At 61.8% G+C, this 52,393-nt stretch carries 59 protein-coding genes (1 of these 59 cut by a window edge); 40 read left to right on the top strand and 19 right to left on the bottom strand.

What is annotated here, in order from left to right; all coding sequences use genetic code 11:
• The 9 genes from BCUN_RS11900 to BCUN_RS07075 all read left to right on the top strand — a co-directional run.
• Positions 1-405 (top strand): zinc ribbon domain-containing protein (locus BCUN_RS11900; RefSeq protein ID WP_162178418.1); only part of this gene is annotated, 405 nt, incomplete at its 5' end.
• Between the two features lie 91 nt (positions 406-496).
• Positions 497-646: a hypothetical protein gene (locus BCUN_RS12335; protein ID WP_156100139.1), complete on the top strand. Its 150-nt coding sequence runs from the start codon at positions 497-499 to the stop codon at positions 644-646.
• 77 nt (positions 647-723) lie between these two features.
• Positions 724-1,110 (top strand): hypothetical protein, encoded by a 387-nt coding sequence (locus BCUN_RS07105; protein ID WP_033515553.1) that lies wholly within the window; start codon positions 724-726, stop codon positions 1,108-1,110.
• A gap of 11 nt (positions 1,111-1,121) precedes the next feature.
• Positions 1,122-1,595 carry a phage holin gene (locus BCUN_RS11475; RefSeq protein WP_051920899.1) on the top strand — a complete coding sequence of 158 codons (474 nt, stop codon included), beginning with the start codon at positions 1,122-1,124 and terminating at the stop codon, positions 1,593-1,595.
• Positions 1,596-1,601: 6 nt separating this feature from the next.
• The gene (locus BCUN_RS11470; protein WP_160257625.1) at positions 1,602-2,369 is read left to right on the top strand and encodes a peptidoglycan recognition protein family protein; all 768 of its coding nucleotides are present in this window, start codon (positions 1,602-1,604) and stop codon (positions 2,367-2,369) included.
• A 581-nt stretch (positions 2,370-2,950) separates the two neighbouring features.
• A complete protein-coding gene (locus BCUN_RS07090; RefSeq protein ID WP_033515555.1) occupies positions 2,951-3,568 on the top strand; it encodes an N-6 DNA methylase in 618 nt (205 codons plus the stop codon).
• Entirely contained in the window at positions 3,543-4,649 is a 1,107-nt protein-coding gene (locus BCUN_RS12655; protein ID WP_202961088.1) for a restriction endonuclease subunit S, read from the top strand. Before BCUN_RS07090 ends, BCUN_RS12655 begins: the two co-directional genes overlap by 26 nt.
• Positions 4,650-4,718: 69 nt before the next feature.
• Positions 4,719-8,021, top strand: coding sequence for a type IV secretory system conjugative DNA transfer family protein (locus tag BCUN_RS07080; RefSeq protein ID WP_152598055.1), 3,303 nt, complete (start codon positions 4,719-4,721; stop codon positions 8,019-8,021).
• 246 nt (positions 8,022-8,267) lie between these two features.
• The gene (locus BCUN_RS07075) at positions 8,268-9,242 is read left to right on the top strand and encodes a hypothetical protein (protein ID WP_033515559.1); all 975 of its coding nucleotides are present in this window, start codon (positions 8,268-8,270) and stop codon (positions 9,240-9,242) included.
• Positions 9,243-9,248: 6 nt separating this feature from the next.
• On the opposite strand, the gene BCUN_RS11465 is transcribed toward BCUN_RS07075, so the two are convergent.
• Complete coding sequence (locus tag BCUN_RS11465) at positions 9,249-10,538, bottom strand: glucosaminidase domain-containing protein (RefSeq protein WP_052122919.1); 1,290 nt, start codon at positions 10,536-10,538, stop codon at positions 9,249-9,251.
• Positions 10,539-10,642: 104 nt separating this feature from the next.
• On the opposite strand from BCUN_RS11465, the gene BCUN_RS07065 reads away from it, so the two are divergent.
• Together BCUN_RS07065 and BCUN_RS07060 are read left to right on the top strand one after the other, a co-directional pair.
• The gene (locus tag BCUN_RS07065; RefSeq protein WP_152598057.1) at positions 10,643-11,314 is read left to right on the top strand and encodes a hypothetical protein; all 672 of its coding nucleotides are present in this window, start codon (positions 10,643-10,645) and stop codon (positions 11,312-11,314) included.
• 47 nt (positions 11,315-11,361) lie between these two features.
• Positions 11,362-12,474: a hypothetical protein gene (locus BCUN_RS07060; protein ID WP_033515563.1), complete on the top strand. Its 1,113-nt coding sequence runs from the start codon at positions 11,362-11,364 to the stop codon at positions 12,472-12,474.
• Positions 12,475-12,490: 16 nt separating this feature from the next.
• On the opposite strand, the gene BCUN_RS07055 is transcribed toward BCUN_RS07060, so the two are convergent.
• The 3 genes from BCUN_RS07055 to BCUN_RS07045 are packed head-to-tail and all read right to left on the bottom strand — an operon-like array spanning position 12,491 to position 16,026.
• Positions 12,491-13,330: a hypothetical protein gene (locus BCUN_RS07055; protein ID WP_051920895.1), complete on the bottom strand. Its 840-nt coding sequence runs from the start codon at positions 13,328-13,330 to the stop codon at positions 12,491-12,493.
• Positions 13,327-15,258, bottom strand: coding sequence for a hypothetical protein (locus BCUN_RS07050; RefSeq protein ID WP_033515565.1), 1,932 nt, complete (start codon positions 15,256-15,258; stop codon positions 13,327-13,329). Before BCUN_RS07050 ends, BCUN_RS07055 begins: the two co-directional genes overlap by 4 nt.
• A 39-nt stretch (positions 15,259-15,297) precedes the next feature.
• Positions 15,298-16,026 (bottom strand): hypothetical protein, encoded by a 729-nt coding sequence (locus tag BCUN_RS07045; RefSeq protein ID WP_152598058.1) that lies wholly within the window; start codon positions 16,024-16,026, stop codon positions 15,298-15,300.
• A 567-nt stretch (positions 16,027-16,593) separates the two neighbouring features.
• Between BCUN_RS07045 and BCUN_RS07040 the strand changes: the two genes are divergently transcribed.
• The 16 genes from BCUN_RS07040 (at position 16,594) to BCUN_RS12325 (ending at position 24,099) form a co-directional block, all read left to right on the top strand.
• Positions 16,594-16,917: a hypothetical protein gene (locus tag BCUN_RS07040; protein WP_152598059.1), complete on the top strand. Its 324-nt coding sequence runs from the start codon at positions 16,594-16,596 to the stop codon at positions 16,915-16,917.
• Between the two features lie 137 nt (positions 16,918-17,054).
• Entirely contained in the window at positions 17,055-17,333 is a 279-nt protein-coding gene (locus tag BCUN_RS07035) for a WhiB family transcriptional regulator (RefSeq protein WP_152598060.1), read from the top strand.
• Positions 17,326-17,916 (top strand): 5' nucleotidase, NT5C type, encoded by a 591-nt coding sequence (locus BCUN_RS07030; RefSeq protein WP_033515571.1) that lies wholly within the window; start codon positions 17,326-17,328, stop codon positions 17,914-17,916. Before BCUN_RS07035 ends, BCUN_RS07030 begins: the two co-directional genes overlap by 8 nt.
• On the top strand, positions 17,913-18,176 hold the full coding sequence (locus tag BCUN_RS07025) for a hypothetical protein (protein ID WP_033515573.1): 264 nt from the start codon (positions 17,913-17,915) through the stop codon (positions 18,174-18,176). The genes BCUN_RS07030 and BCUN_RS07025 overlap by 4 nt, the downstream gene beginning before the upstream one ends.
• Complete coding sequence (locus BCUN_RS07020; RefSeq protein WP_033515575.1) at positions 18,173-18,391, top strand: hypothetical protein; 219 nt, start codon at positions 18,173-18,175, stop codon at positions 18,389-18,391. Before BCUN_RS07025 ends, BCUN_RS07020 begins: the two co-directional genes overlap by 4 nt.
• 34 nt (positions 18,392-18,425) lie before the next feature.
• Positions 18,426-18,575 carry a hypothetical protein gene (locus BCUN_RS12330; RefSeq protein WP_153802323.1) on the top strand — a complete coding sequence of 50 codons (150 nt, stop codon included), beginning with the start codon at positions 18,426-18,428 and terminating at the stop codon, positions 18,573-18,575.
• A complete protein-coding gene (locus tag BCUN_RS07015) occupies positions 18,572-19,009 on the top strand; it encodes a hypothetical protein (protein WP_033515577.1) in 438 nt (145 codons plus the stop codon). Before BCUN_RS12330 ends, BCUN_RS07015 begins: the two co-directional genes overlap by 4 nt.
• Before the next feature lie 364 nt (positions 19,010-19,373).
• On the top strand, positions 19,374-19,772 hold the full coding sequence (locus tag BCUN_RS07010) for a hypothetical protein (RefSeq protein ID WP_033515579.1): 399 nt from the start codon (positions 19,374-19,376) through the stop codon (positions 19,770-19,772).
• A complete protein-coding gene (locus BCUN_RS07005; RefSeq protein ID WP_160257626.1) occupies positions 19,769-20,101 on the top strand; it encodes a DUF1828 domain-containing protein in 333 nt (110 codons plus the stop codon). The genes BCUN_RS07010 and BCUN_RS07005 overlap by 4 nt, the downstream gene beginning before the upstream one ends.
• 9 nt (positions 20,102-20,110) lie before the next feature.
• A complete protein-coding gene (locus BCUN_RS07000) occupies positions 20,111-20,341 on the top strand; it encodes a hypothetical protein (RefSeq protein WP_034258502.1) in 231 nt (76 codons plus the stop codon).
• A 76-nt stretch (positions 20,342-20,417) separates the two neighbouring features.
• Positions 20,418-20,774, top strand: a complete 357-nt coding sequence (locus BCUN_RS06995; protein WP_156100138.1) for a hypothetical protein — start codon at positions 20,418-20,420, stop codon at positions 20,772-20,774.
• A 14-nt stretch (positions 20,775-20,788) separates the two neighbouring features.
• Complete coding sequence (locus BCUN_RS06990) at positions 20,789-21,571, top strand: CHAP domain-containing protein (RefSeq protein WP_081895599.1); 783 nt, start codon at positions 20,789-20,791, stop codon at positions 21,569-21,571.
• 13 nt (positions 21,572-21,584) lie between these two features.
• Positions 21,585-21,803, top strand: a complete 219-nt coding sequence (locus BCUN_RS06985) for a hypothetical protein (protein WP_033515587.1) — start codon at positions 21,585-21,587, stop codon at positions 21,801-21,803.
• A gap of 18 nt (positions 21,804-21,821) precedes the next feature.
• On the top strand, positions 21,822-22,148 hold the full coding sequence (locus tag BCUN_RS06980; protein WP_152598064.1) for a hypothetical protein: 327 nt from the start codon (positions 21,822-21,824) through the stop codon (positions 22,146-22,148).
• A 79-nt stretch (positions 22,149-22,227) separates the two neighbouring features.
• On the top strand, positions 22,228-23,355 hold the full coding sequence (locus BCUN_RS06975; RefSeq protein ID WP_033515591.1) for an RNA ligase family protein: 1,128 nt from the start codon (positions 22,228-22,230) through the stop codon (positions 23,353-23,355).
• Positions 23,356-23,940: 585 nt separating this feature from the next.
• The gene (locus tag BCUN_RS12325; protein ID WP_156100137.1) at positions 23,941-24,099 is read left to right on the top strand and encodes a hypothetical protein; all 159 of its coding nucleotides are present in this window, start codon (positions 23,941-23,943) and stop codon (positions 24,097-24,099) included.
• Between the two features lie 467 nt (positions 24,100-24,566).
• Here the strand turns inward: BCUN_RS12325 and BCUN_RS06960 are convergent, their stop codons facing one another.
• From BCUN_RS06960 to BCUN_RS06940, 5 genes are all read right to left on the bottom strand, one after another.
• Positions 24,567-24,767, bottom strand: a complete 201-nt coding sequence (locus BCUN_RS06960; RefSeq protein ID WP_033515597.1) for a hypothetical protein — start codon at positions 24,765-24,767, stop codon at positions 24,567-24,569.
• A gap of 76 nt (positions 24,768-24,843) precedes the next feature.
• Positions 24,844-25,179: a hypothetical protein gene (locus BCUN_RS06955; protein WP_033515599.1), complete on the bottom strand. Its 336-nt coding sequence runs from the start codon at positions 25,177-25,179 to the stop codon at positions 24,844-24,846.
• 298 nt (positions 25,180-25,477) lie between these two features.
• Complete coding sequence (locus BCUN_RS06950; RefSeq protein ID WP_152598065.1) at positions 25,478-26,647, bottom strand: hypothetical protein; 1,170 nt, start codon at positions 26,645-26,647, stop codon at positions 25,478-25,480.
• Between the two features lie 199 nt (positions 26,648-26,846).
• Positions 26,847-27,569 carry a hypothetical protein gene (locus BCUN_RS06945; RefSeq protein ID WP_129870821.1) on the bottom strand — a complete coding sequence of 241 codons (723 nt, stop codon included), beginning with the start codon at positions 27,567-27,569 and terminating at the stop codon, positions 26,847-26,849.
• A 55-nt stretch (positions 27,570-27,624) separates the two neighbouring features.
• Positions 27,625-27,951 (bottom strand): DUF3846 domain-containing protein, encoded by a 327-nt coding sequence (locus BCUN_RS06940; RefSeq protein ID WP_033515604.1) that lies wholly within the window; start codon positions 27,949-27,951, stop codon positions 27,625-27,627.
• Between the two features lie 947 nt (positions 27,952-28,898).
• Between BCUN_RS06940 and BCUN_RS06935 the strand changes: the two genes are divergently transcribed.
• The 5 genes from BCUN_RS06935 to BCUN_RS06915 all read left to right on the top strand — a co-directional run bounded on the left by BCUN_RS06935 (position 28,899) and on the right by BCUN_RS06915 (position 37,491).
• A complete protein-coding gene (locus BCUN_RS06935; RefSeq protein WP_033515622.1) occupies positions 28,899-29,942 on the top strand; it encodes a hypothetical protein in 1,044 nt (347 codons plus the stop codon).
• Entirely contained in the window at positions 29,917-30,465 is a 549-nt protein-coding gene (locus BCUN_RS06930; protein WP_033515624.1) for a hypothetical protein, read from the top strand. Before BCUN_RS06935 ends, BCUN_RS06930 begins: the two co-directional genes overlap by 26 nt.
• Before the next feature lie 849 nt (positions 30,466-31,314).
• Entirely contained in the window at positions 31,315-32,373 is a 1,059-nt protein-coding gene (locus tag BCUN_RS06925; RefSeq protein ID WP_033515626.1) for a hypothetical protein, read from the top strand.
• Between the two features lie 180 nt (positions 32,374-32,553).
• The gene (locus BCUN_RS06920) at positions 32,554-36,858 is read left to right on the top strand and encodes an LPXTG cell wall anchor domain-containing protein (protein ID WP_033515627.1); all 4,305 of its coding nucleotides are present in this window, start codon (positions 32,554-32,556) and stop codon (positions 36,856-36,858) included.
• Between the two features lie 228 nt (positions 36,859-37,086).
• Entirely contained in the window at positions 37,087-37,491 is a 405-nt protein-coding gene (locus tag BCUN_RS06915) for a hypothetical protein (RefSeq protein ID WP_034258497.1), read from the top strand.
• Here the strand turns inward: BCUN_RS06915 and BCUN_RS06910 are convergent.
• Positions 37,478-37,894, bottom strand: a complete 417-nt coding sequence (locus tag BCUN_RS06910) for a hypothetical protein (RefSeq protein ID WP_152598067.1) — start codon at positions 37,892-37,894, stop codon at positions 37,478-37,480. The two genes, BCUN_RS06915 and BCUN_RS06910, sit on opposite strands and share 14 nt — an antisense overlap.
• Positions 37,895-38,291: 397 nt before the next feature.
• On the opposite strand from BCUN_RS06910, the gene BCUN_RS12320 reads away from it, so the two are divergent.
• Positions 38,292-38,453, top strand: coding sequence for a hypothetical protein (locus BCUN_RS12320; protein WP_156100136.1), 162 nt, complete (start codon positions 38,292-38,294; stop codon positions 38,451-38,453).
• 61 nt (positions 38,454-38,514) lie between these two features.
• Here BCUN_RS12320 and BCUN_RS06905 read toward each other — a convergent pair whose 3' ends face one another.
• Positions 38,515-38,721, bottom strand: coding sequence for a hypothetical protein (locus BCUN_RS06905; RefSeq protein ID WP_129870817.1), 207 nt, complete (start codon positions 38,719-38,721; stop codon positions 38,515-38,517).
• 392 nt (positions 38,722-39,113) lie between these two features.
• Here BCUN_RS06905 and BCUN_RS06900 point away from each other — a divergent pair, with 392 nt between their 5' ends.
• Positions 39,114-42,233: an LPXTG cell wall anchor domain-containing protein gene (locus BCUN_RS06900; RefSeq protein WP_152598068.1), complete on the top strand. Its 3,120-nt coding sequence runs from the start codon at positions 39,114-39,116 to the stop codon at positions 42,231-42,233.
• 98 nt (positions 42,234-42,331) lie between these two features.
• Here the strand turns inward: BCUN_RS06900 and BCUN_RS06895 are convergent, their stop codons facing one another.
• A complete protein-coding gene (locus tag BCUN_RS06895) occupies positions 42,332-42,793 on the bottom strand; it encodes a hypothetical protein (protein ID WP_033515637.1) in 462 nt (153 codons plus the stop codon).
• A 79-nt stretch (positions 42,794-42,872) separates the two neighbouring features.
• Between BCUN_RS06895 and BCUN_RS06890 the strand changes: the two genes are divergently transcribed.
• From BCUN_RS06890 to BCUN_RS12315, 3 genes are read left to right on the top strand one after another with little or no spacing between them, the layout of a single operon-like run.
• Positions 42,873-43,232 carry a type II toxin-antitoxin system RelE/ParE family toxin gene (locus BCUN_RS06890; protein ID WP_033515639.1) on the top strand — a complete coding sequence of 120 codons (360 nt, stop codon included), beginning with the start codon at positions 42,873-42,875 and terminating at the stop codon, positions 43,230-43,232.
• Positions 43,229-43,537: a helix-turn-helix domain-containing protein gene (locus BCUN_RS06885; RefSeq protein ID WP_033515641.1), complete on the top strand. Its 309-nt coding sequence runs from the start codon at positions 43,229-43,231 to the stop codon at positions 43,535-43,537. The genes BCUN_RS06890 and BCUN_RS06885 overlap by 4 nt, the downstream gene beginning before the upstream one ends.
• A 30-nt stretch (positions 43,538-43,567) precedes the next feature.
• Positions 43,568-43,741, top strand: coding sequence for a hypothetical protein (locus BCUN_RS12315; RefSeq protein WP_153802310.1), 174 nt, complete (start codon positions 43,568-43,570; stop codon positions 43,739-43,741).
• A 74-nt stretch (positions 43,742-43,815) separates the two neighbouring features.
• Here the strand turns inward: BCUN_RS12315 and BCUN_RS06880 are convergent, their stop codons facing one another.
• From BCUN_RS06880 to BCUN_RS06840, 7 genes are all read right to left on the bottom strand, one after another.
• Positions 43,816-44,058: a hypothetical protein gene (locus BCUN_RS06880; RefSeq protein ID WP_033515643.1), complete on the bottom strand. Its 243-nt coding sequence runs from the start codon at positions 44,056-44,058 to the stop codon at positions 43,816-43,818.
• Between the two features lie 139 nt (positions 44,059-44,197).
• Entirely contained in the window at positions 44,198-44,881 is a 684-nt protein-coding gene (locus tag BCUN_RS06875) for a pyrophosphohydrolase domain-containing protein (protein ID WP_033515645.1), read from the bottom strand.
• A 216-nt stretch (positions 44,882-45,097) separates the two neighbouring features.
• Entirely contained in the window at positions 45,098-45,592 is a 495-nt protein-coding gene (locus tag BCUN_RS06870; protein WP_152598069.1) for a hypothetical protein, read from the bottom strand.
• A 21-nt stretch (positions 45,593-45,613) separates the two neighbouring features.
• A complete protein-coding gene (locus BCUN_RS06865) occupies positions 45,614-45,973 on the bottom strand; it encodes a hypothetical protein (protein WP_033515649.1) in 360 nt (119 codons plus the stop codon).
• Positions 45,974-46,215: 242 nt separating this feature from the next.
• Positions 46,216-46,434, bottom strand: coding sequence for a hypothetical protein (locus BCUN_RS06855; protein ID WP_033515653.1), 219 nt, complete (start codon positions 46,432-46,434; stop codon positions 46,216-46,218).
• 205 nt (positions 46,435-46,639) lie between these two features.
• On the bottom strand, positions 46,640-46,990 hold the full coding sequence (locus BCUN_RS06845) for a hypothetical protein (protein WP_033515657.1): 351 nt from the start codon (positions 46,988-46,990) through the stop codon (positions 46,640-46,642).
• Positions 46,987-47,178: a hypothetical protein gene (locus BCUN_RS06840; RefSeq protein ID WP_033515659.1), complete on the bottom strand. Its 192-nt coding sequence runs from the start codon at positions 47,176-47,178 to the stop codon at positions 46,987-46,989. The genes BCUN_RS06845 and BCUN_RS06840 overlap by 4 nt, the downstream gene beginning before the upstream one ends.
• A 998-nt stretch (positions 47,179-48,176) precedes the next feature.
• On the opposite strand from BCUN_RS06840, the gene BCUN_RS06835 reads away from it, so the two are divergent.
• The 3 genes from BCUN_RS06835 to BCUN_RS06825 all read left to right on the top strand — a co-directional run.
• A complete protein-coding gene (locus BCUN_RS06835; RefSeq protein ID WP_033515661.1) occupies positions 48,177-48,470 on the top strand; it encodes a hypothetical protein in 294 nt (97 codons plus the stop codon).
• A 17-nt stretch (positions 48,471-48,487) separates the two neighbouring features.
• Positions 48,488-49,420, top strand: coding sequence for an HNH endonuclease family protein (locus BCUN_RS06830; RefSeq protein ID WP_033515663.1), 933 nt, complete (start codon positions 48,488-48,490; stop codon positions 49,418-49,420).
• A 577-nt stretch (positions 49,421-49,997) separates the two neighbouring features.
• Positions 49,998-52,393, top strand: the 5' portion of a protein-coding gene (locus BCUN_RS06825) for an ATP-binding protein (RefSeq protein WP_033515665.1). It continues 199 nt past the right edge of the window; the window shows 2,396 of its 2,595 coding nt (coding positions 1-2,396); the start codon lies at positions 49,998-50,000; its stop codon lies beyond the right edge, outside the window.

Genomic DNA, 52,393 nt, shown 5'->3' with positions numbered 1-52,393 from the left:
ATCACCCGCACCGGGCGCGCCGTCTTGAAGCGCAAACTCGAATCCATACAGGAAAGCGCGGGCATCCAAGTCGAACAGGTACCCGCACAATACACGTCACAGGAATGCTCCGGCTGCGGCTACACCAGTAAACGCAACAGGCCCAGCCGAGCCAGATATGCTTGCCGTTTCTGCGGCAAAACCATGCACGCCGACATCAACGCGGCCCGTGTCATCCAATCACGACGTTCGTGGCAGCAACCGGACAACATGGGCCCCAAGGACGCGCACCAACACCCGCCAACTACTCGACCAACGCTTCCAACACCGTTGGAACAGGCCGATGGAAGGCGCGGTCCCGGACGTTACAGGCGCTCCGGGCGCCCATCGAACCGCAACAGCCAACGGGGAGACGGACGGAACTAGCAAATACCATGCTTTGGTACAAAACTAGCTACTGTTCACTGACGTGAGTGGTTCAAACGAACTATGGCTAGTGACGCCACCGGACACGACCGTGGATGTGTTATATTCGGCCCTGTACTCGCCCGACGACTGGCAGCATGTCAGGACGCTCTACGAGACGGGACGCCTGCCCAGCCCGGCGTGGTACCCGCCCGGAGACGCAACCGCAGAGCATAGGCTGCCGCCACTGTACGCCGCCTGAAACCACGGGCGTAACCATTTCCAAGAGCCACCCCAAGGGGTGGCTCTTCCCATATTCGAATACGAGAGGGAGGGGGCGTGGATGTCGATGTTACTGACGTTGGTGCCATTCTCATCGGTCTGATTGGAGCCATTTGGGGTATCGCAAAGACGCTGTTGGACCGGCACGACAAACAGGCGGGCATTACGCGAACCGAGTTCGATGCGCTCAAGGAGGCGGTTAACGAACTGGCCTACATGAGACTGGCGGAACGGCATCACAGGTACAAGCGGCGTGGTTGGGCACACCCGAACGAGAAGCGCATCTGTACGCGACTCTACGAGGCCTACCACTCCATCGGCGGCAACGGGGTAGGGACGGCCTTGCTCAAGGACATTCAGAAGCTGCCGTCCTACCCGCCCAACGAAAACGGTGCTTCCGACCCGGACTATTCGGACGAGGAAGCAGAAGGAAACGACAGTTAGGAGAAAGTATCATGGCAGAGCACGCAAAGGAAACGAACACCACGAGCATTGGCAAGGAGAGGGCTCAGGCGATTGCCACGCTGGTCGTGTCCTTGTATTCGATGGTGTCGGCCGGGTGCGCGTTGGCGGGGTTGAACCCGTTGCCGTTCACCACCGACCAGGTGTCGGCGGGCGTGTTTTCGGTGATTTCCGTCATCGCAGTGATCTATGCGTGGTGGAAGGACCAGAATCTTACGCATGCCGGACTGGAAGGTTCCGTGGTGACCCGCTCCATCAAGTTGGCGCAGCAGACTGGGAACGCGGTGGACATGCCGGACCGGCCTGAGCCGGTCAGCTATGACCATGTGGACGAGGACGACGACGCTTTTGACGTGGAAGACGGGTATGCGCCGGTGACCGTGGAGGGGGACCCGATGACCCCCGTAGATGACGGTGAGTCGGTGACGATTCCGATTGACCCGACGGCCGAGGATGCGCAGGAGTGAATGCCTATGGTCACGATCAAGAAGGAAATCGTCAATTCGGGCCATGGGTTCCTGGCGCCCAGCCTGTTCGCCATCCATTCGACGGCGAATCCGGGCGCGACGGCCAGGAACCATAGGGATTTGTGGAGTCGCGGCTACGATTACGCGGTGCATCTCACCTCCGACTGGAAGGAGAGCATCCAGTGCATGGAGTTCAACCGTCTCGCTTGGCAGGTAGGCAACGGCAACACGACCTGTATCGGTATCGAGATTTGCGAGGCCACCAATTCTACGGATTTCAACAAGGGCATCGTGATTGCGGCGGAGACTGTCGCCCAAGTGCTCAAGCAGATGGGGTGGGGCGTGGACCGCATCCATCCTCACATCTGGTTCAGTCAGACGTATGGCGGTAGCGACCATACGGACCCTACCCCCTATTTCGCGAGGTGGGGGTACAGCTGGGACAAGTTCGTCGCTTTGGTCAGGCAGAAGTACAACGGCACACAGAGTGCCGCACAGGTGGTGCAGAAGGAGAAGAACATGGCAACCACACACATTATCTTTGGTGAATCCGGTTCGTTGGCGATCTACATTGCGAACGTGCAGGCGGGCACCTACCAGAAGATGGGCAACATGGACCAGTTGAACACTCGCAAGTACGTGTTGCAGAAGGCCGGGGCGACGGTGAAGAGCTGGGCGCAGTGCGTCAACGGCAAGCCGGGCCGTTCCGGCTACGGTGACGTGGCGAAGAAGGACCTGCCCGCGTTCGGCGTACTTGTCAAGGACGCGAAATGATGCTACACTGAGGTTACTTCACCTTTGAAGTTTGTGCCCCGCAGTTGCGGGGATGACCCGGTGATCTAGCGAAGTCATTTGCTAGTTTGACTCGGTGCCCCGCGTGAGCGGGGATTTTTGGGGCTTCAGCGTTTGCTGGGGCCCCTCTTTTTTGGTATTATTAGGACTTGCCCGGTAAGGGATTCCGGGCAAGTCACTGTGCGTGTGCATACGTGGCGGGTCATGGCCGGTTAACGGCCGTGTCTTACGGTTTCCGCCCCTATCTCAATGGTGGGGGTTGGCTACCCCACGGGGGTGGCCGTGGAGATACCAAGTCGGCGGGGGTATTCCCCCGCCCAAGCTCAGTCACTGGTGTGACCGGAGTCTTCGGGGTCGTACCGTCGGGTGCGGCCCCTGTTTTGTTTTCTTCGGCGTGTCGTTTTGTTTAGATTGAGTCGCCCTGTATTTTAAGGTGCCATAAGGGTGCCACTTATTTTTTGTTGCCTGTTTTCTTGTGTGGCATAAAGCTCATGAACCGTTGGAATACAACGGTTTAGACGTTGGCGTATACGGTGTGATTTAGCCTGGCGAGCAGCGGCTTGATGAACCCCCCGTACTCACAAGGCACGAAAGCCGACCCGGACCAGTACGAGCTTTCCTTCATCGAACATCTGTTGGATTCCCTGACGGTCGGGGCTCGGGCGGCGGTCATTGTGCCGCAGTCCTCCATGACCGGCAAATCGAAAGCCGAACAGGTGTTCAAGGCGAGCATTATGAAGCACCACACGCTGGAAGGTGTCATCACCTGCAATACGGACACGTTCTATGGTGTGGGCACGAATCCGGTCATCGCTGTGTTCACCGCGCATGAGCCACATGACCCCGCGCATGTGGCGAAGTTTATCGACTTCCGCGACGACGGATACGAGGTGCGCGCACATGTCGGACTTGTCGAAGGCGATTCCGCGAAAGACAAGAAACAACATCTATTGGATGTATGGTTCGGGCGCACTGAGGCGGCATCGAAGTTCTGTGTCGAATCCACGGTCAAGCCGGAGGATGAATGGCTGCACTCGTTCTACTACTTCAACGACGAGATACCCACAGACGCCGACTTCGAAAAAGCCATCGGCGACTATCTAACCTTCGAGTTCTCCATGGTGATGCAGAACCGTGAATACCTGTTCAAGGGAGATGACGAAGATGCAGAATCTAAATGAGAAGACATGGGAGCAACTATCGGCATTTGAGGATGACGCCCCACTGCATATCGAAACAACCAACAGCAGCATTGACGGCATTCGGTTAATAGATGACGACGAGAAATCGGTCCCCTACATTACGCGATCTGACGCAAATAATGGATTAGCTCGTTTTGTAAGCGCTAAGAACTATGAGTTCGGTAGCGATCAGGGTGGTTGCATAACCGTTGGCTTGGATACACAGACGGCGTTTTATCAACCACACAAGTTTGTCACGGGACAAAACGTACAGGTTATTACAGCCAAAAACATGAGCGAAGACATCGCTCAGTTTTTAGTGCCCATACTGCGCCAGCAGATGACGGCTAAGTTTAACTGGGGAGGAAATGGTGCAACATTGGGCCGAATGAAGCGCCTTTCCATCATGCTTCCCGTTACCGACTCTGGCGAGCCGGATTACGAGTTCATGGCAGAATACATGCAGCAAAAGCGCGAAGCCATGCTGTCGAAGTATTGCGCCTACCTCCAAAACTGTATCGCGGAGCTTGGAACCCTTGTTGAGCTCCCAACACTAGCCGAGAAGAAATGGGAGCCTTTCCCGATCGTGGATTTATTTACTTCAATCGTGCCCGGAAAAGGCAAAGGCCTGAACCATCTGAACAAGACCGACAACGGGGGAGTGAATTACATAGGCGCAACCAATCGCAACAATGGAGTGCTGTGCCGTGTCAAGGAAGATGAGTATTCCCGTTCCATGATCCTTGATGGCAACTGCATCGGGTTCATCAAGAACGGAGATGGTTCAGCCGGTTTTGCGATATACAAAGCCGAACGATTCATCTCCACAAGTGATGTTTTGTACGGCTACGCTAATTGGGTCAACAAATACACCGGCCTGTTTTTTGTTACGGCGCAAGACATGATTGAACATAAATACAGTCATGGTTATAAGCGAAATAAAGAACATCTTGCCGGCGATAAAGTTATGCTCCCCATCACTGATTCAGGTGAACCGGATTACGAGTATATGGAGCAGTATGCGAAGAATATGATGCTCCGCAAGTATCACCAGTATCTAGCGTTTTTGCGTTCACGGTAACGGTATCCGTTGCCCATCTGCGGTGTTCAGGCGGGTGGGCGCGGGTGGTTTCGGGCATAGGCGTGTTGTATGGCTTATTCCCGTTCCCGTAACCGGTCCCGTTCGCGTGGCGCCAAGAACGCGCCCATGGTCACCTCCCCGCACACCCCGATCCTGACGGTCGGCGTGCTGGTGGCGATGGGCTTGTCGTGTTTCGGGTTGCCCGGCATGCCCGTGCTGCTCGCCGCCGTCACGGTGGCGTGGTTGGCGGCCAGGGCGCCTCAATTGACGGGTACGGATCCGTGGAAGCGTACGTGTGCGAACACACCGGCGGAGCAACGCCGGGACACGTCCTACAAGTGGATGCGCTCCTGGTTCCGCCACCTGTCCCGCAACCTTGACCCGCGCAACCCCATGGCCACGTTCGCCGTGGGTGTGGCGTGCCTGATGGGCGCGCTCGTGTGGGCGCGCTGCGGTGCATGGTGGGCATGGGCGAACATGGTGAGCACGCTCATCCTGATAGGGGCGCGGCCCACACGTCCCGCACGGCTCATCGCCACAGGGCAACGCCCGGTGACATGGGCGAAGAAACACCTGGCTGCCATCGCCATGTGCATGCTGACCGGCCTGCTGGCCGGGTTGGCGTTGTGGATGGTCACGGACAACCCATGGTTCATCCCCGCCATGCCATGCCTGTTGGCGCCGTTGCCGATGCGGCGCGCATGGCTGGCGGTACGCCGGCAAGCGAAACACGACCGGGAGGCGGCCGCCATGCTGACCGGTTGGCTGTTGGCGTTGGACAAGGCGGTCGTGGACCAACCCCCGTACCGCTTGGACAACACCGTGCACGGCGAACACGGGGAGATCGTGTGCCGGTTGGCGGTGAGCCGTGCCCAACCGTGGCAGGACAAGCAGGTCCGTGACCTGTTGCGCGCCCAGGCGAACCAAAGCAACATGGATGTGGCGTTCGTGTTGGACGGGGACGACACATTGCACGTCATCTGCAATCTAGCCCCATTGGAAACCTGCCCACCGGATGAGCTGATCGCGGACGAAACGGGGTTGCGGTGCCGGGCGAACATGGAAACCGCCCGCCTGGGCTTCAACTACAACGCGTACGTGGGCGACAGCAAACTCAAACAAGTGGGCGAGCGCGACGGCCGGCCGGCGTGTTGGGTGTGGCGGATGAACGGGGGGACGGCGAACTCCGATTGGGAGATGATCCGCCGTGACTGGCTGCGTGGCAGCACTGCGGGCGAACTGGGTGACTGGGGCACCCTCATCGGCGTCACCATGATCGTCGACCCGGGGTTGGACCATGCATGGCTGTACACGGGCGAGTTGGACACGATCGGGTTCGATGAGGACAAGGCCGGCCGGGAGCACACCCAATCGTTCTCCGCGAACACGATGGGCGACACGGCCGCCTACCTGAAACTGGCGGTGCGGGCGCAGGATGACATGAACCTGTGGGAGGACGCGTTGGCGGGGGCGAAACTGCCCGCACCCATGCAGATCCTGTACGACCGGCGTGTGGGCGCGGACCGGTTGACCGCACAGGATGGACGGTGGGCGTTGGAGGACACCCCCATGAGCATCCCCACCAAAGGCGGCTACCAGGCCGCGGATTACATGCGGGTGGATGTACGCCCCGCGTTCGGGGACAGCACGGTGGCGGATCTGATCGGCATGAGCGCGAACGGCAAATGGTTCACCCGCTACATGCGGTTCGTGCAAACAGCGCCGGCGAACAGTCCCAACACACCCGTCCAGTTGCGTGACCTTATGGGCGATGGGCCGGCGGAACGGTTGCTCGCGCAGGTCATCATCAGCCGTGCGTTCGCGCAGACGTTGAAGCATGCGGCGTATGTGGGGCCCGCCACCCAGTGCGCACGCAACGGGATGGGGTGGACGTTGTGGCGTACCCGGATCACGTTGACCGGTGGAGTCACCGCCGCTGACACACGCAAGAACCAACCCAGGTTGCAGGCATTGATGGGTGCGGACACGGTGCTGTGGGAGTATGAGGACGCGGGCCATCTGATCCTATGGGCCGGCAACGGGTGCGGCACCGACCAGGACGAGTGGGCGCGCGCCGTGGAGTTCGAGCATGCGCAACGGTTGCGGTTGGATGAGGCATGGGCGAGCGCGAAGGCGGTGAACCGTGATGGGGTGAGCGTGACCACCCTGTCAGTGCAACCCGCCAAGGGGCGGTTGACCCGGTGCGTGTTCCGCATCCCGCCGGGATTGGGGCGGGACATGGTGATTTCCCGGTTGGATGGGTTCTGCACGGCCGCCGGGTACGCCTATTCGAAATTGGTGCCGGGACAGAACGCGGATGAGCTGGTGTTGCTGGTGTGCGAGTCGACCCCGTTGCCTGACCGGGCGCCAGTGGACTGGTCGCTGGCCAGCCCGGGGGCAAGCGTGTTGCCGTTCGGGGTGTTGGATGATGGCGCGTTGGCGGTGTTCGACCCGTCCCAGTCGCCGCACCTGTTGGCGTCCGGCACGACCGGTTCGGGCAAGTCGAGTGTGTCGGTGACCCTGGTGGGCATGGCGTTGTTGTCGGGGTGGCGTGTGTTGGTGACGGATCCGAGCAAGGGGGCGAATGATTTCAAACCGTTGGCCCCGTATGTGGATGCGTTTGAACCGTCGTTGCCGGGGTGTTATGCGTTGTTCCGGTATGCGCATGAGGAGATGCGCCGGCGGGTGCGGCTGATCGGTGAGCATGGTGGTGGCGATTGGTCCACGTTGCCTGACGATGTCCGTCCGCCTCGCCTGTTGGTGTTCTGTGACGAGTTCAACAGCCTGTTGCAAAAGGAGCGGTCGAATATCGCGAATGCGAATGATGATCCGGATGTGGATAATGCGAATGCGTTGGCGGATTGGCGCAACGGGTTGCGTTCCAGCATCGGCTTATACGCGTCGAACCTGCTCACGCAGGCGCGCAGCGCCGGCATCACGGTGGTGTTGGGCGCGCAGCAGTTGAACGCGGGAGACTTGGATCTGTTGCCGAATGCGGGTACGGCGAAGGGGATGTTGGCGCGTGTGTTTTTGGGTATCGGCAACACGCAGGGCAATGTGTCGCAGGCCAATGAGCGTGAGGCGAACCGGTTGCATGCGCAGGCGGCCCGTACCGGCGGCATGCCCAAGGGCCGTGGTTTGTTCGAGAACCTGGGCCGTGGTGTGGATATGGTGCAGTGTTTCTGGCCGGGCAAGGGCGACGGGGGGTTGGAGGCGTTGACAAGCCGGTTGCACCCGGTCACGCCGGTGGATCTGTCCCGGTACATGCCGCCCGAACCGGAGTTGACGGGGTTGGCGGACCAGACCGGTGTGGTGGCCCCGGTGGCCGATCCGGTGGTGGTCGATGAAAGCGGTCAGGATTGGGAGATCTGACCATCCATCCCATGATTGGGTGTGTGGTGGGATTCCATGACCACGGTCCCGTCCGTGCCCGCCGGGCCATCATGGTGCCCGGCGGCGCACCCGGATAGGGGGACGGTGAGCAGGAGGGCGAGCAGGAGGACGCCGGTACGTGGAACGTGTGGGGTTGGGTGTGTCATTGGGGCTCTTTTCCATAGTGCGGACAATCGGACATGCGCCGTCTATGCGCGCACCAGGGCCTATGGCATAGTTGGGGGTATGAGCACCACACCGCACCGTTCCCGCACTTGGCTGCACATCGGCCTGTTCATTCTCGCCATCGTCCTCTTGGCCGTGGTGGTATGGTTCGCCATACGCGGCCACACTGGCGCGCCCTCCACGGCGGCGCCCACGGCATCCGCCACCGCCAGCGCCGGCGCCAGTGCTGATGCGCCGGATGCCACCGCGCCCGTGTCGGCACGGGAGGTGAGGGAGGCCAACGCGGTCCGCTTCGAACAATTGTGGCGCACGTATGGGGCGGACTCCACCATCGACCCCAAAGAATTCGCGCACCGCCCGGCCGGTGATGTCCTCAAACAACTGCGTGTCACCGACTACACGCCCCCGGACTGGTCGGCCGTGTCCACGATCCAACGCAACAGCGACTATGGTCCCACGGGACAGAACCCCGCATGCCAGGGGACGACCAACAGTTTTTCATGCATGGCGTACCCCACGGTCGGCGAATGGTGGGTGCAACAGGCATGGGGCAGCGGCTCACGGTGGATCGAGGGGCCCACGGTGGAACACACCGGGGAGCACACCGCAACGGTGACGGGTGTGGTGCGCGCCATCCTTGTCGAACCCGGGGACACCTTCCATTCCACCGACACGTACGCGTTGACCCCATCATGGCAGGATTACCCCGTGTCGGACGAGTTGACGTTCGACACGGATGGCAAGGTGAGCGAGGTCAGTTCGAATCAACTGTCCCCGTGGTGGGTGTCGCCATGGAACCAATTGTGGGACACGAACATGAACCGGATCATGGCCAACGGGCGCCGTGTGGCGATCCCCGTGCAAGGCCAACCGGTGATGGACATCAACCCCACCCAACCGATCATGCGCGCCCCCGCCACCCAGGCCGATCTGGACGGCAAGGTCGATTGGAGCCTATGGGAGGGGATGTGCATGGCGTCCTGCGGCGACCAACAGCAGGGGTTCACCGTGTCCCCCGACGGGCGGGAACACTGACCGGCGTTATTTTTTCCAACCGTTGTACCGGAAGAACACGTTGCCGGCGCCGGTGAACTGGGATTGGGTCAGCCACCGGCTGTTGTAGCCCGTCCACGCGCCGTTGCCGCCGGTGCCGTAATTGCCCTCACTGATGCGGATGCGCCACCCGTCCGCCCCGGTCTGCACCTCCTCGACGACGGCGACATGCCCATAGGGGGGAGCGCCACCCAACGCGCCACCGACCTGGCTGATCCCGTCGCCCGCATGGGGTGTGGCGTCCACCGTCCAACCGGGCTTGCCGGACAGGTTGCGGGCGATGTCACCACCGTTGCCCAACACCCAATCCCAACCGTCCAGACCATGGATCATGCCAAGCCGGTTCCACGCATACCACACGCACTGGTAGCGGCCCACATTATGCGGGTATTTGATCCGGTCTCCTGAGAACCCGTCGCCGTCACGGCACACGCCCGTCGTGGAACACATCCAACTGTAATCATGCGCGTTCTCCGGGGCGCCACCCACCTTGCCGGCCGCCACGGCAGTGGCGGCTTGGGTGGAGCACGCGTCCACCACCGTGCCACCCGACCCTTCCGCACCACTCTCACCGGGCGCCTTCGCATCGAATTGGATCCTATCGGAGGTGGGGATGATGTCCGTGGCTTTGATCCGTTCGGTGATCTGGTGCACAATCGGGCCTATCTTGGCCATGTACGCCCCATCGGTCGCATACCCCGCCCGCCAGATCGCCTCCAGGTACTTGTACGGGTCCCGTTGGTATTGCAACGCCGCATCGTAGCGGTGGTTGGAGCGGATGAATGCGCCATACCCGTCATAGGCCGCTTGCGCACTGGGATACCCGCACCATGTCGCCGTGGTCGCCACCATGCCGGAGCCCGTGTCCTCCTGCGTGCCCGTCGTCGCCCCACCCGTGCACCCGGCCCACACCTTGATGCCGAAATAATTGTGTTGCGGTGCGCTCATCGCCCACCCCGACTCGAACGCCGCCTGCGCCAGGATCGCCTCCGGCGGCAACCCGTACCGTTTGCCCGTCCGGTACGCCAAAGGGGCGAACCGGTCCACGAACGCCGCCGGGCCCGACCCCATGGGCGCCGCCTCACCGCCCAACGCGGCCCCCGACAGGTCATCGCAATCCGTGGCCGACACCACATCACCATCATTATGGATGGTGTTGGCCATGCCGGACACCGTGGTGGTGAACACCCCCACGGACACGGTGGCGGCGACCATCACCACCACCGCCAGCATGGCCGCCGCCATCACCACAGCCGTCCACATGCCACGTCCGCGCATCACACCACCCCACCCATATCAACACGCCTCATCGGTACCATGAGACCATGGCTATGCGCGTTGGACGCATGCGCCGGGTACCGGATTCGGAAAGCGAGGTTGACATGAGCGATGACATCACCAACATGCAGTATTGGACCGTACGCGCGCACATCACCGGCACGGACGGGCAGGTTGTATCCAACCGGTACCACCGCGCCATCCTTGACAGCGCCGAAGTGGACCGGTGGTGCGACCAGCCTTTGGCGACCGTCGGCCATGACGGCCAATGGATCGTCCATGACGCGATGGACGTGCTGTTCGACCCCCAAATGCCACGCCCCTTGTCAGGCCAATTGTGGGACGTGCTGCACACCATCGCAGACCAGTTGCGCGTCACCGTCCCGCTCATCGCCCTGGGCATGGATCAGGATGCGCACATGCAAGCGGACACCGGGCCGTTGACGTTGCGCAACGACAGCGACTGGAGCATCACCCGGGTCGACGCGACGGGAGGTGAACAGCGTATCGTGACCGCCTCCACGCACAGGGCCGGCAAGCAATACACGATCGACACCACGCTGCACACCATGGACCCGACGGAACTGGCCCAGGCGATGCTCGCCTGCTTCATCCTGGAAACCTTCGTCCACACCCGCAAACGCGGCGCCGAAGACCGTGTGGTCTATGACATCCCCTGGCGCCATGACCCCGGGTACGAGCTGGCGTGGCGTTTGGCGCACATGCCACCGTTGCGCATGCTCCCGTGGGAGTGGAGGGCCGCGAACCCGCTATAACGGCGCATAGTGTGCTGGCGTAACCGTCCACAACAAGGGAGCAGGACATGAGCCAGCCACGCAAACCCAAAGGCAGCCCCAACAGCACCGGCGGCCAATTCGACACCACCGCCACTACCACCGGCATGGGGTTGCCGCCCATGCCGGACACGACACCACAGGAACCGGGACCACGGCCGGACACGCACCGGCTCGTGACCGCCATGCGCACCATGACGCCCGACCGGGATTGGCAGCCTAGTGAAACCAGCCCGTACACGCGCACCGAAATCGAACAGGTGGCGCCGGTATTGGACCAATACAACATCGCCGACAGCCCCCTGTACACACAGGTCAGCCGCAACTGGGATGTGGACATGGACACGGAGGAGGGGTTGTATACCCGGTTCGAGCACCAGCCGGGCCGTGCGGCCAGCGTCGCACGCGGCATGGCGTTGTGGACGTACGGGATGGGCCGGCACATCGACACCGATGAGGACCGTCAGGATGTGGAGAACTACCTGGTGGACCTGTCCGACGGGGGACGGCATCTGGGCGCCCTGTACGCGCTACGGCACGCACCCCACCCTCCGTTCAGCACCGTTGGACGTGGCCTGTTCACCCGCATGCGGTTGGCGGACACCCCCATCCAAGCCCAGTATGCGATGATGACCGCGTACCGGTACATGCGCACCCATGATCTGGTCGATGAGGGGATGGAACCGTTGGCGAACCCCCGTGTCGACTCCATGATGGACGAACACTTCACCAGTACGATGCGTGGCTTGTATGCGGACATGATGGATGATTACAGCCACCACCAGGACCCGCAGGTGCGACGGCTGGCGCAGGCGTACACGAGCGCATACAACACCCTGCCCACGGTCCGGGACGCGGACGCCACGATCCCACCCATCCGGTTGGGCAAGTTCGACCATGGTCCCGACCCGGCGTTGGTGGACATGGCCCGATCGGCGGACGATCCGCAACGGTTGGCGCAATGGGAACACGAGCACGCGGCCGAACTGCATGGCCGTGACCGTACGTTGATCCGTGACAAGGATCTGACGTTGGCCAGTGGCAACGATAACCAGTTGACCGGCCAATGGCTCACCCCAACCAGCCAATACCAAGAGCAGCTCGCCCGCCAATACGCGCGCCGTGGCGAACCCAACCAATGACACCCCGGGTGGTGGGTCACACGTCCGGCGCGCACCCCACCACCCGGTCCACCACATCCACACTCTGGGGCATGGCGAAGCACAACAGGCGCATCACATGCGTATGGCCCGCGCACTGTTCGGGATCCAATATGAACGCGAACACACGCGGTATGGGGGGAGCGGCCCCCAACGCGACCCCCGCCCCATACAACGCGGTCGCCGTCTCCGCGGTGTTGTCCGGATCGCCATAATAGCGCGTGTCGGGGTAGGAGACGGCGCACACCACCCCAACCTGCGCCCCCAACCGCACCCCATCGGACCATACGGGACGCGCTTGGCGCATCACACGCGTCTGACGCGCCTTGCGTTGCGCCTGCGGCAGGCGCATGTTGCTCGTCAACCAATCCGCATCCCCTATCGCCAGCATGCGCATGGCGCCCATGCCGGCGTGCACCGTGTCCAACAACCAGTCCAACGCACTCCACCCGCCCCACGAGTGGGGGACGGGAACGACAAGCATGTGGATGCTGGCCACACCCGCCGCCAACCGTCGTGGATCGGGCGCGTACAAGGTCATCACCCGATGCGCCGGGTCATCATCGGGCCACATGCCCTCATCAGTGCCCGCATCGATCAACGGTTTCAACGTTTCCGCCGCCAACACCGGAGACTCGGCACGGCCACCGACCAACACCAACAGCATGTAGGTGCATACCGGGTGCGCGCCATGCTGTTTGGCGCGCGCCCACACGCCACGCCCGTACGCGCGCAACCGGGCGCGGGTGCGCGCCCGCCGATCACTGTCCTCATCACCGACCGTGGTCAACCAGTTCATGCCGGAGACCATGAACTCGACCGCGTACGCACCGCTCATGCGCGCATCAGCCTCGCCAACTCATGCGCGTCCATCACCGGGCCCGACGGTTGCGCATCCGTGCCCGGTGAGGCGGCCGGCAAACCCGCACCACCATCCCCGTCCGCATCACCATCGCCCGCATCAGCGCCGTCCGTGTCCGCACCCATGCCGGGGATGGGGTCAGGGCGTTCGCCCAACGCAATGCGGCTCTCATCCCACGCGCCCTTGATCGCCGACAGCACCGGGTCCGTGGCCAACGCACGCGCATACGGCATGCTGACCCGGTCCGTCAACCAGCGCATGTACTCCGCATCGACCGGATCGTCCTCACCATGCGGCTCCAACGTACGCAAAAACCGTGCCGCATCGACCCCGTCCGGCACCCCGATGCGGTCCACCAACGCTTGGGCCAACATATACGTGTCCGACCGATCCTGGGTGCCCGCATACGTGGTCTTGAACACCACCGACGCCTGCCCGGTGAACTCGGCACGCCCCACACCCTTCGTCACCCCCAATGCGGTCAAGTGCTCCGGCACCACCGGCATCGACGCCACATCATGGAACACGCCACGCACCAACGCCTCACTGGGATTGGGCCCCATCACAATACGTTGGCCGAACAGGTCACGCGTCGTCGGCCCCAATCCGGAACGTTCGTTGACGGTCTGCGAAATGAGGATCAACCGGTAGCCCTGCGCGCGCGCCGTACGCAACAGGCGCAGCACACGCGAACGGATGTCGTTCTCCGCCTGACCGGTGAACATCTGCGCCCACACCGCCGGCAACACACTATCCGCCTTCGGGATGCGTTTGACCAACTGCGCCTCATCGACCAGGGAGGAGTACTCGTCGACCACGATGTAATGCAACGGGTACTTCTCCTTCGCCCACCGGGGGATGTCCAACCAGTTCTGCCACGCGTTCTCCTTCCACGCGCGCGCACGCTCCCCATGCTCGATCTCATCGACCAGCATGTTCAACACGCCCGCCGCCTGCACCACGCTCTCACACCCCCAATACCCGGCGGTCACCCACGGGCGCAACCAGTAGTAATCCGTCGCCTTGTTCGCCAGATCCACCACGCTCAACAACGGTTGTTGCGCCACGATCGACGCGAGCAGGTTGTTCGCCAGGACGCTCTTGCCGGAACCACCCTCACCACCAATCAACAGGAACGACGATTCACGCCAATCCATCTCCACCGGCTCATACACCACATCCGCACCGCCACGCGCCGGCAGTTTCACCCCGAACGGCGTGCGATCCCTATCCGCAGGCGAACCCAACCGGTCGAACGGGAACGGATGCGTTTTCAAAAACACCGGCGGTTCACCGGGGATGATGTCGATGATCCCCGTTTTCGCGTCCGCCGTGTACGTCCAACCCACATGGCCGATCTGTTCGCACGCCTCCTGCGTCCTGGCCGCCATCTTCGACGGCTGCCAGATGATCGTGCGCGCCAACCGGCAGCGCCAGCCGCCATCGGCGCGTGGTTCGACCATCACCTCCCAGGGTTTGACCCCCAACGCGTTCGCCAGGATCCCACGGGCCGACACCCGGTCTTTGTCCAACGCCTCGAACACCGCACGCCCCTCGTACGGTTCGAAGCGGACCATCTTCATGCCCAGACGCGCCTCCCAAATGCGTGCGATCCGTTCCCCGGCGGCGGGTTTCTGATCCGCGGGACGCAGGTTGACGATCTGTTGGGAGCCCTCACGGTTGACGCTGGTGACGCCATGGTCGATCAGCACGGCCACATGCGCGTCCATGTCGATGCTGTCCAATTGCGCGTCATGCGCCTCGGGGTGCTGCCGGCGCCATTGGTCGATGTTCTCGTCGAGTTTGCGGCGATGGTCCGCGTTCGATGCGGGGTCGAACATGACCCGTTCGCCGCTCGCCTTGTCCACAACCATGGTGGGGAACTTGAATTGGAAAACCTTCATGCCCAACCCCTATGCGCATGACCACAGACGGAAACGGCGCTAGAACTCCGGTTCGTCCACCGGCTCGAACAACCCACGCAACCCCAACACGTCCAACCGGTCCCAACATTCGCCGGGCAACACCACACGCCGGCCGAACACCACCGCCTCACGCGCACCCCATCGGCCTGGCCTATCCGGACGGGCCGTGCATTGGGCGAGCGCGAACACGGTGTGCGGACCAGACCCGGGGTAGAGCCAACCGGGCACCGCCAGCATGGACTCGAACCCGTGGGCCACGTCCTCGCACACCGGATCCCACCGGCCGTCCGACACGTATTGCGTAGTGCGTGTCTGCAACACGGCCAACGCCCACACCCGTGGATGGTGGCGGGCTATGTGGGCGCAATGCATGAGCACACCCATGCGCGCCGCCGCGCGCACCGGGTCCTCCCCGGTGTCCCGCACCAACCGGTCCGCCGCCTGTCGTGGTGTGTCCCCGTGGGGGATGGGCGCCATGAGCAGGCGCTCACAGCCTGGTGTGTGCAACCATTGCCAATCGTCCATGCCGCCATGCTCCCATTCCTCCACTTCGGGCAGGAACAGGTACGGCGCCCGTCCGGTCCGCAACGATTCGGCCAACGCATGGGTGTGCACGCCGTCCGTGTCATCCACCCACACGGGTGCCTCCTGTCCGATGGCGTGGTGCAACCGCCATGCGGCATCCAGCGTGCGCACCATCGGATCCTGCGTGCCGTCCCATATCAGGGAACCCAACGGGAAACTCATCATGGCCCCATCAATGCGTCCACTGCTCGTTTCGGTTCGCCACGCAAGGCGGCCACGGTCGACGCCCATGGTCTGCCATGGGGCGAACGGGCGTATTCCCCCGTGTTTTGCATGGTTCGTGGTGCGTGCCCTCCCTAAAGAAAAGCATGATCGGTGTGGTGGTGCGGCTGGTGGTTGTGTTGCGTTGATTGCGTGATGGTGTGTCTGTCTGTTCTGTGGTTGCATGATGTGCGTTGTGTTGGTTGATGGGTGCATGGCAGTGATGGTGGTGTGGCTGGGGGATTGGTGCGATTGGTTGGTGTGGTTTGTGTGTGTGGAAAAAGCGGGTGTTGGGATGATGGTGGTTGTGTTCGTTCTGTTTTTGGTGTTCCCTTTTTGGTGTTCCCTTTTTGCGGTCCGTCGGAAAAGTGTGCGCTTGCGCTGCGGACGGTGCCGTGCGCCACAGGGGCGCGCAGGGTGCGGATTTGCGTGGCGCTACCGGCGGCGGTTCCATTGGATGCGATACATGGGGTGGTGCGCATTGGGTCCTGATGCGGGTGCGGTGGTGTGTGACGCATAGGGCGGGTCATGAACAAACATGATGGCAGGATGGTGGCCGCACCGCAGGTGAGTGACACGTTGGATGTGGTCGACGGGTCGGGTGCACGCACCCGGATCCGTGTGCGGTATGTGTGCGTGGACCCTGACGGCGTGTTCCATGTGCACGCCGATGGGACAGACACCGTGTTCCGGATTGATGGGTCGGGCCGTGGGGGCCCGGGATTGTGGACGGTGGAACGTACGTTGCCGTCCGGTCCGCTCACATTCCCCAATGACGAACCGGAGCGGGACGCGTGCCGGATGTGCGCCATGGCGTCGTTGTTGGAGTTTCCCGATGTGGGGGAGGTGTAGGCCGCATGCGTGATCGGATTATGGATGTGTTGGTGATGCTGTTGGGGTATGCACTTCAAGTGGCGTTGCGTGTGGACCATTGGTTGCACCCGGCCCGGCCCCGGTTGGACGGGTTGGACCGGTGATGGGAGGAAAGGATGGTGGCCATCATGGTGTCTGGCCGTGAGTGGATGCGCCGTGGGTTGTGCGCGTCCGGCGCGTATGACCCGGACATGTTCTTCGACGCGTTGCGTGAGGAGCTCGCCTGCCGGGTGTGTGACAAGTGCCCGGTGCGTGACCGGTGTTTGCAGCATGCGGTCGAGGAGCATGAGTCGTATGGCGTGTGGGGTGGTAAAACCCCCGCGGAACGTGTCGTGTTGACGCGCCGGTGGCGCATGGTGCAGGAGGGGAGGACGCGTCGTGCGCATCATGGTTGACCTGGACAACACGTTGGCGGATTACACAGGCGCGTTGCGGCACCACTTGAGGAGCGGCCATGTGTATGACCCGTTGGACGGGTATGCGATGGCCGACCCGTGCGAGTACGGGTTGTGGCGTGACCCGTCATGGCCGTTCGCCTCATATGAGGCGTATGCGGACGCCCACCGTAGTGCGGTGATGGACGGGTTGTATCTGGCGGAACATCCCTATCCGCATGCGATGCGCGCCCTGTGGCGGTTGGTTGAGGACGGCCATGATCTGCTCATCGCCACCAGCCGCACGGACGATGAGCGGTTCAGGCAGACGTTCGCATGGTTCGACCGCCACTGGTTCGATCCCGCGCACGGCCCGACCGAATACGATGTCGCGTTCCATTTCGGCGACAAGAGTCTCGTGGATGTGGACGTCGCCTTCGAGGACGATCCGTGCACCATTGCCGCGCTTACCGACAAGGGCGTCACCGTTATCCACCCGGACCACCCGTACTGCCGTGACAGTGAAGGCATCACCATGCGTGATTGGAGACAGGCGCCCGGCATCATCCGGCAACTGCAAGAAGACAAGGAGAGCACAAGGTGACCGATACGCACAGTTTGATTGACGCGCAAACCCTGACGGACATGATTCTGGCCGAGGACACGCGCCTGCACCGTCTGATCGGACAGGAGATCATGGACGCGAAACAGCAGCTCACCGACCGGACTGGGGACACCAGCGCCCTGCCGTTGCTGATCGCCGCATTGGAACGCGTCAGCCGGCAATGCGACCCGTCCGTTCCGGCCGCACGGTTGCGGGCGCAACGCATTGCGCTCACCATGCTCAACAAGGAGGCGGCATGATCAACGTGTCGCAGCAACGCGCCCTGCTGCATGGCATCATCGCCGAATGCGCACGGTTGGAACAGGAACGCACCAGCCGGGCAGAACAGGTGATGGGGATTGGGCATGCGAACGCCGACCCATACACCGACCCATACACCGACGGGTACTTGGATGCGTTGACGGCCGTCGATGCGTACTGCACACGCCTCGACAACGGCATGTGGAAACCCTGACCCATCACCAAACCATATGTAAGGAACAGACCAGTTGACCAGTGAACAACGCAAGGAGATGGCCCGCACATGGACGAAATGCCATGTGCCCGTGTCGGACATCACCCGCCTGTTGGAGATCAGCGCGGAGGAACTCGACATGATCCTCAGCGAACAACCGGAACCGGAAGGAACCACGCAATGAACGTCACATGGATACGACGCACGCAATGCGCATGGCATGCACACGGCCTGTTGCATGACACCATGCTGTTGGTTGGCGCATACCAACAGTTGGCCGTACGGTTGGCGGACGGGTTCGACGAGGACGTGTTCGCCACCGCGCGCACCATCCGCCAACTGATCGAACACGGGGTCGACAAGATGGAAGCGTACCTGATCGCAGGGCGGCTGCCGGACACATGGGCAGCCAAACAACGTGAACACCTGACGGCCGTAATCGACCAGACGGACGCGCTCATGGACAAGGCCCGCACCCAACACAACGAGATGCTGCTGTTGGAGTACGAGGCGAACGGTGTTCCCGGCCATGTTCTCGAACGTATCCGGCAGGCCATGGCCGGCACGGACGGGTTGTTGGGCGGCATCGAGGTCATGCCCGTGCCTGGTGAGGAGTGAGCATGCGACTGGATTGCCCATGCGACCTGTGCGGCAAAACCCGCGGTCGGGACAAGCGGCCTTGGCAGCATTTCGTGGACATGCTCGACCATCACCACCACCGGTGTCCGGACCATTGGCAGGTGCGGTGCCTGGCCTGTGGCGCATGGCCCTTGCCGCGACCCATCATATGCTCACCATCGACGGGGGCGCATCATAGGGGGATGCGACGCGGACATCCACCTGATCACCGGGGTGTGCGCGGACACCATCCGTGGCATCCTGACCGCCCCGGCCGACACCACCCCTGTTCCACCAGCCTGCGAACACCCCGACCCCATGGACGCATTGTTCGCCTGACCCCACATGTGAAAGGACAACGGTCATGAGCGCGAACCACAACCCAGCCGATGCCACCGGCGCCTCCCTGTTATTGGTTCCGCCGATCCTCATCGTCGCCACCCATATGGGGGGCCTGCTGGCCACACCCATGCAAACCGACGCGGAACGGCAGCGGCGTCGGATCGAGACTGTATGCGGCCAATGCGGCGACAGCGACACGGTGGTCGCCACCTGTCGCACTTGGGGGGAGCTTGACCTGGAGCTCATGGCGTTGGCCGGTGACGGGTGGGCCAGTGACGAGCTGACCGGCATCGCCAAACAAGCCGCCTTGCGATACTGCCCGCAGGTGGACAAGTGGTCCGTGGGTGAATTGGCGGCGCGCTTGTGCGCACGGGCGGCGCAATGGTGGGATGACAATGACACATGGGAGGACGAAGCATGATCACAGCCAACCACAGTGCACGACGGTCGGACAGATCGGATGGGGGTGTGATGCTTCCGGTGGTGTTGCCGCTCATGGACGCCAAAGGCGATCTGGTACGGGTGTATGTGCAGGTGCAAGCCGGGCGGGTGCGTGTCAGTGATGATGGATGGTTCCTGTTCGACGCGGTATGCGCGGGCGTGTCCCAGACACGGTTGGCGAGTGTTGCGGCCCGTCATGGCGGTTGTGTGGAGGACGGGTGCGTGGTGTTCGACTTCCCTTTGGATGTGACCGTGGAATATGCGTTCGGTCGTGTTTTGGGGTTCGTGCGGGACTGGTCGGACGCATAGGGGTGGGGCATGAGTGCATTGAATGAGCCTACTGATCTTGGGGTGGTGCGGTTGGATTACCGTACCGGGTTCCATCTGGGTATGGCGTTGCGGCATTTGCGGGAGACCGTGGACAGTCTCAACGAGGTGTGCGCCCGGTTGCGTGCCGACGGGCATGGGGAGCTTGCGGACGAGTGGGAGGCGACACTGGTCGCGGAACTGCACACGGTGGGCCGTGTGCTCCAACAACAACTCAACTAGCCAATGGGGGGAGTATCGCGTTGAGTGATATGCGCCAGGCAATGGTGGGATGGCATCGGCATATCGGAGGACAAGCATGATTGCAAACAACCATAGGACACGACGGTCATATAGGCGTGTGCACGGCGTGGTCACCCGCATGTACGCGCACAGTTTCGATATGGCCGACCGGGACGGCATGACCGTGCATGCGCTCTTCCCCGACCGGCTCGCCACGATGGCACACGGATTGGGCAAAGGCAGTGTCGTGGACGCGTACGGGTTGATCACCCATGACGGGAGGCAGTGCGTCATGCGGGTGGAACGCCTCGAACGGTTCACGCCACACCCGCACCGAACCGTCACGGCCGCCGACCTGCCCCGTCCTGGTTTTGATTTCACCGACGGGTTGGGGTCCGTCGCCTACGTCCGGCAATTGCGTGACGACGAGTAGAAAGGACACAGAGTATGAGCGGTGCGCATGCGAAACCATTGACCCGACGCCAACTGCGACAACGGAACCGTATCGGCAAATGGACGGCCGGCGTCATGTCCCTGTTGTTGTTAGGTGGCGCCACCATGTGCGCGCTCACCATGCCCGGCACCCCCACCGCGCTCGGTGTGCCCGACCGCAGCCCGACCCCCGCCATCACCCGCAGTGTGGACGGGCCCACCGTGTCCCGCACCTCCACCCGTGAGGCGTTGGCTGATGGCGTGGAGGCGGTGAGTGTGGATTCCACCGGCACATGGACCATGGGCAATGACCGTATCGACGTGGAGCGGCTCACCCGCGCCACACCCGAACCCACTGACCTGCATCATGCGAAAGCCACGGAACAGACCGTGGACCTGCTCAACGACACCGACATACCAGCCGATACGACCGTCAGCACCCCGGCCGCCACGGGGGATAGTGGCAACATGTACCCGTGGGGGCAGTGCACATGGTGGGCGTACGTGCGCCGCCACCAACTGGGGTTGCCGGTCGGATCGTATTTCGGCAACGGGCAGGCATGGGCCGCTTCGGCCGCGCGCTTGGGGTACACGGTCACCCATGGGCCCACGGTGGGTGCCATCATCGTGTTCCAACCCGGACAAGCCGGCGCCGACCTGACCTATGGGCATGTCGCCATCGTCGAACAGGTCCACGGGGACGGCAGCATCACGATCTCGGAAAGCAACGCGCAAGGATTGGGTGTCATCTCCAACCGCACCCTTGCGAACGCCAACCAATACACCTACATCCAGTAGAAAGGCGTCCGCCATGAGCCGCACCTACACCACCATCCGCTACAACGCATTGGAACGCAAAGCCCTGGCGCACGGCTACCCGGACACGGAAACCTACCTGCGCCACACACCCCGATTGCGCCACCGCCTCTACCAATGCCCGGTCGGACGCGATTGTTCCACATGCAGGGGCAACCGGTTGCACACCAACACCGTCCGCCGCTTGGCCGCACAACAACGGCAGACCCAGTGAACAGGAAAGGCGGCGACCATGTGGGCGACATGTTGCAACGGGTTGACCATTGGACTTGCAGTATGCATCACCATCCGCATATGGCATCCGCAACGCCAACACCGTCCCGTATTGGCGGACGCCATGGTCTTCCGGCTGTTCGCGGCTGCGATGGCCGCAGAGATCGGCGCAATCGTCCTCGAACTGTGCCAATCCAACCCCAATTGGCTGGCGGTACTCATCGACCTGTGCGCGGTCGCCTTCATGCTGCCGATCAGGCGGCTATGGCATTTGAGCCGGCGCCGGTGGCCACGAACAGCCGGCCTCCCATCGTCCAATGCCACCGGCGACAAGGAAACGAAATGAACAGGACGCATAGGCATCCACAACCCATACCGGTAGGCGAATCCATTCTTTTTGCATGTAATCGAGAAAGGCGGTGCCTATGAGCATCCGTACGCTTGTCAGTGTCCAGACCATCACCCGGATCGACCCGATTGCGGGAGCGGACCGGATTGTGCTCGCCCATGTGCTTGGGTGGAAGGTCATCATCAGCAAAGACATGGGCCTTGCTGTGGGCGACCGGGTCGCGTATTTCGAGACCGACAGCCTATTGCCCGAAACCGATCCGCGCTACAGCCAGTTCATGCCGCGTGGGGTGCGCCACATGGCCTTCACTGATCCGGATACGGGTGAGACCATGGAGGTGTCGGGCCATGTGCTGCGCACGATGAAGATGCGTGGCGTCTACTCGCAGGGCCTGATCATGCCGTTGCCTGAATTGGGGCTGGATCCCTCGCTGCCGGTGGGCTCGGACATCACCGAAGCGTGCCATGTCATCAAGTATGAGCCGCCCGTGTTCACCGGCCGTGGCGCCAACCGTCAGGACAAGGCATTGCAGCGTGCAGCGCAAGGCATCATTGGCGAGTTCAACGCGCCATGCTCCAAGTCGGATGCCCCACGTGCCCAGACCCTCACCGGCATCTGGCATGAACTATGCAAACTGGAGGCGGTGCCTACGGTGAAAGTGGACGGGATGAGCCTGACGTTCTTCTTCGACGGCAGCGAGTTGCGCATGTTCACCCGCAACTATGAGGTCGATCCCACACACCCGGATTGGCGGGACGCATGCGAGCTCGCGCACCGTTATTTCACCTCACGTATCGGCGGGTTGAGCGTGTTCGACATCGGCATGGGCATGTGTGTGCAGGCCGAATACGCCGGGCCCGGCATCAACGGCAACCGGCAGAAGCTAGCCAAGCGTGACCTGTTCGTGTTCGCCGTCTGGCAGGACGGGGAGAAACTGCCGCGTGACGAATGGGAGGGCTCGTTCCTTGCGCACGCGGCCCCTGAAATCAACCCGTGGGAGTACCCGCTCGCCGACAGCATGGACACGTTGATCAGTGCCGTGGACGGCATGCGTGGCCGGATCACACCGAACGTGCTGGACGAGGGCATCGTCTGGCATCTCAACCCGGACCAGCCCATCCCCGATACGGTACGCGGCGAGTTGGGAGACAACCTGTGCTTCAAGATCATCAACAATTCGTATCTGACCAAACACCATCTATAAGCAGCACGCACCCGTAAAACTTCGGACAGCAATGCTGGAGTTTCCTACGCCATAACAACACGGAAAACAATGACTAGCGACATGGAAGGAGCCTTCATGGAATGTCTCACCCGCATATGGTTGCAATGCGACAATCCACGGTTGGCGGAGGCCATACGGTACGGGCGTCGTGTCCTCACTGCGTTTGATGTCCACTCTAATCTTGAGGATACCCGCGTATTGAGTTGCATGGCGTTGGACGCGTACCACAGGATCAGTGGTTTGTCGGAGGAGATGGCGGTCGGGTATCAAAGCGCCGGCCCGATCCGGCGGCATATGGCTGCCAGTGTTGACCGGTATGCCATGCCCGTCATGTGTCATTTGGCAACGGTTGCAGCCACCAAACGGTAGCCATGGCATAGGTGTGTCAGACAGGGTTCGTCGCCGCATGGAACCTGTGCCACAACAATGGAACGAACACACCAATAAGCAAGGAGGACGGTCGTGGTCCAAGGGTTCACACGCCGACAGTGGCCGGCCGATGCCATCAACATGTTACGCAAATATCCTGCGATTGGGGTGTGCGTGCGATGTGGACAGCCACCCATGGTGCGGCTCACCGATTCGGGGCGCGCATGGGCGCACTGGTTCATCGACTGCGACCGGTGCGACCGGCATGCGGACGCGCCCGTATTCGCCAGCATGTACCATCCGGGCGGTTTCAAGGAGGCGATAGAGGCATGGAACACACTCAACACCCAGTAGAGGAACCACACATGCATGACGGGTTCACCCGCCCGTTGATGGTCGTGTGGGATCATCTCCTCCGCACGGTGTATGTGGAACCAATGGAGGGGGATTGGGCCCGGCAACAGGCGTTGATCAGTGAACCATGCGTGGATTGCAACCAATGCGACCAGCCCTTGACCGTTGTGTCCGATTGGGTGACATTGTGCCGGATACTGGCCCGGTACGCCCAATGGGGCATGGGCACCGATGGGCTCATGGGAGCCGCACACCAAGCGGCCGCATACCTTGGCGACCCGGGGGAGGCGGAAGCGGTATTGTCAGTGTTGCACGCCCGGTTGGCGATGATCACACCAACCGTTGCCAACCAGCGTGTCCCGATCCGCAACGGCACTTCTTCAACCCGATTCCCCTTGCGTGGCACCGTACACGATCCGTGTCCGCGCATGTCACACCTGATACCATCGCCCCTTCAGGAGGCGCAGTCAATGTTGGCCGGGTTGTTCCAGGTCCCATAATTGTTCGTCGATCTCGTTGACTTCCTGTTCCAGGCGTGCGATCGCCATACGACGCAACGTGATGGACGTGAACGGGTGCCCGTTGTCGTCATACCCGCGTTTCGCCCACGCCAATTGCGCGTTTTTCTGGTTGCGTAACTCGTGCAGCTGTTCGATGCTCTCCGCCATGGGGCCGCGCCTTTCCAAACGATGATGATGCCCATACTATCCGCCGCATGCGTCTTGACACCACACACCGTATGGCTTACCGCGTCCGGCGCGCCTTTTGCGCACGTTCGTAGCGTTGCGCCTCCATGTACAAAATGAGCGCCGCGTCGGTGGTGTTGTATTGCGCCTGCAATCCGTTGGCGCCACGTTTCATATCCCGCATCAGCTCATCCGGCAACGTGCACACCAGCATCCCATCCTCGGTATGCGCACCATCCCGCATGGCGCGGGTGCACGCGTCCTGCACCCGTTGCGGGTCGACCCCACCCAGCAACGCCATGGATATGGGCGGATAGAACACATTGCCTTGCTCGTCCCTGCGCACATATCCATGCTGTTGCAACCATTGCATCCGGCGTTCCGTCTGACCCATTCCCGGCTCCTTTCCCATATGGTTCCGCGCCCACTGGTGATGCGTCACCCCTTGGGGCGGTGACGCATCACCGGTGGGGTACCACCCAATTGTTCACGGATATGTCAGGGGGCCACCCATGTTGTTGGACCATCATTACCAATGCGCCCGGTGCCACCGGCCCATGAGGGCCGACCGGTTGCACCAATGCCAAGCATGCCACCGGTTCGTGTGCGCCGCATGCCGGGCGGACACGTTCCACATGTTCGCCCGCACCCACCATGTGTGCCACGACTGCGCCCACAGCCACAACCATTGATCAGTTCCAGGTGCGGTTGGCCGCCTCAATGAACCAGGCCGCCACCATGGACCGCACCGCGTCCACATCCACATGGTGCGCATCCACCCGCACCATATCCGGCGCCTCACGTATTAAGGGCATCACCCGGCCGGCCGCCTGGCGCAACAGGGCGCCGTCCACACCTTGCGCAGTGTCGGCGATCACGGCGCGCACATCCCCGTACGTGCGGGCCGTGCACAACCGGGACGCCAACCGGTCGGCGACCCCCTCCATACCCTGCGCCACCAACGCCCGGTGCGCGGCCATATCCCGTTCCAACCGGGCCTGCCGCAACCCGTCCAGGTCACGGCGCAACCGCGCATGCCGCTGTTGGTTTTCCACCTCGACCCGTTCACCATACCGGGCGAGCGTGCGCCGTGTGGCGGCCGGCAGATCATCCGGCAACGCCTGCGGATCCAACTGTTTGCGGGCCAGATACGCGTCACGTTTGCATTGCTGTTCACCCGGCTCATCCCACCGCCACCGTACACTCGCGGCCTGTGGATCCGTGGGGCAACCCACACCAATGCCGAACCGGCAGACGGGTGCCGGTATGCTCGCACCCGTCCCATCGGGAAACGAGACGATACGGCGTGACAGGTCCCGCGGGTCGGGGGCAATGCGGATGGTGGCGCCCTGGAATGCGACAGGGGCGCCCTCCGGTTCATATTGTCCGTCTCGCGCCAACCGGTACCGGTCCGCCACCGACAATTCATGGGCCACCCCGTTGATGGTGACCGTCCCATCCCATTGCACTTGCACCCCACCTTCCTCCACATGGGGCACCTGGTCCGGGTCCGGGTCGGGCCAAGAGCCCGGTTCCACCCCCGTGGCCATGGTGGGTGTCAACGTGTGATCGCGGATGTACTGCCGGTACTCATCAACCCATACACCCGATTGCGGCATGGGTGCCGCATCCGGGTACGCGGCCCGGATCGCCATGGCATACACGCGGCCAAGCTCCCCGGCATCCACCACCGGCATCGTGCAGGCGGCACTGTCCGGGCCGGTGACGGTCGCCACGGTCATGCCCGTATCATCCACATCGAACCCGATGCGGGTGCTCCCGTTGATGGTGATGGTCCCTTGGGTGAAATCACACGACAAGTCGGGGGACACCCACTCGGGGTACGTGTTCAACGTATCCATGAACCGCCGGTACAACTCCCGCACCGCCCTCTCATCCGGTGAGGTGCGGGCCGCCTCCAGTATGGGTGGCAGACCATCCACGCCATGGGGCGACACGTCGTATTGGCCGCCCGTGCCGTTCGGGCTCCCTTTTGGTTTACGTGGCTGGACCATCACATGCCGCCCTTTCCCATGCTCAACCCAATGTGATAGAAGACAACTATGCGTGCGCAACACAGGTGGTTTGGAACTCATCGAGCCAAGTGGGCGCCACCGTGTCCATGTTCGCGGGAATATCCGTGTTGCGCCACACGCCATGCTCCCCGTCCAGGAACCGGTCAAGCGCATCGGTGAGCCGTGCCGCATCCCGTTCACGCACCTCATGGCCCAACGTGCGTTCATGGGCGCGCCACTGGTCGACCTCCCACGCCAGATCCGCCGCACTGTACGACCGGCGGGCGCCGTCACCATGTTCGTCGTACAAGACGGGCATGTCGTGCTTGTCGCACACCACCAGTTGCCCATCCCACGCCGGATCCGTGCCAGAGGCATGGGGTTGGGTGAGCGTGGCCACCACATCACCGTCCGCATAACGCGTGTAACAGGCGTATTGGCCGTGGGTGTCACCGAAGAAAGTGTTGGAGAACACCGGTCCCGGCCGTTCCCCGTCCTCCGGGTCGTAAGGCAGATCCAATGGGGTGACGCCGGTGCCCCGCAGATCGCCTTGGTGCATATTGATGTTCGACCAGTCCAACGCCAACACCTCCCGCGCCGTCATATCCCGCAAATCCGTTCGGGACACCACACCCTCGCCATGTTCGGGCCATACGGCAGGTGTGGGGGAGGTGAGCGTGGGCGGGGTGCCCATGGGGCCGGTGGCATCGGGGGCGAATTGGCCGCCCGTGCCGTTGGGACTTCCTTTGGGCCGTCGCGACTGGACCATGATCATTGGCTCCTTTCCATGGGGCACACTGGTATGGGCTCCTATGCGCGGGGGTTCAGGCCAGCATGTGCTCCAACACCGCCAGATCACCATCCGTCAACCCCACCGTGTCGCCTTGCTCGTCCACGCGGGTGAACACCGCATTGCCGAACACGGGCACAGGATGGTTGTTCACAAGCACCGTGAACGCGAACGGCGCATCGTCCAACAGGAGGCATTCCTCATTGACCCACATGTCAATGTTGCGGACGCGCAGCATGTCCGGCGTGCAGCACTCCACACATCCACCGACCGCGGTTTGCAGCATGCGCAACGCGCCCTCCGGTTCGAACTCCTCCACATGCGCCTGTTGGGTTGTGGCATCGTACACATACGCTTTCATCGCCGGTTCCTTTCCACGAGGTGTGACGGTTTGCTTGCTTTTGCCATGCGTCCCCGACCAGCCCAAACAATGCACACAACAATACACACGGGCGGCATGGAATAATTACCGGAGCGGCAGGATGGCGGCCGGCCATGCGGCACATGTACGCTTCAGTGACACTACAGGAGTCTTCACCGACGCAGCGATGTCGGTGAAGACTCCTCAACCCTACTGCCGATTGGTATCAGGGGCTTCAAAAACACCTTTCTTCACCGACGCAGCGACCTTATAAAGGAACCCTTGGAATCGGCTCCCCTATAGAACGACCCTAAAAGTCGGTGCGTCACCGAAGAAACTTCATAAAACCCATATGGCAGTAGGGATGGGAGCCTTCACCGACTTTCGAATGTCGGTGAAGAAAGTTGGTTTTCTTCACCGACATCGCCCGCACGGTCAGTGAAGAAACCCGCATGTCGGTGAAGAAACCTGCCATGTCACTGCGTCGCTGATCCACGGAAAGACAAAAAACACAAGAATTGATAATTTATTGTTTCAGTCGCTTGATAACAAAAACCAGATACAGGAACCCGCCTATGACACGTCGGGTTCGTCACTGCCGGCAACAATGGATATACTGGCCCCCGAGAACACGTTTCCAGGCAGTATCGCATTAAGCAAGTGCGGCACGCCGATGCACACAGGAGGCGAAAGCATATGTAATGATTGCGGAGAAGCAGAGCATGTGAATACCGGAAATACCAACGCATGTCAGAAAACATGCCTATCGTTTTACTGATCACACCAAACCATCGAATCATACATACGGTCTAATCCAACATTATGGAATATGGTTCTACCGAGACAGGGGGGAATTCCTGTCTGGCGCATGTCCAAACACATCTTCATGCAGAGAAGTATTAAACGCGATGGAACCCGATCATTCCCACTGACGAAAAGGACAACTCATGGTAAAAAGCGCTGCAGGATACGGCATGTTTTGCGTCAAAAACAAACGGAAAACAGACCCAAGGGCAACAGTGCTCGATTTGGGTACGGGATACGGCATACTGACCGCACTTCACTCGTTTCTCAAACATTTCAAAGGTACGATGCTCAAGGATTCCCACACGGAGCGCATCTACTGCATTTCCGATTTTCAAACACATGGAAGCACAATCCTCATCACGGCATTCGCCGGCAGATATGGGGAGGAAAGCATGCTCATGAATATGCAAAACGGAAGGACGCGGTACATACCGGATGATGAGACACCAGTCCGAGAGCTTCGTATGCTTGTGGCCTGCCCCAACATCACGGAGGTGGAATATGCCATGTATGCCATCGAATACGTGGAAGGGATGAATGGATCCTATGTGCTCGCCGAATTCTTAAAACAAATGAGAGCCATATTCAACATCAATATGCCATACAGTCACATCATGGAGAAGGCTGCATGGCTGGATCAGGCCGTGGTGGAGAAAATGAGCGTGCCCTTGAAATCTATTTCCGCACCCCTCACCCTCACCGATGCGGAGTCGGCGCAGCCAGTATCACAGGCGGCGGGACGTTTGAAAATAGTCATCACCCCCGAAACGGGACAGAACATGTTAAATTCCGGTTTCTTCGCCAAACTCCGGGGGAAGAACCCAGCCGATACTCCAGGTCTGCTTACCATTGCAGGTGTAGAAGGCGACCGTATCGACACGGATGGCATTTCCATTCAAGTGCAGGGCCCAGATCAACGCAGGAAAACCTTCCTCCTCGGTGATGAGAAAGGACCTCGGCTATTGGAACAGTTGACCTTTTCAGGGCAGCCACGATTGGATAACAATGTTTTCCGTATGAGGGCAAGCGGGGAAATCAGGTCGAAATACGCGGAATATCAGATCAAACTCACATCGGAATGGGATAAGGGTGACAAAATCAAAAAACTGACGCATGATGAGGAGATCGAATGGCAGCAGCCGAATGGAGGCGATTCACATGACGAACAGGGGACGGCAGCCTGATCGTGCATCGATTCTGCGCCAATATGCCGATGTCCTTTTCAAAGACCATGGACGATATGTGTTCTGGGAGGTGTTCGTTCCCATTGTCGTCGCTAGTGTCGGGTTCATCTTCAACATACGCGTGTCGAATGCGGATATCATCGTGTCCGCGCTTGGTGTGCTCGGCGGTCTGTTGTTCGCCCATGCGATTTTCGTGTTCGATCTGCGAATGAACTATATGCATGTCATAGGGGAACGGTTGAAGCGGGGTGATGCGGATGGGGAGAATCTAACAGTGCCGATGCTGATTGACGACATGTTCTCTGGGGTTGTCTACTCATCTGCATTGTCGTTGTTGGTCACTATGTTGACCGCGTTGGCTTCCTCCTATGGCTGGTATGGCATGCTGTGCAACGTATTGCAACGTATTGTGTCAGCGATGTTCATTGGTGTAATGGCGCATCTGGCGGCATGTATCTGGCGTGTGTTGAAGCTCACGTCAAATGCATATGGATTATTGAGACGAGGGCATTTCAGCGAATGAAACACATGTGATTGCCCCGGGGAAAAGAATTCTTGGCAGAATACATATTCTGCCACGGGCAGATGCCCGCCGCATCGGCGCATGGGGCACCTCGGATGCGGTGGGTATCCGAGGTGGTGCTTAGTTGGTGGTGTCGAACCCGACGTGTCATGGGTGGCTTGGACTTCTCGCGCCAAGATAAAAACGAGCAGGCCATCTTCCTCTGGGCGAATCCTTGCACTATGTTTTTGTTGATAATCGACAAAAACAATATATTTGACAATGCTTGTGTTTTTGTATTTTGGTGGATTGGCGACGCGGTGACATCGCCACAATCTTCACCGACCCGCAACTTTCTTCACCGACTTCTGACATAAGTCACCGAAGAAACATGAGTTTCTTCACCGACTTTCGAATGTCGGTGAAGGCTCATAAACCTACTGCCATATGGGTTTGTGTAAGTTTCTTCGGTGACGCACCGACTTTTAAGGTCTTTCTATAGGGGAGCCGATTTCAAGGGTTCCTTTATAAGGTCACTGCGTCAGTGAAGAAACTTGGTTTTGGAGCCTCTAACCCCAGTCGGCAGTAGGGTTGAGGAGTCTTCACCGACATTGCTGCGTCGGTGAAGACTCCTGTAGGGGCGGTGAAGGGCGCATGAGCGGCTCGGGTGCCCGTCTAGCGCCGTCCGCAGGAAATAACCATTCCCTGCATCGGTAAAAACATGTGTATTGTTTTGTGTTGGAGTGGTGGGGTGGAGTGTGGGCGGATAGGATGGGCGGGTATGGACGCATTGGCCGGGTGACCATACCGGCACGCTTGGCCCCGTACAAGGGGGTTGGGCATGGGAACAGTGAAGGAGAAATCGGGATCATGGGACAGGTGGAGGATACGCAGCGTATCCAGTTGGACGGGTCGGGCGACACGCCTGACGGGCCGGAGCGCCATAAAAAGCATACGGGAGCCATCATCGCCGCCGGTGTCGCCGTCGCAGTGTTGGCGGCAGGTGGCGTCTGGTGGGCCGTCGCCTCGCATCAGACCACCCAGTTGGCGCAGGCGCAGGAGTCGTGCGCGCAGGCGGCCGACCGGTTGCGTGTGGCGCAGAACAACTATAATGCGTTGATCAACGGGGACGAGTACAAGACGGCGGTGCAGGTCACGGACAAACAGGTCGAGGACAGTGAGACGGTCGCCGTTCTGGCCAAGGACAGTCAGGAACGGACCCCTGCGATGGTGGCGTGCAATGTGGACGGCAAGTCCGCGCTCGAACACAATGCGGCCCTGATCGACAAGAACACGTCCTGGTACGAGACCCACACGAAGACCCTGGACGCGGACGTGAGGGGCGTCATGGAGTCGCGTGATGCGAAAACGTTGAAGGACGCGCAAACCGCGTTGGGCAAGAAGATCACGGACGCGAAGAAACTGTACGATGCCTCCAAGGACAAGGTCAAGGACAACAAGACCCGTGACGCGTTGAAGAAGCAACTGGATGCGGCCGGCAACGCCAAGGACGGCAAGGATGTGCAGAAGATCAAGGATGCGCAGGCCGGGTTGGATAAGGCCATGAAACAGGTCAACGGGAGCGTGAAGGCCAAGAGCGAGGCCGATAGGAAGGCGGCGGAGGAGAAGGCTCGCAAGGAGGCCGAAGCGGCGGCCGCAGCCCAGGCGCAGGCGAGCAGTCAGGCGCAACAGTCGTATACGGCGCCGCAACAGTCGTATACCCCCACGTATACGGCACCTGCCGCGCCACAGTATACGGCACCGTCGGTTCCGCAGTATACGGCGCCGCAGCAGACGGCGCCTGTACAGCCGGCGCAGCCCGCACAACCGTCCAAACCCAACACAGGCAGCGGGCCCGTCAGCGGCGGACACGGATGCAATGAGGGTAACTGCAGCAGCACCCCCGACCTTGGATACATCCCGAGGTAGATGGCAACCGCAGAGCATGGTTGCTGCGGGGGGGCGGGGAACACCTAAAACCTAGGGTGTTGCCCGCCCCTTTTTTTGTTGTGTTGGCGGGGTGGTGTTGGACGCATAGGGGAGTGTTGCCGGTTGCGCGCATAGGGTATCCGGCAAGTTGCAAACCAATATTGGAAGGAGCAACCCCTTATGGGTCGTTTCAAACATTCAATCAGGGCAGCGGTCGCCGGTGTGGCCGCCGGTGCGACGCTGCTCACGCTTGGCGCGCCGGCCGCACTCGCCGCGGGCGGCGGCGGCAACCAGCCCGGTACGGGTGGCGGCGGGTTGGACGCCGCGCAGTTCTGGCAGTACCGTGATGGCCCGGACGGGTCGTGGGGTCCGGCCACCAGTCTCGACTCGGTGCGCAAGGCCATGAAGGCCGCGAATGTGACGATGCTCGATGAGGGCGGTTCGTACAATGGTCCGGCCAAGGCGCAGGCCGCGTTGGATCAGGCGCGTACGGAATGCGAGCGCGGGTTCAACCAGCGTCACCCGTCCGAGGCGGGGCAGGCGAACTGCCGTGTCGTCGCCGTAGGTGCGGTCGCCGGTTCGCAGGCGCAAGGCACGAACGGCTGGAATGGCTCCGGCATCGTGGCGCGCCAGACGTGGATCGACAACTGGAACAAGTACGTCGCACCAGTGGAATACAACTATGCTGGCGTCACCAAGTATCACACGTCCACTCCCTTCTGGGACAACCCGTCGGACAGTGTGAACAAGATCATGGAACGCAACGTCCACCCGGACACGTCCATCGCGGTGATCGTGCTTGACAAGTACCAACCGGCGCCGCCGGTGGTGGATTATGATCTGACGGTCACCACGAATGTGAACGCGCCCCAGGATCTGAAAACAGGCAGCACCGGCAAGGTGAGCGACACCATCCACGCCTCCCAATCCCGAGGGGACGCGCAGCAGGTGAACGCGAACGTCATCATGCATTATGACGGCAACAAGTACGTGGGCGCGAAGAACGTGACGAAGAGCGTGAAGATCACCACGAAGGGCGACACGCGCAGCCCGGAGTTCGCGCCAGCTGATTTCGGTTGGAAGGCGTGGCCGGCCGGCACGTACTGGTTCGATGTGCAGGTACCCAAGCAGGGCCACATGAAGGCCGCGGTGGATACCGCCGACCGTGAGGCGAGCGAATCGTTCCGTATTGTGGATGTGCCGCCGGCCGCCCCGGTCAAGGAGATCGAACAGGGCGTGAGCGCGGATGCGATGGTGAACCATACGGTGATCCGTTCGGATACGGGCCGTGGCGGTTACGCGATGCGGTTCACGGACACGATCACCCCGAATGGGGTCAACTATTCGGTGTCGAACATGAAGGTGCTCGACGAGACCGACAACGACAAGGACATTTCGGATCAGTTCACGATCAACTGGGACAAGAACGCGAACACCGTCACCGCGATACGCAAGGACACCACCACGATGATGCCACTCAACCACACGTACGCGTTCCACCTGGACGTGACGGTGGCCAAGCCGGACATCAACAAGGTGACCGATAAGGGCACGGTGTTGTGGAACGACACCAGCCAGGACACCGACCAAAAGGAGTTCCCGACGTGGAACCCGAACCCGGACAAGAGCTGGATCAAGCAGGACGCGTCAGGCAAGTGGGCCGCGGTCATCGACCCGGAGCACACCAACAACACGGGCGCCGACCAGAACGTGTTCTTGGACGGTGACAAGGTCGCATCTGTGGTCAACGGCGTCATCTCCGCGAACCTGATCGACGCGCCCACCACGTTCACGTTGGAGGATGATTGGACGAAGGCGGACTACCTGTTCGACGCGGACATGAAGGGCATCAAGGTGTACATGATGGACGCGCAGTCCAACACCGCTTCCAGTGTGTATGACATCGTGAACAAGGGCACGGATGTGACCGGCCAGTTCGACATCACGGCGGCGGGCACGAAGGCTACCGTGAGCATGAAGGCGGATGCGCTCAAAACCCTCAAGGGGTTGAAGAACCACCGCCAGTACACGCTGCTGATCCCCGGTGTAGTGAACATGGCGAACGGCAAGGGCGCCGCCCAGGTCCGTAAGGATTTCGGCAAGCAGCCCGGTGACGAGCTCACGTTCTGCGAAACCCCCGCCAACGGGACCGGTTCGGGCGCGAAGCTGACCAACAGCGGCGCGCAGACCGTGAACGGCGACCGGGAACCGACGAACGAACCGTGGATCTGCGGGTATGTGCCGCCGGTCAAGAAGGACGTCATCGGCGAAGCCTCCCAAGGTGGCGCGCAGGAAAGCGTGGACGGCAAGGTCGTGTTCCCCGGCCAGAAGGTCGAATACCAGCTGACCACCACGCCGAAGCTGCCCGGCCAGCTCGCCTACGATGTGAAGAACGTTGTGGTCACCGACCAGTACGACCAGTACCTGGTTCCGGACAAGCAGACGGTGGAGGTCACCGATCTGGGCAACGGCAAGATCATCCCCAAGGCGCAGTACACGACCAAGTGGGATGATACGAAGCATTTGTTCCAACTGGCCTTCGACGATGCGTACGTCAAGGCGAACTGGGGCAAGGGCCAGAATCCACGCCTGCTGATCCGTTTCGAGGGCACCGTCAGCAAGGACGCGCCGACCGACACCCGGGTGGACAACCAGTGGATGCTCACCCTCAACAACTCGATCACGCCGTCCAACCAGGTGTTCAACACGCCGCCGGAGTTCAACCCGGTCAAGGAGGACACACAGAAGGATCCGTCCATCAGCATTGACGGCAAGACCGCGTTGCTGGGTGACGTGTTGTACTACCGTGTGCACCTTGATTTGAAGAACCTTGACCGCAAGGGCACCGCGTACAATGTGATGCGCGCCGGCATCGTCGACGATTACGACGACGAGTATCTGACCGCTGACGAGCGGAACGTGGAGGTCCTCAACGCCAAGGGCGAGGATGTGACCGCCAAGTTCAACGTGCAGTTCCGTGATGGTGTGGCGTATGTGTTCGCCAAGACCGCGGACACGAAGGTCCCCGCGACGGGTGAGACCGTCAAGGGTGATCCGCAACCCAAGGATCTCAAGGCGTACAGCCAGGCCAAGCTGGATCCGCTCAAGGATCCCGCCATTGACCAGTCGCTGTTGGGCCAGGAGTACACGGTTGTGTTGCCGATGACGGTCACGAAGGTGACGGACGGGTATGTGGTGAAGAACACCGCCACGCAGATCGTCAACGACGTGAAGAAGAGCACGAACACGGTGGCGAACCCGCTCAAGCCAATCAACCCCGTCAAGGACGTGGTGCTCAAGGTCAACGGCGATTCGGTCAACGGCCGGGAGATTCCGCTCACGCAGAAGTTCCTCTACCGTCTCGACAGCTCGGTCATCCCCGCGAACCGCGCTTATCCGCAGGTCACCCAGTGGGGCATCACCGACAAGCTCGACACCCAGCATGACAAGTACCTGGGTGCTTGGCAGGTGCGCGCCAACCGTGACCTGTACAAGGACGGCAAGCCGGTCGCCAAGACCGGCGACGTGCTCGCAGGCACCGGGTTCGACAACACGGAACTGCTCGCCGCCATCACCGGCGACACCGCCAACAGGGACGAGTCCGGCACGGATGATGCCGCCCAGCCCACCGGCGAACAGTTGTTCACCGTGGACTACAAGGACGGTACGATCACCGCGAACGCGACCGACCTGTTCCTCAAGCTCGTGTCCGCGGACACCGCCCATGAGCAGGCATGGAGCCTGTTCGTCAGCGTGCAGCGCATCGCCACCAGCGAGCGGGTGGAGAACACGTTCACCGAAACGTTCAACGACAAGGAACTCGTGTCCAACACCGTATGGACCAGCACGCCCGACCTGACCCCCAGCATCCACTTGGAGAAGTGGGACGAGAAGAGCGGTTGGCCCAACGGTGACCGTGACACGCGCGCCCAGGCGTTGAAGGACGCGAAGGATGGCGACACCATCGTGTTCACCATCACGAACACGAGCCGCACCGACAAGGCGGGCAAGGGCGCGGTGTTCCGCGCCAAGGATTTGAAGCTCACCGATCACACCATCCTCGGTGATGGCCGTGTGGTGGACCTCAAGTACCCCGACAACTGGGATACGCTGATCCTCAAGCCCGGCCAGTCGGTGGACGTCAAGGGCACCCTCAAGGGTGTCAAGGGTGATCACACGGATCGTGCGTCCGTGTCCGGCATCCCGCTCACCGAATGCGTGGTGAATGATGACACCCCGTTCGACGGCAAGGACGATGCGAACGTGCCCGAAGGCGCAGTGGACATTGACGGCGTGAAGATGTGCGGTTCCGGCCGGGTTGTGTCGAACACGGATGATTGGAACGCGACCGTTACGCCTCCGTTGGCGCATACGGGTGCCACGGTCGCGGTGCTTGGTGTGTTGGCCGCCGTGCTGATGGGTGGCGCGGGCATGCTGTTGTCCCTCAAGCGCCGTACCAGCGGCGTACCGCGGCACATGGCATAAACCCGCCACGCCAAGGGCCGGATGGCCTAGGTGAACAAGGGGCGCCGTGTTGGGTTCACACCCGGCACGGCGCCCCTTGTTGTTGGTGTGGTGCCGACACGCTTGAGGTTGGGTGCATGGACTGTTGCGCGCTATCCTGTCAGGCAATACCCAATCGGGGTATGACAATAAGAGGGGAGGGGCATCATGCCCACATCAACACCAACACCAACACCAACACCAATACCAATGCAGCAACCGGTCCAGCAGCCGCCGTACCGCACGCACCAGTATGGCAAACCATGGGTCACCGCCACCCGCGTCATTGCGATCCTGCTCATGGTTGGTGGTGTTCAGGCGGGTGTGTCCATTTACGACGGGTTGGAGCCGGGTTGGGGCACCATGTTCGCCGGGCCCGTCAGTTGGGCGGTCGGGTTGCTCATCGTGATCATGGGCGTGTTCCTGTTGGTGTTGGCGCAGATCCTCGCCAATGTCACAATCATCGCGGAGAACAGCGATCTTCTCGTCAACCAAGGCATGTACCAAAGCATGCCGCATGCGGCCACACCGGTGGCGGCCCCGTACACGCCCGTCCCACCGGCCGCCAACACCGCCCCCCAATCCTATGGCCCGCTGACGGTTACACATTGGTGAACCGTTGCGCCACCGTGTTCAATTGGGCCGTCTGCCGTTGGTAGGCGTCCAACGCGTGCTGCGTATCGGCGTTGCAATCCATGGTGGTTGGTTTGGCCGGTTCCAACCCCAACAGGTCTCCCGTGTCCGGCCCATCCGGCACTTGTCCTTGTTCGAAGCGGTGCAGGAACCCGTTGCGGGCCCGTACGGCGTTGTTGTACGCGTCCATCGTGTCGGTGTGCGCCGTTTGGCATTGCGCCACCAGTTGGGCGCGCACCATGGGCGTGTGTCCCCGCGTTGACAGCATGAACCAGGCCGTTGTTGTGGCCGCGAGGATGAGAAGGACGGTGAGGATGGTGAGAATACGGCGTTTGGTGCGCCGTTGCCGTTCACGCCGCAGGTAGTGGCGGTGTGCGCTGCGCATGACCGTGTTAAACGAGGGGATATAGGGAGGTTGGCTCATATGCCGCCGCTATGCGTCATACCCCATGCGCATCCGATCACATGGGGTTGGGTGTGCGAGCGGGGCGCCATGTCCCGGTGGGTGTGGCGCCCCGCTTCAAATGAAGTCCCGGCCGTTTGCCCCGGCTGGGAACCGCGCATCATGCATATGCCCGATGTCCACTGGAACATCCCTGAATGAAGACCGGCCGGTCACCCAACCGGGATTGATGCGCACCGGCAATGGTACAGGACGGTTCCGTTGTGGTCAATACCAATTGGTGGGGGGGGCGGTGTTGGCCGGGCGCATAGTGCACAACCGGCACGGGTGTGGTCCCGTGCCGGTTGTGTGTTGTGCGACTTCGAGGAGGTTCGGACCGGTGACCAGTGAACAACGGCGTGATTTGGCACTCATGTGGCATTCCAAGGGTGTGCCGATGGAGGACATCACCAGATTGCTGCATATCAGCGAACAGGAGGCGCGTGACATCATCACCGGCCTGACCGGTGATGAACCACCATTGCCACCCGTCCGCGCCTGACCATCATGCAGCAGGGCCCGCCATACCCCGCAGGTTTCGGTCCCGGCTGCATGGTGGGTGTTCAGTCCTGCGGGTTGCGCAGCAGGGCGTGTGCTGTCTGGTACGCATTCCACAGTGTTTCCGTCAGATCCACCAATCCGTCCTCGCGTGCCAATTGGTCACGCAAGTCCATCAGGTCCCGGTGGCTGATGTCACCCGGTTCGCTGCGCGTCATCAACCCGTTCGCATGCAAAATGTCGAACAGGTCCTCCAGTTGCCTCGTGTCCATGTCCACCATCATCACCCTTTCCCTGCCCCCTCACCCATGCCCCCGCAAAGAGGGGATATGACGAGGGGATACCGGTTGTGTCCCCAACGGCTATGCCATTGGCGACCGGGCATATGCGTCACCATCCACGGCCATACGCCCGTGGCGCATAGGGTGCGGACGCATGTGTGGCCCTGCTAACCACCCACATCGGCATATGCGGAAAGGACGCGGCAATGGGAACGAATGGACACAAACACATGATTGGTGCGCATACAATGGACATGGCATCAACCGAAGGGACGAAGGGAGCGGAGATGTCCAAGGGAGGACACGCGACACACACCACACGCACACAAGGCGTTGGACACAAGGCGGGGCTCGGTCTTGTGGCGGGGGTGACCATGGCGGGCATGCTTGCCTCACCGGGCATCGCCATGGCCAGTGAAGCGGACGCCACGCCGGACGCCACCCAACCGCAAGTGCAGGCCACGAATGCGGCCAACCCAATCGAGCAGGCGCAGCAGGCCGTGACGGCCGCACAGGACGGGCTGGACGCGGCACGGCAGGACATGCAGCAGGCCCAGTCCACGGTGGACGGGGCGCAGGCGGGCGTGCAGGCCGCCACCAACGAGGTGCAGGCGGCCAAAGACAATGTGGACGCGGCCGTCAACGCGGATCCCGCCACGAACGCCGCACAGGATGCACTGGCTGAGGCGAACACGCATCTGGGCAACGCCGCCGACAGGCTGGACGATGCGGTGGCGGCCCAGCAGGCCGCGCAGGCGCAGCAGGCGACGGCGCAGCAGGCGCAGCAGGCGGCGCAGCAGGACGCGGATGCGGCTGCACAGGCCGTGGCCGGCCAGCAGACGGTGGTCGACGGGTTGCAGGAACAGGTCGACCACACGGACATGGATGCGTTGCAGGGCGAACAGGCGGCGAAGCAGGCTGCGGCCGACAAGACGGCGGCGCAATCGGCGCAGGCGGACCGTGAGGCCACGGATGCGGCGCAGAAAGCGGATGCCGCGCAACAGGATGTTGCGAAGGCGGAGCAGCTGGCGGGGGACGCGAAGGACCCGGCGAAGATGCAGGCGGCGCAGGACAAGGCCGACGATCTGAAAACCATCGCGGACGCCACCGCCAAGGCCGCCGACAATGCCAATGCCAACAAACAGGCGGCTGACAAGGCGCTTGCCACGGCGCAGACGAATGTCGACAAGGCGCAAACCGACCTCGATAAGGCCACCGATACCGCCACGCAGGCCAAGACGGCGGCGGACAAGGCGGACCGTGAACTTGCCGCGGCCCGGCAGGCGGCACAACGCACAGCCGCGGATGCGGCCGCGACCGCACAGGCCAAGACAGCGGCCGACGCGAAGGTGGAGGCAGCCCAGTCGGCCGCCGACACGGCGCAGGCGCAATTGGATGAGGCAACCAAAGCGCAACGGGCCGCGCAGGAGAAACTGGCGGAGGCGAACCGTGTGCTCGCTGAGGCGGAACCGGCCGGTCTGGCCGCCGAACAGCAGGAGAAGCTCGGCGCATTGGGCTGGTTCCAGCATCGCGGCAGCCTCATCGCACAGGAGGCGCTCACCAACCCGGACGCGTACTACATGGACGGTGTCCTTGATTACACGCATATCGGCGCAGAGGGTGATGCGACGAGCCTGCCGAATCTGATCGCGGGCATCAAGATGGTGCAGGAGACCAACCGGCTGCGTGCCACCATGGGGTTGGACCCGTTGCCTGTGTCCGATTTCGCCATGGCGCAGGCGATGGTGAACGCGAACTACGCGACCGTGCTCCTGGGCCATTCCGGCAATTTCTACTCCTCGGAGAATCTGGCGTGGGGCACGGACACCCCGTATGAGCGTTGGTGGACCGCGGAGAAGGAAACGTACGATGAGGCGGTCGCCTCCGGCAACTATCCGGGGTTGGAGAACATGGAGGCGCTTGGCATCCAGACCACGTACCCGGACCTGTGGCAGAAGGTGGGCCATTACATCAATCTGCGTGACCAGTCGTACGCGACCGGCGCGGCCATCACGCAGGTCCACCGTGATCTGCCGTACGCGCCGCCGACCGCGGCGCAGGAGTTCTTCACCCACACCTCGAACGGGTTCCGTGACGCGCGCACCGAACAGCTGCGGGCGATGAAGGAAACGGGCCCGTACACGGATGCGGATGAGTATCTGGCGCAGGCCGAGGCGTATGTGAATGGGTTGCAGACAGCGAAGGCGAAACTGGAGGCGGCCCGCAAGGCCGTGTCGGACGCGCAGGCGTTGCTGGACGAGGCCAATGCGCGTGTGCAGGCCACGAACGTGGCCAAGCAGGCCGCGGACAAGGATCTAACGGACGCGCAGGCCGCGCAGTCGCAGGCTGTGGCCGAGCACACCAAGGCGCAGCAGGCCGATGAGACGGCCCAGAGCGCCCTGGCGGCGGCGGATACGGAGGCGAAGCAGGCCAACCGGGCGTTGTCGGACGCCAATGGGCGCGTGACAGCCGCGCAGGCCGCGTTCGATGCGGCCAAGGGTGAGTATGCCACGGCGAAGCAGGCGGCGGACAAGGCCACTGCGGCCGCGCAGGACGCCACGGCGGATGCGGAGCAGGCCAAACTGGCGGCGGACAAGGCCGCGGCCGAGTATGCGGCCATGCAGGATGCGGCGGCGAACCTCACCCGTGCACAAGAGGCGTACAAGGCGGCCAAACAGGAGGCCGACGAGATGGCGCAGCGTGCACAGCAGGCGAAGCAGGCGGCTGATGAGGCCGCCGATGAGCTGGCCGGGGCCACGCAGCGGGTGGAGGACGCCAACGCGCTGGTCACCCGGTTGGGTGAGGCGAAGGCCACGCTGGCGGACCGTGAGCAGGATCTCAAGGACGCCCGCGCCAAGCTCACCCAAGCCGAACAGACATTGGCCGGCGCGGACCGTGATGCCGCGCAGGCCAAGGCGGCCGTGGAAGCGGCGCAAACGGCGAAGACGGAGGCCGAACGGCAGGTGGCGGACGCGCAGGCCGCGCTGGACGCGGCGAAGAAGGCCGCGTGGGACACGCCGGAGGTGAAGGCCGCGCAGGCCAAGCTGGACGAGGCCAATAAGGCGCTGGATGAGGCCAAGGCCATGCTCAAGGACGCGCAGGACGCGTACCGTGAGGCCGGCGAGGCCGTGTCGCAGCGTGAGCGGGAGGTCGCGGCGGCGAAGGCTGCATTGGCGGCGTTGCTGGACGGCCAGAACCACAATGGTGCCACCAATGGTTCGACCGGCGCCAATGGTTCGACCGGCGCCAATGGTTCGACCGGCACGGTTGGTGGTGTGCATGGTGGGGCCACCGTGATCGGCGCGGTTGACAAGACCGGCGGCGCCACTGGCACCACTGTTGCGGACAACACGGTGGCCGGTGTGCCGGAGAGCGTGCAGGCCGTGGAGCGTGCCGCGCAACTGGCGTCCACCGGTTCGGACGTGACGGCTCTGGCTGTGGCCGGTGTGATGGCCATGCTCATGGGTGCGGGCGTGATGGTTGCCGCCAAGCGCCGCAGCTGACCGCCACAGGAACGAGGATGGGGCCGGGTTGCAATCCTCTGGTTTGCAACCCGGCCCCACTTGTATCCCGTTGGGGGAGCGGCCCCGTGTGGCGGGTGTCAGTCGCCGATGGTGACCGTGCCCGACACGATGCTATCCGCTTTCAGCTCGCTGTAGCGGTTGAAGTTGATGGCCAAGCCGCCGTTGGTTTTCAGTTTGACCGCATCGCTTGCGACTGCCATGATTTCAGGGTCGGAGTATTCCAGGGCGATGGCACGGGCGCGGTTCAGGTCCGCATCGATGTCCACGATGAACACGAGCCGTTTGGCGGCGTCGGCCGGCGCGCCCATGGTGAAGTAGCGGTCGTAGGTGGTGTATTTCGTGGGGGCGATGCTGATCACATCGCTTTCACGGGTGTGCTCGCCGATGATGCGGGAGGTGACGACGGCGGCCATTTCGGTGCCGTCCGGCATGATGGCCGTGAGTTTGTCGTCCGCGGTGAAGCGGATATCGGTGTAGCCGCGTGCGGGCAGCAGGATCCGGAGGACCGCCTGTGCGAGGATGCGGTTGGTACGTGCCATGATGGGCTCTCTTTCTCTCGTGGTGCCATACCGTGTGGCACCGTTGGAAAAACCATAAAACTATGGTATTATAGTAATCATGTGGAATGTGATACTCGACCCCATCGCCGACTGGCTCCGCCGGATCGACGACGACTCCGCACGGCAGATCCTCGCGGCCATCACCATCCTCCAAGAGGAAGGCCCCAACCTCAAACGCCCCCTGGTCGGCAAGATCGAAGGCTCATCCACCATCAAAAACCTCAAGGAACTACGGCCCGGCTCCCACGGACGAAGCGAAATACGCATCCTATTCACCTTCGACCCGAAAAGAAACGCCATCATGCTCGTCGGAGGAGACAAACAACGCAAATGGAACAAATGGTACCCCCAGGCAATACGCCAAGCGGAAGCCAACTACATCGAATGGCTGGAACAACAAGGAAAGGAACAACAATGAACTACACCATCGAAGACTTCGCACGCGACCACAACATCACCCCTGAGGAAAACGCACAAGCCGTCGCCCAACTACGCCGGGACATGCGCCTGTACGAACTGCGAGAGGCCCGCAGGGAAAACGGGTTGACACAAGCCCAACTTGCCGAACGCATGGGAGTCAACCAGAAACGTGTATCCGCAATCGAACACAACGGCGGGTCACACGCCATGGTGGACACGCTCCGCAAATACATGGAAGCGCTCGGCGGACGGCTCGACGTCATCGGCACCCTCCCGGACGGCCGCCAAGTGAAACTAGGGTGAACCGAAGAGCACAAACGACGGAACACAACCATGCCTCTCACCAGTTTCGACGACCTGTTGGATGAACAGCTCACCGACCCGCAAATGACGCAACTGTACAAGCAGGAACGCCGCCGTCTTGATGCCGCCATCGAAGCCTCCCGCGCGCGCCCGATTCGCCCCCAATCCAGTAACACACCTCCTGTCCGATCCGCCAACGAATGAGGCGTGGGGTGGGATACGGTCTCCCGTATCCCACCCCACGCCTATAACGCCCGGACGGGAACCTTGGTGGTTGGTTACTCGTCCAATGCCTCTTGGCAATCGTTGAGTCTGTCGAGCTCGTTTTCCGCCTCCGCGATCACCGCGGCCTCCCGAGCGGTTTCCTCACGTCCCTCCTGTTCGATGGTGCTGGTGAGCTTGTCGAGCGCCTGTTCGAGTTCCGCGATCTGCGCGGTGACGAGGCTGATATCCGTGGTGTCCAGCGTGGCGCGTTCCTCGAGCATATGGTCAATGGCGGCGATCATCGGCGTGGTATCCATGGCGGTCTCCTTGACTCTTGGTGTTTTGCGTTGACACCCCATCACATGCGTCCACGCGCGCACCGTTTGGCGGGGTGGTGGGGACATGCCAACGGACATGTCCCCACCACCCCGAAAATGTCACTGCGCGCGTGAAATGTCACGTATCATCCGGTTCGCGGTGCATGCGGGTGCGTGGCCCCTCATCGAACATGCCACGTTTGAGGCTTTTGATGGTGCACTCGGTGCGGGCGAACCCCAGATCGACACTCGTGATGCCGAACGCGGCGCACAGATTGGTGGTGGTCTGCAACAAATCAGCGATCTCATTGACAAGACGGGCACGGTTGACAAGGGTCCGTCCGTCAAGAACCGTGACGGACCGGATGCTTCCCCTCGCGGCTTCCACGACCTCGGCCGCCTCCTCCAACACCTTCAATGCCTGCCACTTGTCGATACGCTGGTGCGAGGGGTGGAAGATGGGCCATGCGCCCAACTCCAATGTAGGCAACGTGTCCATGCGGGCCAAGCATTGGTCGCATACACCCACACGCATGTCATCATCGTCACGGTCGAACAGCCACCCTTTGAATTCGGTCCGGTCGGCCTGCGCCACATAGCGTTTGCATGTCTCACACCGAACACTCCAATGCTGGGGGCAGCGGCAGTCCCAGTCGGTGTGATACAAATCCGGCCATGCCTGCCACCCATCGTCAACCGCATCGGCCGCGGCCTGCTCTTTGTCCGCATACAACCCATACTCGTCGTACCGCAAGCCGCACACCTCGCATTGCGGCATGTAGTATGGTTTGCCATCCTGTTGTTCGATATGCCAGCTCGTCATCGCTTATTCCTCGCTTCCTGTGATATGCGCATTGCCTGGCCCATGCGTGCTAGCGTCTTATGCCGGCTGCATTGGTGGCGGCGGACGCCCGTGGAGGGGTCATGGCGGATACGCCAACCGGTGCGGTTCAGGATGGTGACCGGCCGCCCCGGCACACCCCATGGGATAAGCAGTTGCTCACTGGCGTCGCCGGTGAACCGCAAGCACGCTTATCCGTCATGACTCCTCCCTATACCGGATGGCATGGTTCACCCACGCCTCCCATGACCCAAACGCGCCGTGCGGGCAGGTGATGCATGGGGCATCCCCGTCCAGGTGCACGGTGGCGGCATCCGGACTGCACCCCTCCGGCCGGTCGTCGATCAGGGCGTACCGCAATGCCGACAGGACGTTCCAGTACGCGACGCCATGGGCGCGTGACCTCTCCAACCGGTCCAGCAGACGGGCATGCTGCAACACGATGCCATCCAATCCGGTGGGGCACATGTCATGCGCGCATGCGCAATGGTGGGCGTCCAGTACGGCATGCGCCCACTTGCGGTATTGCCCGCGCAGTTCGGGGCTCAACCCCCACCAATGGTTCTGTTGCTCCTGTTCGGTGGGGTTGGGTTGCGCCCAGTTCGTCATCGCGCACATGAGCGCGAACGCCGCACGGTCCACCCCATCCACCATCCGCGCCCGGTGGCGGTTCATACCATTCCTATCGTTCATGTCGGGCAATATGCGTCCCTCTCACCGGGCCGCGATGAGACCGGTGAAGAACCCGTCATCGTCCACCGGTTCGACCCGGTACACATAGAACACATCCAGAGCGGACGTCCCGGGGAACAGTTCCCGCAGCTCGTCCACGGTCACGTCAGCCAGTTGGGCGAGCAACGCCCATGACCATGGGGTGGCATCAGGGCCGAACCGGTGGTGTTCCAGAACACGCGCATTGCCCAAATGTTCCCCTGTGTCCGCGTCTTCGAACACGATCATGGTGGACATGTCGGGAATGGGCTCGTTGCGGATCTCGAACCGTTTGCCGCCCTGTTGGATACGGTCCCAATACTCACGGCGGATTTTCGTTACCGTGATGTTCTGTGTTCTCATATGGTGTCCTCCGTTGGTTCGATGGTGGTTGGGATGATGGGGTGCAGGGTGTGGCCGGTGGTGATGTCCACCAACAGCCAATGCCCGCATGTGCACTCCGGTGGCAACGGCTCCCGTCGTGGCAGCCCGTAGTCGCGCCGCCACGACGGGAGCATGAAGTATTGCCGCTGGTTGTGGCTTGCACAGGCCGCCAGAAGCAGGTGCCACAACACGATCACGAATCACATAGGAGCCTCCCTTCTTTACAGGTTGACCGCCCACCATGCGGCAAGCATGGCCCATGGGATCCAGAACGCAGCGAACAGCATCCAACATGCGCCGCCACCCAGCAGGCTGTGTTGGGTGCGTTGGCGGCCATGGTTGATGATGGCGGCGACGGCGAGCGCACCCGCCATTGCGGGACCGGTGGCCATCCAGCAGCCGGCGAGCAGCAGGAGGGTGTGCATGAGGTGTGTGATCATCGGGCATCCTTTCCGTGGTGCGTGGGACACAGGCTGGCCCATGGGTTCATGGTGGTGTCCACCATCCACCCGTTGTTGCGGGCGTGGGTGATGGCGGCCTGCCATGTGGGAGCCCAGCTGGGGTGTTGCCTATGGCAGATGTCACAGGTGAATGTGTATTGGTAGGTGAGGGTATGCCCTCGGTACAATGTCTTCGCGATGATCATCATGCCGTCCTTTCGATGGTGTGCCGGTCCAAGAGTGCGGCCAGGGGTGTGCGGCATTGGTCCAATTGGTTGATTTCGTGGGTGATGACATGGACCGCGTCATGGGCGGCCGGGGACCATCGGGCCCGGACTTGCAACGTGGTTTGCAGGGCGCGCAACTGGGTGATGTGTTGTTCGCATGCGGTGTTGAGCGTGCGCAAACGGTGGAGCCATTGGCGGTGGGGGGTGTTGGATTGGATGGTGGGCATGATGAGGTGTCGCAAATGGTGCGCCTGCCGGATGGCGCGGATGGCGTCGGTGTGGTGGGTGAGCAGCCATGCGTATCCGTGTGCGTATTGTCCCGTGTTCACCGTTCGTTCCTTTCTTCATTGCCGCTGAGCAGGGTGATGCCCGCTTCGGTGGTGGCGAGGGTGAAGATGGCCATGCAGCATACGGTCACGGGCCACGGGGTGGCGTCGGTGAACCCGGGGATGCTGAGCAGTGCGGGCAGGATGCGCCATCCGGCCAGTTGCCAATCCGTGGTGCGTGGTGTGTTCATGACAGGCCCCTCTTGTTGTGTGGTTGTGCTGCCATGCGTAATGCGTCCCCGACGTTGGGAAAGAGGAAACAGGCGGAGGGTGCTGAGTGGGGTCGGTGGCGGCCGGTGGTTAGAAGGTTGCCGGCCTGCCCCTCCCATCGTTCCCCGGTGCGGCAAGTAGACAACCGCGCCGGGGTGGCGTTGACACCCTTCCGCCTGTGATTAGGGGGAAGATAAGGGCCATGGGTGGTGGGTGGCGTGGGGGTGGCGCGGCCCATGCCACCCCAAGGGTGAGAAGGGTAAAACCCCTTGGGGTGCAGTGGGGCCGTTTGCACGTTTCCGCCATGATCCACGGTCGCACGGGTGGGATTGTCCGTTCACCCACGGCCATGGCCCTCACACGACCCCTATGCGTCACGGGACCTGACCCACATACGCATCGCCCGTTTTTTCTTGCAACCACCGAAAACAATACGTATTGCAATCCATTGTTTTTTCGTTTGCACGGCGATCGTCGACGCAGTGACATCACAGGTTTCTTCACCGACATGCAGGTTTCTTCACCGACCGCACAAGCGATGTCGGTGAAGAAAGGTAAGTTTCTTCACCGACATTCGAATGTCACTGAAGGCTCCTAACCCTACTGCTAATTGAGGTTTATGAAGTTTCTTCGGTGACGCACCGACTTTTAAGGTCTTTCTATAGAGGAGCCGATTTCAAGGGTTCCTTTATAAGGCCACTGCGTCGGTGAAGAAACATGGTTTTGAAGCCATCAATACCAATCGGCAGTAGGGTTAGCCACTCTTCACCGACATCACCGCGTCGGTGAAGACACCCCTGTGGCCGGTGCAAACGAAGAAAACAACCATACCCATCGGCGCTGGCCGATCCGTGGAAAAACCGCATCCGGATTCCTGCAATACCCACCGTATTGTTTCGACATGGGGGGTGGTGTTGGGCGGGTGGGCGCATAGCCGCATGGCGATACCCCTGCAATTTCCGGTAAAGGCGGTGCTTTGATGAGCCTTCTCGATCTTCTCACCCACGCATGGCGCATGTTCTGGGCGAACATCCTCAACCCCGGCAGCCTCATGCTCTTCGCCCTCGTCCTCATCATCGCCCTGCTCGCCGGGTTCGCCATGGCCCGCACCATGAGCGCGATGCGTGCAGCCCTGCGCGCCATCAGCGCCGTCATGGTGTTCATCCTTATCTACGGGCTGTTGGGCGCGTTGGGCATCTCCCTGCACGGGTTGGCGCCGCTGGGCAACTGGCTGCTTGACCTGGTGCAGGCCCCGTTCATCATCCCCGAATAACAAGGAGCATTGCGATCATGGCGCGTGGCACCGGTCCCAAACACCCCATCATGGACGGCGTTGTCGTCTGTTTGCTCATCCTCATGTGCGCCATCCTGCTGGTGGCCACACCTGCATGGCGCACATTCAGCGAAACCACCGGGATAGGCGACCCGAATGCCGGCCTGTCGGATTTGTGGCCCCAACATGAACGGTTGGAACACAACCCGGATGCGGTCATCATACCCACCCCGGCCCCGTCCGCCAGCACACCCGCACCCGACCGGCCCGCCACGCCCGCCACACCATCCGAGCCCACGCCCGAACCATCGCAGACGCAACCGCGGCAACCATCGGGGGACAAGGCGGTGTACCGCCAGGCGTTGAACCTGTTGGACACAGTCCCGGTGGCCAAGGCCCGCCCGGGCGGCTATGACCGGGAAACCCAGTTCGGCGGGTGGCAGCCCACCGGGTGCGGGCAGGCCACGACCCGTGACGCCATTCTCGCGCGCGATCTGACGGGGGTGGCGCGTGACCGGCAGTGCCGGGTCACCGCCGGCATGCTCCATGACCCGTACACCGGCCGTGACATCACGTTCACCAGGGGGCGCACGACCAGCGCCAAGGTGCAGATAGACCATGTGGTCGCCCTGTTGGACGCGTACGCGTCCGGCGCGCGCGACTGGCCGCAAGCCAAACGGGTGGCATATGCGAATAGTGCGGATGTGTTGGTGGCGTCGGACGGGCCGGCGAACATGGCGAAGGGTGTGGGGGTGGATTTCAACGGCACCGCCCGCTACCGCAGCGCGTCGAACACGGTGGCGCCCGACATCTGGCTGCCGGACAACACCGCGTACCAATGCGACTACATGGCGCACCGGGCGCGGATCAAACACGATTGGGCGTTGAGTATGACCGCCCGTGAGAAACAGCAGACGGTCACGTTCCTCGCCCAATGCGCCGCCGAATGAAAGCCAACACCCACGCGCCGCCCCCGGTCGGGGGGCGGTTTTTCACTCCCCACGGCCGAAAACAATATGGTACGCAATGGTTCGTTTTTTGTTTCCCGGGTGGATCGGCGACGCAGTGACATCACAGGTTTCTTCACCGACATGCAGGTTTCTTCACCGACCGCACAAGCGATGTCGGTGAAGAAAGGTAAGTTTCTTCACCGACATTCGAATGTCACTGAAGGCTCCTAGCCTACTGCCGATTGAGGTTTGCCAAGTTTCTTCGGTGACGCACCGACTTTTAAGGTCTTTGTATAGGGGAGCCGATTTCAAGGGTTCCTTTATAAGGCCACTGCGTCGGTGAAGAAACATGGTTTCAGGGCCTCGAACACCAATCGGCAGTAAGGTTGAGTGGTCTTCACCGACATCACTGCGTCGGTGAAGACCCCTTTGCGGTCACCGAAGCACACCCACAGGCCATCCACCCGATCCCGTATGGCCCGTGGGATAAAAACCATGGTGTGCGGCAGGCAAAAACGATCCCATTGTTTTCAAACAGTCGGGGGTGGGGACCGGGGTGTGCGCATAGGCGCAGGGCATGAGCGAAACGATACGCAACGCGGGCACCAGCGCCCGCCATCTGGGCAACGGGTTCGTACGCACCGTGGACGGCGCCGCATGGTTGTACGCGCAACTGCCCGCACAACCACCCGTCCGGGACGCCGCCAACTGGACGGACCGGGAACGCAACGCGCGCCCACTGTTGACCCTGCTGCCACGCATCGCGGAACTCACCCCGCACATCCCATTCGCCGGCCGCAAAGCGATGAAAGGGTTCTATAGGGAGATCCACATCCTTGCGGTCAGCACCCCCGAACCATTCGTCCCCAGCGGCAAACTGGACATGGCCAGCCGCATCCGGTTGCAACGCGAGTACGACAACACCGCCGTCCACGACCGGTTCACCCTCATCGGCGTGCGCCTGTCCACCGGGGGAGGCAAGGAACGGCGCAGCGTGTGGCGGCGCATGCTGGGCGCGTTGAACACGATAACAAGTTTGGACGCGTTGGGCATCGTGGAGGACTCCGCATTCGACCATGACCGGGACACGATCGCGCAACTGTTCCAGGACGCGGGCTGCACCATACCGTCCAACGCGATGATGCGGCGTGCCCTGGCATGGTGGCGCACGGACCGCAAACCCGAAATCGTGCCCGTCATGGTCGAACACGAGCACATGCACACGTTCCCCGACTACGAGTCATGCCGCCGTGCCGCCCGCTTCTTCGACCTGGGCGGGGATTGCCGCACATGGCGCGACCACAACCCGTATTCCTATCCCATGACTATCGTCTCCCTGGGCGCGTTGCCGTTCGAGGGGCAGGACGAACGCGAGGTGCAGGACTCGGATTGGGCGGCGAGCCTGTTGGCGCAGGGCCGTGGCGGCGGACAGGGCGCGTTGTGCCTGTCGGTGCGTGGCCTGTTGGAACCCGGCGACATGAGCCGTGAACAGATCGACAAGGACAAGGAGAATGTGTACGACAAGGCGATGCAGCAGGCCATGGATGGGCACAAACGCAACGTGCGTGTGGCCGGTGAGCTCGCCGCCGTCAATGACGTGTACCAGACGGGGGAGCGGCCATGGCCCACGTTGATCGACGCGCGGGTGCACGCCGCGATTCCGCAGATCATCGACCGGCCCACGCAGGTGCTGTACCCGGGGGAGGTGTCGTTGAACCCGGACCGGCAGGAGGCCGCGTTCCAGGACATGATGATCGGCAGCCCCGTGGCCTTCAACCCCAGCCCCGTGTATTGGCCCGTGCCGATCCTCGCATACGCGGGCCTGGCGGGCCGTTCGGTCGCCGGCGACGACATGGGCCGGGGCGCGGCCAGTGACCTGCCGGGCGCCCTGCTTGGGTTCACGGAGGCAGATCTGCAACCGGTGTACGTGTCCCCGTTCGAGTCGCGTGAGAAGCATGATCCGCCGTGTCTGCTGGTGACGGGCGCCACGGGTTCAGGCAAGACCCGTGTGCTGTTGCACATCGCGGCCCAATTGGCGCAGTTGCCCGACCCGTACACCACCAAGGACGGCGTCCAGCATCCGCGCATGGTCCCGTACGCACCGCATGTGGCGGAGGATAGGCCGCATATCCCCATCGTGTTTTTGGACCCGAAACCCAATTCGGATGATTTCACCGGGTTCGTGCGCAAACGCCACGGCACGATCGTGCGGTTGGACAGTCCGGATGCGAACGGGATCCTCGACCCGTTGCGTTGCATCCCTGACCGGATGCGCACGGACAGGGTGCAGACGGCCGTGGAGATGCTCTCGCAGATCACCGGCGGCAAACACGGCGACCGGGCCCGTGAACTGGCGTTGACGACGATCATCTCGTATGGGACGGCGCATGGCGCCGACTGTTTGGGTGAGGCGGTCGACATGGCGTATGAGGCGTACATGGCCCGGGGTTCGGATGCGGAACGCATCGACCCGTTGGTCGAGCAGATCACGCCCGTGTTGCGCCGTGTGGTGCGTTCCGACCCGATGTTCCAGCTGATCTATGGCACCCGTCATGGCGGGCGCAGTCTGGCGATCAGCCAGGGGTTGACCTTGTTGAGCGCGGGCACGTTGAACATCATTTCCGACAAGACCGGTTCGTCCGCCGTGTCGGATATCCAACGGTGGGTGGTGCGTATGGCCGCGTTGGGTGCGACGGCCGCGATCATGGGCCGCAACGGGGTGCTGATCGTCGATGAGGCGTGGAGCCTGTTGGGTGATGAGTTCGGTGTGGGGTTGGTGACCCGCATGGGCCGTTTGGCGCGCGCCCAGCATTATCTGCCGGTGTTCGCCAGCCAGAAGGTCGATGAGTTCGTGGACGCGGGCCTGGAGGATTTCGTGGGCCGTGGTTTGGCGTTGGGCATGGGCGTGAGGAACGAGGGTGGTTCGACCGGCGAAAGCCAGGCGCAGGCGGTGTGCCGTTTGTTCAACCAGCC

It is taken from the genome of Bifidobacterium cuniculi (assembly GCF_000741575.1).
In the GTDB taxonomy this organism is placed as follows: domain Bacteria; phylum Actinomycetota; class Actinomycetes; order Actinomycetales; family Bifidobacteriaceae; genus Bifidobacterium; species Bifidobacterium cuniculi.
This window is presented reverse-complemented; position numbering and strand designations above follow the sequence as displayed.

What these genes read in the sequence shown, in the direction of transcription:
- BCUN_RS06840 (WP_033515659.1), bottom strand. Translation starts at nt 47,178, where the DNA reads ATGAACACACCACGCACCACGGATTGGCAACTGGCCGGATGGCGCATC.
- BCUN_RS07060 (WP_033515563.1), top strand. Translation starts at nt 11,362, where the DNA reads ATGAGCCAGCCACGCAAACCCAAAGGCAGCCCCAACAGCACCGGCGGC.
- BCUN_RS06855 (WP_033515653.1), bottom strand. Translation starts at nt 46,434, where the DNA reads ATGATCACACACCTCATGCACACCCTCCTGCTGCTCGCCGGCTGCTGG.
- BCUN_RS06920 (WP_033515627.1), top strand. Translation starts at nt 32,554, where the DNA reads ATGGGTCGTTTCAAACATTCAATCAGGGCAGCGGTCGCCGGTGTGGCC.
- BCUN_RS07000 (WP_034258502.1), top strand. Translation starts at nt 20,111, where the DNA reads ATGAGTGCATTGAATGAGCCTACTGATCTTGGGGTGGTGCGGTTGGAT.
- BCUN_RS06875 (WP_033515645.1), bottom strand. Translation starts at nt 44,881, where the DNA reads ATGACGAGCTGGCATATCGAACAACAGGATGGCAAACCATACTACATG.
- BCUN_RS06890 (WP_033515639.1), top strand. Translation starts at nt 42,873, where the DNA reads ATGTGGAATGTGATACTCGACCCCATCGCCGACTGGCTCCGCCGGATC.
- BCUN_RS06980 (WP_152598064.1), top strand. Translation starts at nt 21,822, where the DNA reads ATGTGGGCGACATGTTGCAACGGGTTGACCATTGGACTTGCAGTATGC.
- BCUN_RS06910 (WP_152598067.1), bottom strand. Translation starts at nt 37,894, where the DNA reads ATGCGCAGCGCACACCGCCACTACCTGCGGCGTGAACGGCAACGGCGC.
- BCUN_RS11470 (WP_160257625.1), top strand. Translation starts at nt 1,602, where the DNA reads ATGGTCACGATCAAGAAGGAAATCGTCAATTCGGGCCATGGGTTCCTG.
- BCUN_RS06885 (WP_033515641.1), top strand. Translation starts at nt 43,229, where the DNA reads ATGAACTACACCATCGAAGACTTCGCACGCGACCACAACATCACCCCT.
- BCUN_RS06985 (WP_033515587.1), top strand. Translation starts at nt 21,585, where the DNA reads ATGAGCCGCACCTACACCACCATCCGCTACAACGCATTGGAACGCAAA.
- BCUN_RS07015 (WP_033515577.1), top strand. Translation starts at nt 18,572, where the DNA reads ATGAACGTCACATGGATACGACGCACGCAATGCGCATGGCATGCACAC.
- BCUN_RS06960 (WP_033515597.1), bottom strand. Translation starts at nt 24,767, where the DNA reads ATGGCGGAGAGCATCGAACAGCTGCACGAGTTACGCAACCAGAAAAAC.
- BCUN_RS06835 (WP_033515661.1), top strand. Translation starts at nt 48,177, where the DNA reads ATGAGCCTTCTCGATCTTCTCACCCACGCATGGCGCATGTTCTGGGCG.
- BCUN_RS07065 (WP_152598057.1), top strand. Translation starts at nt 10,643, where the DNA reads ATGAGCGATGACATCACCAACATGCAGTATTGGACCGTACGCGCGCAC.
- BCUN_RS07045 (WP_152598058.1), bottom strand. Translation starts at nt 16,026, where the DNA reads ATGAGTTTCCCGTTGGGTTCCCTGATATGGGACGGCACGCAGGATCCG.
- BCUN_RS06940 (WP_033515604.1), bottom strand. Translation starts at nt 27,951, where the DNA reads ATGAAAGCGTATGTGTACGATGCCACAACCCAACAGGCGCATGTGGAG.
- BCUN_RS07090 (WP_033515555.1), top strand. Translation starts at nt 2,951, where the DNA reads ATGAACCCCCCGTACTCACAAGGCACGAAAGCCGACCCGGACCAGTAC.
- BCUN_RS11475 (WP_051920899.1), top strand. Translation starts at nt 1,122, where the DNA reads ATGGCAGAGCACGCAAAGGAAACGAACACCACGAGCATTGGCAAGGAG.
- BCUN_RS07005 (WP_160257626.1), top strand. Translation starts at nt 19,769, where the DNA reads ATGATCACAGCCAACCACAGTGCACGACGGTCGGACAGATCGGATGGG.
- BCUN_RS06870 (WP_152598069.1), bottom strand. Translation starts at nt 45,592, where the DNA reads ATGAACGATAGGAATGGTATGAACCGCCACCGGGCGCGGATGGTGGAT.
- BCUN_RS06935 (WP_033515622.1), top strand. Translation starts at nt 28,899, where the DNA reads ATGGTAAAAAGCGCTGCAGGATACGGCATGTTTTGCGTCAAAAACAAA.
- BCUN_RS07050 (WP_033515565.1), bottom strand. Translation starts at nt 15,258, where the DNA reads ATGAAGGTTTTCCAATTCAAGTTCCCCACCATGGTTGTGGACAAGGCG.
- BCUN_RS07030 (WP_033515571.1), top strand. Translation starts at nt 17,326, where the DNA reads ATGGTTGACCTGGACAACACGTTGGCGGATTACACAGGCGCGTTGCGG.
- BCUN_RS06900 (WP_152598068.1), top strand. Translation starts at nt 39,114, where the DNA reads ATGCTTGCCTCACCGGGCATCGCCATGGCCAGTGAAGCGGACGCCACG.
- BCUN_RS06950 (WP_152598065.1), bottom strand. Translation starts at nt 26,647, where the DNA reads ATGGATACGTTGAACACGTACCCCGAGTGGGTGTCCCCCGACTTGTCG.
- BCUN_RS06955 (WP_033515599.1), bottom strand. Translation starts at nt 25,179, where the DNA reads ATGGGTCAGACGGAACGCCGGATGCAATGGTTGCAACAGCATGGATAT.
- BCUN_RS07080 (WP_152598055.1), top strand. Translation starts at nt 4,719, where the DNA reads ATGGCTTATTCCCGTTCCCGTAACCGGTCCCGTTCGCGTGGCGCCAAG.
- BCUN_RS06930 (WP_033515624.1), top strand. Translation starts at nt 29,917, where the DNA reads ATGACGAACAGGGGACGGCAGCCTGATCGTGCATCGATTCTGCGCCAA.
- BCUN_RS12315 (WP_153802310.1), top strand. Translation starts at nt 43,568, where the DNA reads ATGCCTCTCACCAGTTTCGACGACCTGTTGGATGAACAGCTCACCGAC.
- BCUN_RS07020 (WP_033515575.1), top strand. Translation starts at nt 18,173, where the DNA reads ATGATCAACGTGTCGCAGCAACGCGCCCTGCTGCATGGCATCATCGCC.
- BCUN_RS06895 (WP_033515637.1), bottom strand. Translation starts at nt 42,793, where the DNA reads ATGGCACGTACCAACCGCATCCTCGCACAGGCGGTCCTCCGGATCCTG.
- BCUN_RS06905 (WP_129870817.1), bottom strand. Translation starts at nt 38,721, where the DNA reads ATGGACACGAGGCAACTGGAGGACCTGTTCGACATTTTGCATGCGAAC.
- BCUN_RS06995 (WP_156100138.1), top strand. Translation starts at nt 20,418, where the DNA reads ATGATTGCAAACAACCATAGGACACGACGGTCATATAGGCGTGTGCAC.
- BCUN_RS12655 (WP_202961088.1), top strand. Translation starts at nt 3,543, where the DNA reads ATGACGAAGATGCAGAATCTAAATGAGAAGACATGGGAGCAACTATCG.
- BCUN_RS06925 (WP_033515626.1), top strand. Translation starts at nt 31,315, where the DNA reads ATGGGACAGGTGGAGGATACGCAGCGTATCCAGTTGGACGGGTCGGGC.
- BCUN_RS06865 (WP_033515649.1), bottom strand. Translation starts at nt 45,973, where the DNA reads ATGAGAACACAGAACATCACGGTAACGAAAATCCGCCGTGAGTATTGG.
- BCUN_RS07055 (WP_051920895.1), bottom strand. Translation starts at nt 13,330, where the DNA reads ATGAGCGGTGCGTACGCGGTCGAGTTCATGGTCTCCGGCATGAACTGG.
- BCUN_RS06945 (WP_129870821.1), bottom strand. Translation starts at nt 27,569, where the DNA reads ATGGTCCAGTCGCGACGGCCCAAAGGAAGTCCCAACGGCACGGGCGGC.
- BCUN_RS12325 (WP_156100137.1), top strand. Translation starts at nt 23,941, where the DNA reads ATGGTGCGGCTCACCGATTCGGGGCGCGCATGGGCGCACTGGTTCATC.
- BCUN_RS07075 (WP_033515559.1), top strand. Translation starts at nt 8,268, where the DNA reads ATGAGCACCACACCGCACCGTTCCCGCACTTGGCTGCACATCGGCCTG.
- BCUN_RS06915 (WP_034258497.1), top strand. Translation starts at nt 37,087, where the DNA reads ATGCAGCAACCGGTCCAGCAGCCGCCGTACCGCACGCACCAGTATGGC.
- BCUN_RS06975 (WP_033515591.1), top strand. Translation starts at nt 22,228, where the DNA reads ATGAGCATCCGTACGCTTGTCAGTGTCCAGACCATCACCCGGATCGAC.
- BCUN_RS06990 (WP_081895599.1), top strand. Translation starts at nt 20,789, where the DNA reads ATGAGCGGTGCGCATGCGAAACCATTGACCCGACGCCAACTGCGACAA.
- BCUN_RS07035 (WP_152598060.1), top strand. Translation starts at nt 17,055, where the DNA reads ATGGTGGCCATCATGGTGTCTGGCCGTGAGTGGATGCGCCGTGGGTTG.
- BCUN_RS07040 (WP_152598059.1), top strand. Translation starts at nt 16,594, where the DNA reads ATGAACAAACATGATGGCAGGATGGTGGCCGCACCGCAGGTGAGTGAC.
- BCUN_RS06880 (WP_033515643.1), bottom strand. Translation starts at nt 44,058, where the DNA reads ATGGATACCACGCCGATGATCGCCGCCATTGACCATATGCTCGAGGAA.
- BCUN_RS07010 (WP_033515579.1), top strand. Translation starts at nt 19,374, where the DNA reads ATGAGCGCGAACCACAACCCAGCCGATGCCACCGGCGCCTCCCTGTTA.
- BCUN_RS11465 (WP_052122919.1), bottom strand. Translation starts at nt 10,538, where the DNA reads ATGCGCGGACGTGGCATGTGGACGGCTGTGGTGATGGCGGCGGCCATG.
- BCUN_RS06830 (WP_033515663.1), top strand. Translation starts at nt 48,488, where the DNA reads ATGGCGCGTGGCACCGGTCCCAAACACCCCATCATGGACGGCGTTGTC.